The 56,825-nt window shown below is 71.8% G+C and carries 49 protein-coding genes and 1 pseudogene (2 of these 50 running past the window's edge); 14 read left to right on the plus strand and 36 right to left on the minus strand.

Annotated elements, in window-relative coordinates; all coding sequences use genetic code 11:
- The 7 genes from LJB74_RS03575 to LJB74_RS03605 all read right to left on the minus strand — a co-directional run.
- On the minus strand, nt 1-790 hold the 5' end (the start) of the coding sequence (locus LJB74_RS03575) for a bifunctional diguanylate cyclase/phosphodiesterase (protein WP_259307233.1). The gene continues 1,244 nt to the left of window position 1, outside the view; the window shows 790 of its 2,034 coding nt (coding positions 1-790); it begins with the start codon at nt 788-790; the stop codon falls past the left edge of the window.
- A 75-nt stretch (nt 791-865) separates the two neighbouring features.
- Nucleotides 866-2,566: an AMP-binding protein gene (locus LJB74_RS03580; RefSeq protein WP_259307234.1), complete on the minus strand. Its 1,701-nt coding sequence runs from the start codon at nt 2,564-2,566 to the stop codon at nt 866-868.
- Nucleotides 2,567-2,678: 112 nt separating this feature from the next.
- A complete protein-coding gene (locus LJB74_RS03585; RefSeq protein ID WP_259307235.1) occupies nt 2,679-2,912 on the minus strand; it encodes a ferredoxin in 234 nt (77 codons plus the stop codon).
- On the minus strand, nt 2,909-4,153 hold the full coding sequence (locus tag LJB74_RS03590) for an NADH-ubiquinone oxidoreductase-F iron-sulfur binding region domain-containing protein (protein WP_259307236.1): 1,245 nt from the start codon (nt 4,151-4,153) through the stop codon (nt 2,909-2,911). Before LJB74_RS03590 ends, LJB74_RS03585 begins: the two co-directional genes overlap by 4 nt.
- Complete coding sequence (locus tag LJB74_RS03595) at nt 4,150-4,710, minus strand: ferric reductase-like transmembrane domain-containing protein (protein WP_259307237.1); 561 nt, start codon at nt 4,708-4,710, stop codon at nt 4,150-4,152. Before LJB74_RS03595 ends, LJB74_RS03590 begins: the two co-directional genes overlap by 4 nt.
- An 80-nt stretch (nt 4,711-4,790) precedes the next feature.
- Complete coding sequence (locus tag LJB74_RS03600; protein WP_259307238.1) at nt 4,791-5,201, minus strand: hypothetical protein; 411 nt, start codon at nt 5,199-5,201, stop codon at nt 4,791-4,793.
- A 102-nt stretch (nt 5,202-5,303) separates the two neighbouring features.
- Nucleotides 5,304-6,425: a hypothetical protein gene (locus tag LJB74_RS03605; protein ID WP_259307239.1), complete on the minus strand. Its 1,122-nt coding sequence runs from the start codon at nt 6,423-6,425 to the stop codon at nt 5,304-5,306.
- 90 nt (nt 6,426-6,515) lie between these two features.
- Between LJB74_RS03605 and LJB74_RS03610 the strand changes: the two genes are divergently transcribed.
- Entirely contained in the window at nt 6,516-7,442 is a 927-nt protein-coding gene (locus tag LJB74_RS03610) for a Ppx/GppA family phosphatase (RefSeq protein ID WP_259307240.1), read from the plus strand.
- A 22-nt stretch (nt 7,443-7,464) separates the two neighbouring features.
- On the opposite strand, the gene LJB74_RS20550 is transcribed toward LJB74_RS03610, so the two are convergent.
- The 10 genes from LJB74_RS20550 to LJB74_RS03655 form a co-directional block, all read right to left on the minus strand.
- Nucleotides 7,465-8,397: a hypothetical protein gene (locus LJB74_RS20550; RefSeq protein WP_310650800.1), complete on the minus strand. Its 933-nt coding sequence runs from the start codon at nt 8,395-8,397 to the stop codon at nt 7,465-7,467.
- Between the two features lie 96 nt (nt 8,398-8,493).
- The gene (locus tag LJB74_RS20555; RefSeq protein ID WP_310650801.1) at nt 8,494-9,663 is read right to left on the minus strand and encodes a thioredoxin domain-containing protein; all 1,170 of its coding nucleotides are present in this window, start codon (nt 9,661-9,663) and stop codon (nt 8,494-8,496) included.
- Nucleotides 9,664-9,796: 133 nt separating this feature from the next.
- Nucleotides 9,797-10,891 (minus strand): glycosidase, encoded by a 1,095-nt coding sequence (locus LJB74_RS03620; protein WP_310650802.1) that lies wholly within the window; start codon nt 10,889-10,891, stop codon nt 9,797-9,799.
- A 63-nt stretch (nt 10,892-10,954) separates the two neighbouring features.
- Nucleotides 10,955-11,854: a carbohydrate ABC transporter permease gene (locus LJB74_RS03625; protein WP_259307241.1), complete on the minus strand. Its 900-nt coding sequence runs from the start codon at nt 11,852-11,854 to the stop codon at nt 10,955-10,957.
- Complete coding sequence (locus tag LJB74_RS03630; RefSeq protein WP_259307242.1) at nt 11,851-12,762, minus strand: carbohydrate ABC transporter permease; 912 nt, start codon at nt 12,760-12,762, stop codon at nt 11,851-11,853. The genes LJB74_RS03625 and LJB74_RS03630 overlap by 4 nt, the downstream gene beginning before the upstream one ends.
- A gap of 70 nt (nt 12,763-12,832) precedes the next feature.
- Entirely contained in the window at nt 12,833-14,164 is a 1,332-nt protein-coding gene (locus LJB74_RS03635) for an ABC transporter substrate-binding protein (protein ID WP_259307243.1), read from the minus strand.
- Nucleotides 14,165-14,253: 89 nt separating this feature from the next.
- Nucleotides 14,254-15,306, minus strand: a complete 1,053-nt coding sequence (locus LJB74_RS03640; RefSeq protein ID WP_259307244.1) for a LacI family DNA-binding transcriptional regulator — start codon at nt 15,304-15,306, stop codon at nt 14,254-14,256.
- A gap of 56 nt (nt 15,307-15,362) precedes the next feature.
- Nucleotides 15,363-16,613 (minus strand): mannose-6-phosphate isomerase, class I, encoded by a 1,251-nt coding sequence (gene manA, locus LJB74_RS03645; RefSeq protein WP_259307245.1) that lies wholly within the window; start codon nt 16,611-16,613, stop codon nt 15,363-15,365.
- A gap of 120 nt (nt 16,614-16,733) precedes the next feature.
- Entirely contained in the window at nt 16,734-18,032 is a 1,299-nt protein-coding gene (locus tag LJB74_RS03650) for an MFS transporter (RefSeq protein ID WP_259307246.1), read from the minus strand.
- Complete coding sequence (locus LJB74_RS03655) at nt 18,029-18,778, minus strand: 2,3-bisphosphoglycerate-dependent phosphoglycerate mutase (protein WP_259310275.1); 750 nt, start codon at nt 18,776-18,778, stop codon at nt 18,029-18,031. The genes LJB74_RS03650 and LJB74_RS03655 overlap by 4 nt, the downstream gene beginning before the upstream one ends.
- Before the next feature lie 183 nt (nt 18,779-18,961).
- On the opposite strand from LJB74_RS03655, the gene LJB74_RS03660 reads away from it, so the two are divergent.
- Complete coding sequence (locus LJB74_RS03660; RefSeq protein WP_259307247.1) at nt 18,962-21,649, plus strand: sodium-translocating pyrophosphatase; 2,688 nt, start codon at nt 18,962-18,964, stop codon at nt 21,647-21,649.
- The gene (locus LJB74_RS03665) at nt 21,646-22,695 is read left to right on the plus strand and encodes a glycosyltransferase family 1 protein (protein ID WP_259307248.1); all 1,050 of its coding nucleotides are present in this window, start codon (nt 21,646-21,648) and stop codon (nt 22,693-22,695) included. Before LJB74_RS03660 ends, LJB74_RS03665 begins: the two co-directional genes overlap by 4 nt.
- Nucleotides 22,696-22,800: 105 nt before the next feature.
- On the opposite strand, the gene LJB74_RS03670 is transcribed toward LJB74_RS03665, so the two are convergent.
- The 3 genes from LJB74_RS03670 to LJB74_RS03680 form a co-directional block, all read right to left on the minus strand.
- Nucleotides 22,801-23,823, minus strand: a complete 1,023-nt coding sequence (locus LJB74_RS03670) for an ABC transporter substrate-binding protein (RefSeq protein ID WP_259307249.1) — start codon at nt 23,821-23,823, stop codon at nt 22,801-22,803.
- A 234-nt stretch (nt 23,824-24,057) separates the two neighbouring features.
- Entirely contained in the window at nt 24,058-24,972 is a 915-nt protein-coding gene (locus tag LJB74_RS03675) for an ABC transporter permease (RefSeq protein WP_259307250.1), read from the minus strand.
- Nucleotides 24,969-25,901: an ABC transporter ATP-binding protein gene (locus LJB74_RS03680; RefSeq protein ID WP_259307251.1), complete on the minus strand. Its 933-nt coding sequence runs from the start codon at nt 25,899-25,901 to the stop codon at nt 24,969-24,971. Before LJB74_RS03680 ends, LJB74_RS03675 begins: the two co-directional genes overlap by 4 nt.
- 170 nt (nt 25,902-26,071) lie before the next feature.
- On the opposite strand from LJB74_RS03680, the gene LJB74_RS03685 reads away from it, so the two are divergent.
- Together LJB74_RS03685 and LJB74_RS03690 are read left to right on the plus strand one after the other, a co-directional pair.
- A complete protein-coding gene (locus LJB74_RS03685; RefSeq protein WP_259307252.1) occupies nt 26,072-27,700 on the plus strand; it encodes a sensor histidine kinase in 1,629 nt (542 codons plus the stop codon).
- The gene (locus LJB74_RS03690) at nt 27,697-28,425 is read left to right on the plus strand and encodes a response regulator (RefSeq protein WP_259307253.1); all 729 of its coding nucleotides are present in this window, start codon (nt 27,697-27,699) and stop codon (nt 28,423-28,425) included. Before LJB74_RS03685 ends, LJB74_RS03690 begins: the two co-directional genes overlap by 4 nt.
- A gap of 94 nt (nt 28,426-28,519) precedes the next feature.
- Here LJB74_RS03690 and LJB74_RS03695 read toward each other — a convergent pair whose 3' ends face one another.
- The 7 genes and pseudogenes from LJB74_RS03695 to LJB74_RS03725 form a co-directional block, all read right to left on the minus strand.
- Nucleotides 28,520-29,332 (minus strand): WS/DGAT domain-containing protein, encoded by an 813-nt coding sequence (locus LJB74_RS03695; RefSeq protein ID WP_310650803.1) that lies wholly within the window; start codon nt 29,330-29,332, stop codon nt 28,520-28,522.
- Between the two features lie 233 nt (nt 29,333-29,565).
- Nucleotides 29,566-30,003: pseudogene (locus LJB74_RS03700) on the minus strand (wax ester/triacylglycerol synthase domain-containing protein); the annotation flags it as partial.
- Between the two features lie 115 nt (nt 30,004-30,118).
- Nucleotides 30,119-31,096, minus strand: a complete 978-nt coding sequence (locus tag LJB74_RS03705) for a zinc-binding dehydrogenase (RefSeq protein ID WP_259307255.1) — start codon at nt 31,094-31,096, stop codon at nt 30,119-30,121.
- Nucleotides 31,097-31,184: 88 nt separating this feature from the next.
- On the minus strand, nt 31,185-31,544 hold the full coding sequence (locus LJB74_RS03710) for a hypothetical protein (RefSeq protein WP_259307256.1): 360 nt from the start codon (nt 31,542-31,544) through the stop codon (nt 31,185-31,187).
- A complete protein-coding gene (locus tag LJB74_RS03715; protein ID WP_259307257.1) occupies nt 31,541-32,404 on the minus strand; it encodes a hypothetical protein in 864 nt (287 codons plus the stop codon). Before LJB74_RS03715 ends, LJB74_RS03710 begins: the two co-directional genes overlap by 4 nt.
- A gap of 34 nt (nt 32,405-32,438) precedes the next feature.
- Nucleotides 32,439-33,302: a citryl-CoA lyase gene (locus LJB74_RS03720; RefSeq protein WP_259307258.1), complete on the minus strand. Its 864-nt coding sequence runs from the start codon at nt 33,300-33,302 to the stop codon at nt 32,439-32,441.
- Nucleotides 33,299-34,552 carry a CaiB/BaiF CoA-transferase family protein gene (locus tag LJB74_RS03725; protein WP_259307259.1) on the minus strand — a complete coding sequence of 418 codons (1,254 nt, stop codon included), beginning with the start codon at nt 34,550-34,552 and terminating at the stop codon, nt 33,299-33,301. Before LJB74_RS03725 ends, LJB74_RS03720 begins: the two co-directional genes overlap by 4 nt.
- Before the next feature lie 252 nt (nt 34,553-34,804).
- Between LJB74_RS03725 and LJB74_RS03730 the strand changes: the two genes are divergently transcribed.
- The 5 genes from LJB74_RS03730 (at nt 34,805) to hrpB (ending at nt 43,495) form a co-directional block, all read left to right on the plus strand.
- Nucleotides 34,805-36,289, plus strand: coding sequence for an amidohydrolase family protein (locus LJB74_RS03730; protein WP_259307260.1), 1,485 nt, complete (start codon nt 34,805-34,807; stop codon nt 36,287-36,289).
- 129 nt (nt 36,290-36,418) lie between these two features.
- Nucleotides 36,419-37,255 carry an IclR family transcriptional regulator C-terminal domain-containing protein gene (locus LJB74_RS03735; RefSeq protein ID WP_259307261.1) on the plus strand — a complete coding sequence of 279 codons (837 nt, stop codon included), beginning with the start codon at nt 36,419-36,421 and terminating at the stop codon, nt 37,253-37,255.
- 31 nt (nt 37,256-37,286) lie between these two features.
- On the plus strand, nt 37,287-39,527 hold the full coding sequence (locus LJB74_RS03740) for a bifunctional diguanylate cyclase/phosphodiesterase (RefSeq protein ID WP_259307262.1): 2,241 nt from the start codon (nt 37,287-37,289) through the stop codon (nt 39,525-39,527).
- A gap of 62 nt (nt 39,528-39,589) precedes the next feature.
- Nucleotides 39,590-40,888 (plus strand): NYN domain-containing protein, encoded by a 1,299-nt coding sequence (locus LJB74_RS03745; RefSeq protein WP_259307263.1) that lies wholly within the window; start codon nt 39,590-39,592, stop codon nt 40,886-40,888.
- Between the two features lie 42 nt (nt 40,889-40,930).
- The gene (gene hrpB / locus LJB74_RS03750) at nt 40,931-43,495 is read left to right on the plus strand and encodes an ATP-dependent helicase HrpB (RefSeq protein ID WP_259307264.1); all 2,565 of its coding nucleotides are present in this window, start codon (nt 40,931-40,933) and stop codon (nt 43,493-43,495) included.
- Nucleotides 43,496-43,526: 31 nt separating this feature from the next.
- On the opposite strand, the gene LJB74_RS03755 is transcribed toward hrpB, so the two are convergent.
- The gene (locus tag LJB74_RS03755; RefSeq protein ID WP_259307265.1) at nt 43,527-44,591 is read right to left on the minus strand and encodes a hypothetical protein; all 1,065 of its coding nucleotides are present in this window, start codon (nt 44,589-44,591) and stop codon (nt 43,527-43,529) included.
- A gap of 211 nt (nt 44,592-44,802) precedes the next feature.
- Nucleotides 44,803-45,339 carry a flavodoxin domain-containing protein gene (locus tag LJB74_RS03760; protein ID WP_259307266.1) on the minus strand — a complete coding sequence of 179 codons (537 nt, stop codon included), beginning with the start codon at nt 45,337-45,339 and terminating at the stop codon, nt 44,803-44,805.
- 354 nt (nt 45,340-45,693) lie between these two features.
- On the opposite strand from LJB74_RS03760, the gene LJB74_RS03765 reads away from it, so the two are divergent.
- Nucleotides 45,694-45,837 (plus strand): hypothetical protein, encoded by a 144-nt coding sequence (locus LJB74_RS03765; protein ID WP_259310276.1) that lies wholly within the window; start codon nt 45,694-45,696, stop codon nt 45,835-45,837.
- Between the two features lie 9 nt (nt 45,838-45,846).
- On the opposite strand, the gene LJB74_RS20560 is transcribed toward LJB74_RS03765, so the two are convergent.
- From LJB74_RS20560 to LJB74_RS03790, 4 genes are all read right to left on the minus strand, one after another.
- Nucleotides 45,847-47,577 carry an HD domain-containing phosphohydrolase gene (locus LJB74_RS20560; protein WP_310650804.1) on the minus strand — a complete coding sequence of 577 codons (1,731 nt, stop codon included), beginning with the start codon at nt 47,575-47,577 and terminating at the stop codon, nt 45,847-45,849.
- 61 nt (nt 47,578-47,638) lie between these two features.
- Nucleotides 47,639-48,697, minus strand: coding sequence for a type IV toxin-antitoxin system AbiEi family antitoxin (locus tag LJB74_RS03780; RefSeq protein WP_259307267.1), 1,059 nt, complete (start codon nt 48,695-48,697; stop codon nt 47,639-47,641).
- Between the two features lie 142 nt (nt 48,698-48,839).
- Nucleotides 48,840-49,991 (minus strand): 23S rRNA (uracil(747)-C(5))-methyltransferase RlmC, encoded by a 1,152-nt coding sequence (rlmC, locus tag LJB74_RS03785; protein ID WP_259307268.1) that lies wholly within the window; start codon nt 49,989-49,991, stop codon nt 48,840-48,842.
- Nucleotides 49,992-50,119: 128 nt separating this feature from the next.
- Nucleotides 50,120-51,628, minus strand: coding sequence for an MFS transporter (locus LJB74_RS03790; RefSeq protein ID WP_259307269.1), 1,509 nt, complete (start codon nt 51,626-51,628; stop codon nt 50,120-50,122).
- Between the two features lie 199 nt (nt 51,629-51,827).
- Between LJB74_RS03790 and LJB74_RS03795 the strand changes: the two genes are divergently transcribed.
- Entirely contained in the window at nt 51,828-52,388 is a 561-nt protein-coding gene (locus LJB74_RS03795) for a TetR/AcrR family transcriptional regulator (RefSeq protein WP_259307270.1), read from the plus strand.
- A 7-nt stretch (nt 52,389-52,395) separates the two neighbouring features.
- On the opposite strand, the gene LJB74_RS03800 is transcribed toward LJB74_RS03795, so the two are convergent.
- Nucleotides 52,396-52,821: a hypothetical protein gene (locus LJB74_RS03800; protein ID WP_259307271.1), complete on the minus strand. Its 426-nt coding sequence runs from the start codon at nt 52,819-52,821 to the stop codon at nt 52,396-52,398.
- 150 nt (nt 52,822-52,971) lie between these two features.
- Here LJB74_RS03800 and LJB74_RS03805 point away from each other — a divergent pair, with 150 nt between their 5' ends.
- Nucleotides 52,972-53,697, plus strand: coding sequence for an AIM24 family protein (locus LJB74_RS03805; protein WP_259307272.1), 726 nt, complete (start codon nt 52,972-52,974; stop codon nt 53,695-53,697).
- 54 nt (nt 53,698-53,751) lie between these two features.
- Here the strand turns inward: LJB74_RS03805 and LJB74_RS03810 are convergent, their stop codons facing one another.
- On the minus strand, nt 53,752-55,140 hold the full coding sequence (locus LJB74_RS03810; RefSeq protein WP_259307273.1) for an aspartate aminotransferase family protein: 1,389 nt from the start codon (nt 55,138-55,140) through the stop codon (nt 53,752-53,754).
- Nucleotides 55,141-55,289: 149 nt separating this feature from the next.
- On the minus strand, nt 55,290-55,850 hold the full coding sequence (locus LJB74_RS03815; protein ID WP_259307274.1) for a cysteine hydrolase family protein: 561 nt from the start codon (nt 55,848-55,850) through the stop codon (nt 55,290-55,292).
- A gap of 298 nt (nt 55,851-56,148) precedes the next feature.
- On the opposite strand from LJB74_RS03815, the gene LJB74_RS03820 reads away from it, so the two are divergent.
- Nucleotides 56,149-56,825, plus strand: partial view of a glycoside hydrolase family 15 gene (locus LJB74_RS03820; RefSeq protein ID WP_259307275.1) — the 5' portion only. Its footprint extends 598 nt past the window's final position; only the first 677 of its 1,275 coding nucleotides appear in the window; it begins with the start codon at nt 56,149-56,151; its stop codon lies off the right edge, out of view.

A 56,825-nucleotide genomic window follows, 5' to 3' on the forward strand; every position in this document is an offset into this window, starting at 1 on the left:
CGGCCGCCAGGTCGCGGAGGAGGCTGCGGTTCGCGAGCCCGGTGAGCGTGTCGTGGAGCGCGAGCTCACGGTTCACCTCGGACTGGTGACGCATGCGCCGGCTCGCCGTCGCGACGATCCTGAACAGCGCGAGATACAGCACCAGGAGCCCGCCCGCGAGCCAGCCGTACACCATCGCCGTGTCGTGACGGATCGCCGCCTCGGTGTGGACGTAGTCCTGGGTGATCTCGACGACGACCCCGGGTGTCGAGGTACCACCGACCGCGAGTGGCATGTCGACGAACATCACCTTCTCGCCCGCGTGCTGCTGGACGTCGTACGAGTCGCTCCGCACACGACTCGCGTCGGCGATCCCGGAGACCGTCTCGCCCGTCAACGCCTTCGTCGCCGATGCGGGCAACGTCTCGCGCGTCCCGATCTCACCGCGGGCCGTCGAGAACACGACCAGGCCGTTCGAGAGCCAGGCCTTCGCCGAGAGCACCTGCTGCCGCACGACGGGGTTCTCGGTGAGCTGCTCGGACAACGAGAGCTGATGCGACGTCGCGAGCCCGCCCGCCGCCGGGCTCTGCATGTCCGGGGTGAAAAAGGTGCGCTCGACGAGCTGCAGGTAGACCTGGGCCGCGGCCCGCGCGTTGGCCTGCGCGCGGTCGGTGATGAGCGAGTGGAGCTGTTGCCCGACCACCAGGCCGAGCACCGCCACGATCACGAACGACAGGGTGCCGAACTGGAGCAGGAGGGACGGCCGGACGGCCGGACGGCGACGCACCGACGCCAGGCGCGGAACGGTCATTCCACCTCCATCGGTCGTGATGTCGTCAGCGTGACGTGCCCGGTCTGCCCCGACACGTCCCGGTCGATCATCCTGTCACTGCTCGGCGGCGTCCCCGGTACGTCGTCCGTGCTCCGCGCGGCGCGCGCTCTCCTGACGGAGGACCACGCGGCGGATCTTGCCGGAGATCGTCGTCGGCATGTGCTCGACGAACTCGATCACCCGCGGGTACTTGTACGGGGCGGTCCGGTGCTTGACGAACGCCTGGATGTCCTTCGCGAGCGCATCGGTCGGCTCGATGCCGGGAGCGAGCACGATCGTCGCCTTGACGACGGTGCCGCGGACCTCGTCCGGTGCCCCGGTGATCGCGCACTCGATCACGGCCGGGTGGGCCATCACGACGCTCTCGACCTCGAACGGGCCGACCCGGTAGCCGGACGTCTTGATCATGTCGTCGGTACGACCGACGTACCAGAAGTAGCCGTCCTCGTCCTTCCGGGCCAGGTCGTGCGTGTGGTAGTACCCGTCGTGCCAGGCGGCGCGCGTGGTCGCGAGGTCGTTGTCGTACCCGGTGAACAGGCCGATCGGCCGCGCGCCGTCGGGCACCCGCACGCAGATCTCGCCGTTCTCGCCGACGGCCGCCTCGGTGCCGTCCTCGGTGAGCAGGACGACGTCGTAGCCCGGTGAGGGCAGGCCCATCGACCCGGGCTTCGTCTCCTGCCAGTAGTTGGTCACCACCGCCAGGGTCATCTCGGTCTGCCCGTAACCCTCCTTCAGGTCGAGACCGGTCTTCTCCCGGAACGTCTCGTAGACGACGGGGTTCATCGCCTCGCCCGCGATCGTGCAGTGCTGGAGCGCCGAGAGGTCGTATGCGGCAAGGTCGTGGGTGATGAGGAACCGGTAGACCGTCGGTGCCGCGCAGAACGTCGTGACCCGGGCCTCCTGGAGGTGCTCGAGCAACCGGACGGGGTCGAACCGGTCGAAGTCGTAGACGTCGACGCAGGCCTCCATGAGCCACTGGCCGTAGAGCTTGCCCCACACGGACTTGGCCCAGCCGGTCTCCGAGACCGTCAGGTGGAGCCCGTTCGGGTCCACCTTGTGCCAGTACTTGGCGGTCGGGATGTGCGCGATCGGGTACGAGAAGTCGTGCACGACCATCTTCGGCTGCGCCGTCGTGCCCGACGTGAAGTACAGCAGCATCGGGTCCTCGACCGCGGGCAGGTCCGCGCCCCGCGGTCGGACGAACGGCGGCGCGGCCGCCATGCCCGCGTCGAGGTCCGCCCAGCCCTCCCGTGAGCCGCGCACCCCGATCCGCACCAGCGGGCGCCCGATCTCCTGCTCGGCGGCCTCGACCTCCGCCGCCACGTCCCCCTCGAGCGTGCACACCACGGCCGTGATGTTCGCCTCGGCGAGGCGGAACACGAGGTCGTACTTCAGGAGCTGGTTGGTGGCCGGCACCGCGACGGCCCCGATCTTGTGCAGGCCGGTGATCGCCCACCAGAACTGCGCATGCCGCTTGAGGATGAGCAGCACCCGATCGCCCTTGCGGATGCCCTGGGACAGGAAGTAGGCGGCCGCCTGGTCGCTGAGCCTGCTCATCTCACCGAACGTGTACGTCCGCTGCTCGCCGGCGTCGTTGCACCAGCGCAGCGCCCGACGCGCCGGACTGTGCGACCCGAGGCGGTCCACCACGTCGTACGCGAAGTTGAACCCCGGCGGGCACCGCAGCGTGAAGGCCCGCGGGTGGCCTGCCTCGTCGAGCTCCTCGGTCAGGTACCGCGCGTGCAAGGCGGCCATGGATTCTCGTCCCTCTCCCCCGCGCCCGCACATCGCGGCGCCCCCGAGCGACCTTAGTCCTCCATCACGGGTCGCTCCCAGGACTTGAGGTGGATGCCCCGAGCCGCACCGGTCACCGCCCGGCAGGGACTCCCAGCGGCCGGAGGCTGAGGGCCAGGCGCGGGCACAGGGTGACGGCGTCGCGCGCGTCGGCGACCAGCGCGCTCGGGATGGGCACGTCCGACCCGTACCCGGCCGCGCGCGGGTACCCCCACTCGTCACGGACCAGGAGAGGGCCGAGCAGCTCGGTGCACAGCCCGCGCCCGTCGCACGCCGTCCAGTCGATGTGCAGAGACTGCCGGGTCATGAGCGGATCACCTCGCAGTACCCCGCGAGGTGGGCGCGGACGTCCGACCCGAAGACCTCCAGGGTGCTCAGCACGAACCTCGCCGTCCCGTCGGGATGGCTGCACGCCCCACGCCCGGACACGACCTCGGCCAGGCGCCGCACCTCGTCGGGCAGTCTCGAGCTCCCACCTCCCGCGGCCACCCGTGCGAGGACGTCGGCCATCGCCGGCAACCCGTTGACGCACGGACCGCACTGCCGGGCCGACTGCCCGGCGAGGTACTGCGCGATCCCGACCGACGCCGCCAACCCGCAGTGCTGGGTGCCGAGGGCCACGAGGATGCCGGCGCCAGGACGCGTGCCGTAGGGCTCGAGGTCACGACGCGAGAGCCCGACCCCCAGGTCCGTACCGGGCACCCAACCCCCGTGGTACCCGCCGACGAGCACGGCCTGCACCCGCGAGGTGTCGAGGCCGACCGCACCGAGCGCCTCACCCAGGGGCAGCCCGCCAGTGGCCTCGATGACGCGCCTGTCGACGCCGTCGCCGGTCACCGTCAGCAGTCGCGTGCCCGGCGAGTCGTCCGTCCCGACCGACCGGAACCAGGCGGCCCCGAATCGCGCCACGAGAGCGACGTGGGCGAGCGTCTCGACGTTGCTCACCACCGTCGGGCGCCCGCCGAGCCCGGAGACGGCGAGCCGCTCGCGCCGGTCACGCGGGATCGCCACACCCGTCGCGATCGCGCTGACCACCGCCGATGCCTCACCGGACACGAACGTGTCGGGCGCCTCGTGCAGGATCACGGTCCGGGCGTCGGACCGCTCGCCGATCGCGCGCCGGACCGCCGCGAGCTGGACCGGCCCGCTGTACAGGTGGACCTCCCGGGCACCAGTGGCGTCCGCCGCAAGCAGGAGGCCGTCGAGCGCGAGGTGTGGGGCGTGGCACAGCAGGATCTCGTCCTTCGCGCTCATCGGCTCACCTTCGGCGCCGTTCGCGATCACGACCGGTGCCGAGTAGGCAGTCGGGCCCGCGGACGTCCGCGCAGCCACGAGCTTGCGCCACGTCGCGAACCCGGCGCCGCCGCGCCCGTCGAGCCCCGAGGCCTCGAGCTCGGCGAGGAGCTGTCCAGGGGCGATGCCTCGCGGTGCGGGACCGAACCGCGCGAGGTGGCTCGCCAGGTCGGGCGCCCCGGCCGCGAACAGGCGGTTCACACCGACCGGCGCCGCGACGGCCGTCCGGGGGATGGTGGACTCCACGGTGCTCATCGACGTGCCTCCTCGACGCGGGTGTGCTGGAACTCGACGAACGTCGTGGACACCCGCCAGAAGAGCGAGGCGACCACCGACCCCACGCACGTCATCAGGAGCAGCACGAGCCAGGACTTCCCGACGTCGCTGCCGTTCCCGAGGGTGTGCAGGACGGCCACGGGCCACATCGCGTAGCTGAACCAGTGGACGAACCGGAACGCCCGCTGCCCGAGGCGCTGCCGGAGCAGACCGGTGACGACCAGGGCGATCACGAGGTCGAACGCGAGGGTCCCCAGGCCGAGCCAGAACGGCTTCTGGACACCCAGGAACGGCACGAGCACGTCGACGAGCCGCAGCTGCGCGTACGGGTCGAGCAGCAGCGAGACGACGTGGATGACGACGAGCACCGTGGCCAGCAGCGAGACGTTCCGGTGCACGAGGGTCACCGCGAAGCGCGGCAGCCCGAACGCCGGCCGGCCGGAACGGGTCAGGACGCCGAGCAGGACGGTCACGGTGAACAGCACGAGCGACACCACGCCGGTGGCGCGCGCGAGCGCCCAGAAGGCCTCAGACATGGCCGGTCACCTCACACCGCCGCCCGGCACGCCCGCCGCGACGTCGCGCGTCGATCGCGCGGTCACGCTGGTCGGTCACCTCAGGACCCCGTCGAGAAGCCGTGCGTCACGCGACCGTCCCCCGGCTGCACCGGCACCACGCCCGACGCGCCGCCCTGCGCCGTCGTACCACCCTGCGCCGAGGTGCCACCCTGCGCTGTCGTACCACCCTGTGCCGAGCTGCCGTATCCCGACGAGGCCCCCGGCAGCCCCAGGACGTTGGCGCCGTCGTCGGACTCAGGACGCTCGCTCGGGGGCTGCTGCGTGCCGGTGGCACCCGTCGTCCCGGAGCCGGTCGACCCGGTGCTCGCCGCAGCCGCTGCCGCGGCCTTCGTCGCGGCGATGTCGGTCGCGGCGACGCCGAAGACGGTCCCCACGCCGAGCACGCTCCCGATCGCGACGAGGGTCGTCGCCTGCCGTGTCCGTTCCCGGCCGAACTCTCTGATGTCCATCGTGTCGACCCCTTCCCGTTGCGACCACGATGGCGGGCGAGTCTGGGAGTCGAGTGTGAGGACGCCGTACGCTGGGCTGGATCTTCTCCGGTGGGCGCCGGTTCATCCCCTCGGCGGGACCGGTGTCCCGGTGCCGCCCTTGGAGCTCGTGAGCCGCGTCACGTCGACGGCGGCGACGTCCTCCGCGAGGTCACCGAACCGCCGCAGCACGACAGCCACGCATGCGGTCGCGAACCCGGACGGGGCGGTCTTCCGGCCGAACGAGAACCCCTCGAACCCTCGGTAGCACGAGCGCGGTGTCACGGTCCCGTCGGGTCCGACGTTGTACGCGACGAGGCAGGCGACGAGCTCGGCGAGTGCGCGTCGATCGGCCGGCTCCGCCGAGGCGCCGCGCCACAGGCCCGGGTAACGACCGAGCGTGTCGAGGACCTCGAGCACGCCGTACCAGAACGCCGGCCACTTGACCGTCTTGAACGCCGCACCGTGCCCGAACATGTAGGGCTTCTCCTCACCGCGCGCCCGCCATGCCCGCAACGCCGTGCGCGCTGCGTCACCCGCACGGTCCGGGACCTGCGGCAGCCGCGCCCACGTCCGCAGGGCCTCGAGCGTCACCTGCGGGCAGAAGTCCGCGCGGCGCCCCGGTCCACGGAACCCGGACACCGGGTGCGGCAGGCACGGCCATGCCTCGCCCTGGGGCGTCGCCGCGAGGTCGTCCGTCATCGCGTCCAGGGCCCGCCGGACAGCCGGGTGCTGCGACCGCCCGAACCGGACGAGCACCTCGGTGATCGCGTGCGTGTCGCACAGCAGCGCACCCCACACGGGTTCCGCCGACGCGCGACTCGTCCCGAACGTCGCGAACCTGCCCGTGGGCTCCTGGTGCGCGAGGAACGCGTCCAGCACGCGCCCGATCCGGTCGTCGTCATCCGCCGTGACGCCCAGGTCCGCCAGGAGACCGAGCAGGTTCGGGGCGAAGGCCGGGCTCGCATGGCCGGACAGGTGGTTGTCGACCTCCCAGTCGGGCAAGCGGTCGAGCAGCGTGCGCGTGCCGGCATCGGCGACGACGGCCGCATGCGCGTCGGCGACGTCGGGATCGCCGGCAGGCCGGTCAAGCAGCCCGGTGAGCGCGATCCACCGCGCGGCGGGCTCCGAGCACTCCAGGAGCCACCCGCGTGGGTCGCCGCCCATGGTCGTCGTCCAGGGCTCGGGCACCAACGCCGTCCCCATGCGGTCACGCTACCGGCGGTCCCGACGTGCCGCACGGGTGCGCCGGCGCCCCTGAGCGCAGCCCGGCGACCACCGCAGTACCGTGACCTCATGCGACTCGGTGTGCTGGACGTCGGCTCGAACACCGTGCACCTGCTCGTCGTCGACGCCCACCCCGGCGGTCCGCCGGTCCCCCAGTCCTCCCACAAGTCCGTCCTGCGCCTCATGCGGTACCTCGAGCCCTCCGGCGCGATCAGCACCGAGGGTGTGCGTGCCGTCGTCGACGCGGTCACCGCCGCCGCTCGGCAGGCGAAGGCCGCCGGGATCGACGAGCTCCTCCCGTTCGCAACCTCCGCCCTGCGCGAGGCACCCAACGGCGCGGAGGTCCTCGACCGGGTGGCGATCGAGACCGGTGTCCGGCTGCAGGTGCTCACCGGCGAGGACGAGGCGCGCCTCACGTTCCTTGCGGTGCGCCGCTGGTACGGGTGGTCGGCCGGGCACGTGCTCCTGTTCGACATCGGCGGCGGGTCGTTGGAGATCGCCGCCGGCGGGAGCGAGGACCCGGAGGTCGCGGTGTCGTTGCCCCTCGGTGCCGGCCGCTCGACCATCGGGTTCCTGCCGGACGACCCGCCGAGCACCGCGCAGGTACAGGCGCTGCGCACCCACGCCGCGCACCTCCTGGCCGAGGCCATGGATCGCTTCGCCGGGTCGCCGCGACCCGCCCACGTGGTCGGGTCGTCCAAGACGATCCGCTCGCTCGCGCGGCTCGCCGGGTCGGTCGCGGAAGGCGTCGGGCCGCAGGACCGCTACCTGCTGCGCCGGTCAGCCCTCGAGGACTGGATCCCCCGGTTGGCCAAGATCCCCGCGGAGGCCCGGCCGGCCCTGCCGGGCATCACCGCGGACCGGACGTTCCAGATCGTCGCGGGCGGCATCGTGCTGGCGGCGACGATGCGGGCGTTCGACGTCGCGGAGCTCGAGGTCTCGCCGTGGGCGCTCCGCGAGGGCCTGATCCTGCGATTCCTCGACCACCTGGGCTAACCCGGCACCGACGCCGCTCCCGTCACGGCGCGAGGAGCGACGCCAGCACGTCAGGCTCGGTCGTCGGGCGGCCGCAGACGAAGTCCCGGCACACGTAGGCGGTCGCTCGGCCGCGGAGCATCGGCCGGTCCTCGAGCAGTGGGACGAGGTCCTGGACCCGCCCTGCCGTCGACCAGGCGGCTGCCTCCCCGGGCGTGGCCGCGTGGCCGGTGCCGACCGCGCGCACCGCGCCGGGAGCAGTCGAGAGCACCGCGACGCGACGGAGCGCCTCCACCCCGGCGTCACCCGCGGGTCCGACGACGGCCACCTCCCGCGGCCCGTCCAGCAGAGCCTCCGCGGTGGCGAGCGCCCAGCCGGCCGCCAGCGGATGCTGCTCGGCGAGCCGCAGCGGCTCGTGGAGCGCTGCCTCGGCGGCGGCACGTTCCCCGGCCGAGCCGGTCAGCGCCGAGTACGTCAGCAGGGCACCGGCGGCCGCGGCCTGACCGGAGGGCGTGGGTCCGTCGGCGAGCTCCTGCGGGCGCCCGATCCGCTGCAGGACCGGGTCGGTCTCGTCGTGCGACGTGTCGTAGAACCCGCCGTTCCCGTCGGCGAACCGCACCAGCACCTCACCGAGGAGCGAGCCTGCGAGCGTCAGCCACCGCACCGTGCCCGTGGCCTGGTACAGCGCGAGCAGACCCTCGGCGAGGTTCGCGTAGTCCTCGAGGACTCCGGGCGCGGTCCCGGCGGTGCCGTCCCGCGATGTGCGCGCGAGCCGCAGCGCCGACCCGACGCGTCGCAGGTGCAGGGAGGTGACGTGCTCGGCGGCCTCCGACGCCGCCTGCACCCACTCCGGCCGCTCGAACAGGTCGCCGGCGTCGGCCAGGGCGGCGATCGCGAGTCCGTTCCACGACGCGACGACCTTGCCGTCCCGCGCCGGCCGCGGGCGCGACTCCCCGCGCCGCGAGCAGCCGGGCACGCACCGACGCGTAGCGCTCGGGGTCGGTGGGGTCGACGGGAAGCTGGAGCACCGAGGTTCCCTGCTCGAACGTGCCGCGCGCCGTGACACCCCAGGTCATGGCCGCCCAGCTCGCGTCGTCGGCTCCGAGCGCCGCCGCGAGACCGTCCCGGTCCCACACGTAGAAGGCCCCCTCACGGGGGACGTCCGGACGACCGGTCTCGCCGTCGGTACCGGTGGCGGAGCCTGACGGGGTGGTCCCGAGCGAGCGGGATGCCGGTACGGGCTCGAACGAGTCGGCGTCGAGGGACGACGCGAAACCGCCCTCCGGGGTGCGGAGCTCGCGCAGGAGCCACGCCGCCGTCTCCTCGACGACACGGCGCGCGAGCGGTGACCGGGTCGCGCGCCACCAGTGCGCATACACGCGCAGCAGGAGAGCGTTGTCGTAGAGCATCTTCTCGAAGTGCGGCACGAGCCACGCGGCGTCGACCGAGTACCGCGCGAAGCCACCACCGAGCTGGTCGTAGACCCCGCCGCGGGCCATCGCCTCGAGGGTGCGCTCGGCCATCGCGAGCGCCTCGGGCGCGCCCGGCCTCCCGCTCGACGCACCGTGCCGAAGGAGCCACTCGAGCAGCATCGACGGGGGAACTTGGGTGCGCCGCCGAACCCTCCGCGGACGCCGTCGTACCCCCGCGCCGCCGCCGCGAGCGCCTCGTGGAGGACGGCACGGTCGACCACCGGTGCGGCGGCCGCCGCAGGATCGAGCAGGACGTGGTCGGCTGCCGCCCCTCGGTCGGCCAGTGCTGCACGGATGCTCGCCGCGCTCCGCTCGACCTCGTCACGCCGCGTCGTCCACGCGTCGTGCATCGCCTCGAGGACCTGGCGGAACGACGGCAGGCCGTGCGCAGGGTGCGGCGGGAAGTACGTACCCGTGTAGAACGGCTCGCCGTCGGGCGTCGCGAACACCGTCATCGGCCACCCGCCACCACCGGTCATCGCGCGCGTCGCGTCCATGTACACGGCGTCGACGTCGGGTCGCTCCTCGCGGTCGACCTTCACGGCGACGACGTGCGCGTTCATGAACGCCGCCGTGGCCGGGTCCTCGAACGACTCGTGCGCCATGACGTGGCACCAGTGGCACGCCGCGTACCCGACCGAGATCAGCAGCGGGACGTCCCGGCGGCGCGCCTCGGCGAACGCCTCCTCGCCCCACTCGTACCAGTCGACCGGGTTCTCGGCGTGCTGGAGGAGGTAAGGGCTCGTCGCGCGCGCCAGACGGTTGCTCATGCTCCTACCCTCCCCTGACGCGCCGTGCTCCGCTCATCCGCGCCGACCTCGGGCCGCCGGCAACAGCCCGCAGACCGCAGACCGCAGAGAGGCTCACGCTCTCTGCGACCTGCGACCTGCGACCTGCTCCCGGTCAGTCCTGCACGCGCTCGAGGCGCGCGAGGCCGATCTTGGAGTCGGCCATGCCGTAGAACACGTAGGTCTCGTCGCCGATCGTCTCGATCGCGGTGGGGAACACCACGTTGTTGACGACCCCCTCGGTCTCCTCCGCGGTCTCGGGGATCAGCAGGGGCTCGACGGTCCGCGCGATCACCTGCGACGGGTCGTCGGCCGACAGGATCATCGCCCCCGCCGAGTAGGTCACGTGCTGCTGCGGCGCGAAGCTGCTGTTGTCCACCTCGCCGCTCACGCCGTGGTGGATCAGGAGCCACCCCTCCGGGATGCGGATGGGAGCCGGTCCGGCACCGATCTTGACGACCTCCCAGTCGAACATCGGCCCGGCGACCAGGCGGTGCCCGAACGGGCGGGTCAGGGCGGAGATGTCTGCCTCGGCTGCCTCGACGTCGACGTAGGAGATCCAGATGCTCGCGCGGTCGTCCGTGGTACCCGCCGGGAGCGGTGCCGACTCCTGGGGGCGGGTGAACTCCATCTCCCACATCGGCCGGTGCAGCAATGCGTAGGCCGGGCGTCCGTGCGGGCCGGGCACCGGCTCCGGGAAGAAGACGACATCCTTGTTCGGGAAGATGTTGAGGTCGGTCGACAGTGCGTCGTCGTAGGCGAACTGGATCGGTCCGAGCCGACGCCAGGACTCCGTGTCGGACGACACCGCGAGCGCGGGGCGCGGGCCGAGCGGGCCGAACGCCACGTACGTCATGACGTCCACACCCAAGGACTCGATGCGAGTGATCCGCGGGTCCTCGACGCCGGCGTGCGCCACACCGTGCTCCCACCCGCGGTCCGGCTCGAGGACGACGCCCGCGCGCTCCACGCCCACCGGCGTCGACCCCTCGACGATCACCCGCGCGCGGCCGATGCGCGAGACGTTTCCCTTCGCGACGAGCCGCGGGAACAGGTAGAGCGCGCCGTCCGGGCCCCAGGCGGTGCCGGGGTTGAGGACGCCCTCGGCCTCGTTCGCGTCGGTCGCGACGTGGCGCATGAGCACTCCGAGACGCTGGAGCCGGTACGGGACGTGCGTCAGGAGGATGGGGCGGTCGGCGGTCGAGGTCACAGAGAACTCCAGCTGGGTACGTGAGGACGGTCGGGACGGTGGGGGTGCGGATCGGGTGCGGGCTCAGCCCTTGACCGAGCCTCCGAGCACCCCGGCGACGAGGTAGCGCTGCAGGAACACGTAGGCGACGATGAGCGGCGCAGCGACGATCACGGTCGCGGCGGCCAGGAGACCCCACTGGTTGGAGTAGGTGCCCTGGAAGTTGAACAGCCCGAGGGTGAGCGGCGCCTTGGTCTGGTCCGGCAGAAGCACGGTCGCGAGGATGATCTCGTTCCAGATCCACACGGCCTGCAGGAGGAACACGGTGGTGAGGGCGGGTTTGGTCAGCGGCGCGACAAACGTGAACAGGTAGCGCCAGTAGCCGATGCCGTCCAGCGAGGCTGCCTCGTCGAGCTCACGCGGGATGGCCTTGATGGCTCCGTGGTAGAGCAACGGACCCACCCCGACCCCGGCCGCGACCATGCAGATGTAGCCCAGGCGCGAGTCGTAGAGGCCGAGCCGCAGGAGGAGCTGGAACTGCGTGATGAGCGCGTTCGGCAGGAACAGCACCACGGTGAACAGCGACAGCCACAGGCGGGTGCCGCGCAGGTAGCCGCGTGAGACCGGGAAGCCGAGCACCAGGGCGATGAACGTCCCGATCCCGGCGCCGGCGATCGTGTACAGGAGGCTGTTCGCGATGTACGCGCCGAACCCGCCCTTGCTCCACGCCTCGGCGAAGTTCCCCCACTGCGGGTCGGTGACCAGGCCCATCGGGTTGCCGGCGAACTCCGCGGTGCTCTTCAGGGCGGTGTTGGCCAGGAAGGCGAGCGGGAACAGGAAGACGAACATGACGACAGCCACGAGGACGTACGCGCTCACGGTCGAGCGTCGCTGACCGCGGGTGCGCACCGGGCGTCGCTGCTCGAGCGGGCCGGTGGTGACGACGGGCTGCACGACGGCTGCCGCGGAGGTGGTGGAGCTCACAGTCGGGCCTCTCTCCTGCGCAGGTAGACGAGCGTTCCCAGGGCGATCACGGCCACGAGCACGAACTGGACCATCGAGATCGCCGCGGCATACCCCTGGGTCTGGGAGATGCTCGTCCCGGGCACCCCGCCGAACCCTTGCGTGTAGATGAGCAGGGACAGCACCTGCGTCGCCTTGTTGATCGGACCTGTCAGGACGTAGGCGAGCTGGTAGCTCTGCAGCGAGTTCACGATGCCGAGCAGCACGTTGGCGGTCATCGACGGCGCGAGCATCGGCAGGGTGACGAAGCGGAACTGCTGGAACGGCGAGGCGCCGTCGATCGCGGAGACCTCGTACAGCTCGCTCGGGATCGACTGGAGACCCGCGAGGAAGATGATGACCGCGATCCCGATCGTGACCCAGACCTGGACGAAGATCACCAGGTTGAGCGAGATCGCCGGGTCGCCGAAGAACGCCGACGAGGTCCCGAACATGGACAGCACGCTCGCTGCCGGTCCGCCTGTGGGGTTGAAGATGAGGGTCCAGATCAGGCCGGTGACCGTCACCCCGAGGACGGTCGGCAGGAACACCACGGAGCGGTAGAAGTTGCGGCCGCGCAGGTTCCGGTTGAGCAGGATCGCGATCGCGAGCCCGAGGCCGATCTGGAAGATCGTGCTGACGAGGGCGAACCGCACCGTGTTCTTCAGGGCGTTGAGGTTGTCGCCCCAGTGCGCCCGGGAGAAGAACGACAGGTAGTTCTCGAGGCCCACCAGGTGCACCGGGATGCCGGGGAGCCCTCGGATGTCCGTGAAGGAGACGAGGAGCACGCCGACGGCGGGGATGAGCCCGAAGACCGTGAGGATGCCCAGGCCGAGCCCGAACGACAGGCGCATCGGGCTGCGGCGCGCGAACGGATAGGACGTGGTCATGACCGATTCCCTCGATTCTCGACCGGGAGGTGGGCCGTGCCGGCGGACGCGGCCCACCTCCCGAGCACGATCAGAGCCCTGCGGACCAGTCGGCCTGTGCGGCCTTCGCCGCCGCAGTCGGGTCGAGCGTCCCGAGGGGCTTGAGCTCCGGGTAGTTGAACGGGAAGAGCGCGGCCTGGCCGGCCTTCGGGTTCCCGGTCCAGACCTGCTCCCACGCGAGCTCGAAGTTCGAGGTGTACGCGGAGATCCCCTTGAGGAAGTCGGTCGTCCCCACGTCGGGCTCGGCCGGCGAGAAGCCGGACTGCTTGACGAACTGCGCGTAGTTCGTCGGGTCCGAGAAGAACGTCAGCCAGGCGAGCGCCGCGGTCTTGTTCTTCGCCGAGGACGGGATCCCGAGCTGGAGCTCGATCTTGCCGTTGAGGTTCGCGTTGTCCGCCGCGGTGTCCGAGGTCGGGATCGGGATGTAGCCGTAGTCGAACGCCCCGGCGACGGCCGCCTTGATGGTGGGCTCGTTCCACGTGCCGTCCGGGATCATCGCGTAGTCCCCGCGGGCGAACCCTGCCGGGATGTCCGCGTAGCCGATCCCGGCCATGCCCGACTCGGTGTCGGCGAGGATCGTCGCGGTCCGGTCCAGGACGGTCTGGGGCTTGGCGTCGGTGAGCTTGACGGACCCGTCCCAGAGCCCCTTGGCCAGCGCCTCCTTCGACGCCTGGTCCGGGTACTCGCCGTTGACCGCGGCCAGCATCGGGAGGCCGGCCGGCCACGAGTCCTTGCCGCCGATGCCGAACGGCGTGATCCCGGCTGCCTTGAGCTTGTCAGCGGCAGCGACCAGCTCGGTCCAGGTGGTCGGGACGGCGATGCCGTTGTCGGCGAAGATCTTCTTGTTGTAGTACATGCCGGTCGAGTAGCTCAGCCCGGTGGGGACCGCGTACTGCTTCCCGGCGAACGCCTCTGCCGAGAGCACCGAGGGCGTGAAGTTCTTCATGAAGGGCTCGTTCGTCAGGTCGACGTAGCCGCCGCTGGCAGCGAGCCGTGCGTCGTCGGACTCGGATCCCTTCGCGTAGCTGGGCACCTCGACCAGGTTCTTGACGACGAGCAGGTCGACGTTCCCGGCGGTCAGGCGCGACGCCTTCGACACCGGGTAGTTGTCGTTCGGCACCGTCGCGAAGGTGACCGTGACGCCGGGGTACGCCTTCTCGAACGCGGTGTTGACGGCGCGGAAGGCCGCGTCGGACGCGTCTGCGCTCGACACGAGGATCTGCAGCTCGCCGGACGGGGTACCGCCGGTGCTCGTCGCTCCAGATCCGGATGAGCAGGCCGCCAGGGCCAGAAGGGCGACCGCCGAGCCAATCGCGGCGATCGACCGGGCGCGGCGCCACGGTCGCAACGTCATCGTTGCCATGAGCTGCTCCATATTCGTCTTGGGGGGTACCGAAACGTTTCGGTTCACCGGACAATAGCACCTCGGATCGGGACTGCCTAGCGTCGGTCCTACGCCGACGTGTGGCGGAGGTCGCGCGACTGGGGCGCGTAGGCCGTCGACGCCCGCACCACGAGTCGCACGGGCTCGATCTCGATGTCGGGCACCACGGCCCCCTCGATGAGATCCAGCAACGCCGTCGCCGCGTGCGCGCCGATCAGCCGAGGGCTCGCCGCTGCGGTCGTCAGGGTCGGGCGCACGTAGGTCCCGAGCTCGATCCCGTCGAAGCCGACGACGGACACGTCACCCGGGACCTGCACACCCTCGTCCTGGAGCCGACGCATGAACCCGACCGCACTGAGGTCGTTGGCGCAGAACACCGCCGTCGGACGATCCGGCAGGGCGATCATCTCGCGGGCGGCGCTCACCCCGCCCGCATAGGTGAAGTCGCCGTCCAGCACGGGCCCGGGCTCCAGCCCGGCGTCCAGCACCGCCTGCCGCCACGCCACCAGGCGCTCGCGACCGTGCACGAAGTGCTGCGGACCGCTCAGGTGACCGATCCGACGGTGGCCGAGGTCGACGAGATGCCGCACGATCTCCTGCACGGCGGCGACGCCGTCCTGCCGGACCACCGGGAACGGGAAGCCCTCGATGCCGCGATCGGCGTTGATGGCGACCGCAGGCATCTCGAGCTTCGTCAGCAGCGCGATGCGCGGGTCGTCGACCTGCAGCTCGTTGAGGAACACGCCGTCCACGCGACGGTACGACGACAGGTCCCGGTACCGCCGCGCCACGTCACGGGCGGTGATGCCCATCTGGAGGACCAGCGCATAGCCCCGCCCCGCGAGAACGGACTCGATCCCGCTGATGAACGCTCCGAAGAACGGGTCGGACTCCAGGACGTCGGACTCCCGCTGGACGACGAGGGCGACCGCGTACGCGCGCCCCGCGGAGAGGCTGCGCCCGCGCAGCGACGGGACGTAGCCGAGCTCGTCCGCCGCGGCCCGCACGCGCGCCCGCGTCGCCTCGGAGACCCCCGGGCGCCCGTTGAGGGCCGTCGAGGCCGAGCTGAGGGCCACCCCTGCCCTGGCGGCGACGTCGACGATGGTCACCCTGCGCGGCATGACCACCTCTCAACAGATCTGTGACGTGCACCGGTCCACAGCGGCGCGGTAACACCCTAGTGGCCTGACTGCGTCGATCCCGGCACACTCACCAGCGCGACGCGACCGACTCCTGACAGCGTCGCCACCTCGCCGTCGGCGACCAGCGCGGCCTCGCCCGGTGCGAGCGCCACGCGGCCCGTCGGCGTGCCCACCGTCGCGGCACCGATCAGCCCGAGCAGCAGTCGAGGACCGCTCGACCCCGGGCACACCCACGGCTCCGCACCGTCGAGGTCGACGACGTCCAGGGCGTACTCGCCGAAGGGCAGGTCGTACCTCCCGACCGTCACTCCGGGCGACGGGTGGGACGCGGTCGCCCGCCGCACGTCCGGCGGTCCCGGCGCGAACCGGACGACGGCGAGCAGCTCGTCGACGTCGACCCGTTTGGTCGTCAGCCCCGCACGCAGCACGTTGTCCGAGCTCGCCATGATCTCGAGCCCGAACCCGTGGACGTAGCAGTGCACCACGCCGGCCCCGACGCTGAGCGCCTCCCCGGGTTCGAGCTCGACGGTGTTGAGGAAGACGGTGCCGAGAGCGCCGACGTCGTCGGGGTGGGCGACCAGCACCTCGCGTGCGACCTCGAGGGCGTCGTGACCCCAGGGCCCGGTCGAGGTACCGCCCGCCATGCCGACCAGTGCCTGCAGGGCGGCGCGACGGTCGTGCGGCGACAGCCGGAGGAGCCGGGCGAACGCGTGGCCGATCCGCGCGTCGGCCGTGCCGGCGGCGTGCAGGGCGGCGACGACGTCCACCACGGCGTCGCTGCCGATCCGTTCGAGATCGTCGGCGATCGCGTCGGGGTCGCGGAAGCCGACCAGGGCGCGCACGGCACCCAGCGCGACCAGGGTCTCGGGCTTGTGGCGGTCGTCCCGGTAGCTGCGGCAGTCGTCGGAGAGGCGTGCCGCGGTCTCCCGGGCGTACCCGGCCGCCGCCTGCTCCGCGTCCGGGTGCACCTGGAGGGACAGCGCCTGGGCTGCGGCGAGAAGCTTGACCAGGTAGGGCAGGCGAGCCCCGAAGGCGTCGCGGACCCGTTCACCGAGGACGGTCCGCGGGTCGGAGGACACGAGATCGTCCAGTCGGCGCGCCCCGCCGTCCGCTCCTGGGTGCGCCCACCGCGGAGCTGTCGGCACGACGGTCGCCGCGCCACCGGGGTGCGCCCCGAACCAGACCTCGGCGTAGGTGCGTCCGTCCGGCCTGATGCCGAGGAACTCCGGGATGGCGTGCGGCGACCCCCAGCCGTAGCCCTGCACGACCCCGTGAAGGTTCCACATGTGCCCGTCTCCTCGCGACCGTCGATCGGCGCCGTGCCGAAACGTTTCGGTTGTCGACAGTAGCGCACCGCGGACGCATCGGATCACCCCGGGGCACACCCGCGGACCCGCCGACCGCGGTCACCGCCCCCTGCTGCGACCTCCTGCACGGCGCGCGACCAGCACCACCGCGACCAGTGACGCGACCATCCACGCCGCGGCGTACCCGAAGGCGAGACCGGGGGCGACCGTCGCCCAGATCACCCCGACGACCAGCGAGGCCCCGAGGTCACCCGCGGACTGGACCAGGCCGAGCACGCCGTAGCCGTTGCCGCGCAGGTGGTCAGGGAGCATCACGGCGACCATCGTCGACTCGGCCGTCTCGGCGAAGCCGATGCCCACCCCGGCGAGCACGAACGCACCCAGCAGCACACCCCAGGAGTGCTGCTCCCACGCGAAGCCGAGGTAGGCGAGCACGTACACGGCCGTCCCCCCTGCGAACACCAGCCGTGGGCCCACGCGATCGATCAGCCGACCTCCGCCGAGCGCCGCGAACGTCGCGGCACCGTTGTGCGCGGCATACAGCACGATCGCGAGACTCGTCGCCGCCGCAGCAGAACGACCGTCGACGCGCAGCAGGTCGGTGGCCCGCAGGAGCAGCAGCGTGGTCGCCACGTTGCCGAGCTCGAAGAGCGCCACCGGCACGAACGCGCGCACCAGACCGGCCTGCCGCAGCTCGCGGAGGTTGAAGGTCAGCGCGCGACGGCGCTCGGGCACCCGGAGCGTCCGCCGCGCCTCCCGGGCGGCGACCGAGATCCCCAGCACCGCGAAGACCGACGGGACGAACGCGAGCAGGATCACGTGCCGGACGCCGAGCACCCCGACGAGCGCCGCCGCCAGCAGCGGCCCGACGACCGCGCCGGCGTTGTCCCCGGCACGCTCGACCCCGGAGGCGCGCCCGTAGGCCTCACGCGGGACCAGCGAGACCAGCAGCGTGTCGCGCGCCGGCGACCGGATCCCGCGGGACATCCACGCGAGCGCACGCAGCCCGGCGACCTGCCACACGGCGGTCGTCAACCCGATCGCCGCCGTCGCCACCGCGGTGAGCAGGTAGCCACCCCGCGCGAGGCTCGCTCGTCGACGCGGGTCGTTCGAGAGCGGGCCGCCGGCGAGCTTGCTCAGGCCGATGAGGGCGTCGGAGACCCCTTCGATCGCCCCGAGCGCGCCCGGACCGGCACCGAGCGCCGAGCCGAGGAACGTCGGGAGCACGCTCGACGCCATCTCGTGACCGACGTCGGAGAAGAACGACGCCGCGCCGACGCTCGCGACTCCCGGGGTCAGCCACCGGGTCCCGCCGGGAGCGCCGTCCAGCGGCGCGGCGTCGTCGTTCGCGACGGTGCCGTCCGGCCCGTCGGTCGCGTCGCTCCCGGGCGTCGTCACGTGCCGCCCTCCGCAGCGATCAGCGCGGCACCGGCCCGCGCGGCGGCAGGGTCCAGGTAGCGGCCGCCACGGGGTCCGACGCGCCCGTCGGGCGTCGTGTCGTACCGGAGCGGCTGGCCCGCAGGCAGGTTGAGCTCCTCGAGCTCGTCCTCGTCGAGGTCGTCGATCAGGGCGCACAGCGCACGCAGGCTGTTCCCGTGGGCGACGACGAGGATGCTCCGACCGTCCGCGAGCCCGCCCCGGATCCCGCCCTCCCAGCACGGGCGCACCCGCTCGATCACGTCGTGCAGGGACTCGCCGGAACCGGGCGCCGGGAGCTCGGGCGGACGGGTGCTGACGAGACCCCAGGTCGCGATCTCGGCCGGGTCGGCCGCCGGTGGTCTGCCGTGCAGCGTCCGGCGCCAGGCAAAGAACGTGTCATGCCCGTACCGCTCGACGACCTGCCGTTTGGGGACCCCGGTGAGCACCCCGTAGTCGCGCTCCTCGAGGCGCCACTCCTCGACGAGCGGGACGTCGCACCCCAGCTCGGCGAGGACGGCGTCCGCGGTGCGCCGCGCACGCCGCAGCGGCGACGAGAGGACGAGGTCGGGGACCGCGGAGTGCTCCGCGAGCAGACGTCCGGCCTCGCGGGCCTGACGCTCCCCGAGCGGCGAGAGGTCGACGTCCAGCAGACCGGTGAAGACCCGGGCGGCGTTGTACGTGCTCTCGCCGTGCCGCAGGAGCGTCAACGTCCCGGCCACACCCATCGTCACCCGTCCCTCCGTCGCCGCGCCGACTATAACGAGCGGCCTTCGACCTGCGTGGGGACCTCCGGCCGTCCGCCGGTCCCACGCCAGATCTGAGTCGAAGGTCACACGTGCTCCCTGGACGTTCGGCCTAGCGTGGCTGTGTCATAGCAAGGTCGCTATCCAGCAAAGCCAGAGGCAATCGTGAGCGCTGCCCGACCCGAGGGACGCGCCGTCACCGGTGCATCCGCACGTTCCGTCGACCCGCGTCGTCCTGCTCCCGGCGGGACCCCGACTGCAACCCAGGCGCCGCCCGGCTCCCCCGGGCACCGCCGATCGTCCCGTGGCCTCGCCCTCCGGACCGCCGCGCTCGGCGGAGTCGCGGCCCTCGTCCTCTCCGGGTGCGCATCCTCCACCGGGTCGACCGAGACGACCATCAAGGGCGGCGAGGCGAGCCTCGTCCTGCCGGACCTCGGGTCCGTGACGATCCTCGGCGGGATCTCCGGCCGCGTGCTGCTCATGCTCGGCCTGGTCGTGTGCATCGCCGGCATCGCGTTCGGCGTCCGCAGCTACGTCGAGCTCCGCAAGATGCCCGTGCACCCGTCGATGCTCGAGATCTCCGAGCTCATCTACTCGACCTGCAAGGCGTACCTGATCCAGCAGGGCCGGTTCCTGCTCATGCTGTGGGTGTCGATCGCCGCGGTGATCGTCGCCTACTACGGGCTCCTCGTCGGCTTCCCATGGGGACGGGTCGCGATCGTCATCGCGTTCAGCCTCGTCGGGATGGCCGGGTCGTACTCCGTCGCCTGGTACGGGATCCGGGTCAACACGTTCGCCAACTCGCGCGTCGCGTTCGCGTCGCTGCGCGGCAAGCCGCTGCCGATGCACCGCATCCCCATGAAGTCCGGCATGTCGATCGGCATGGTGCTGATCAGCATCGAGCTGATCATGATGCTCATCATCCTGCTGTTCCTGCCGCGCGACCTCGCCGGCGCGTGCTTCATCGGATTCGCGATCGGCGAGTCCCTCGGCGCCTCGGTGCTCCGGATCGCCGGCGGCATCTTCACCAAGATCGCCGACATCGGCGCCGACCTCATGAAGATCGCGTTCAAGATCAAGGAGGACGACGCGCGCAACCCCGGCGTGATCGCCGACTGCACCGGTGACAACGCGGGTGACTCGGTGGGCCCGAGCGCGGACGGCTTCGAGACCTACGGCGTGACCGGCGTCGCGCTCATCACGTTCGTCCTGCTCGCGGTGCACGACCCGGCGACCCAGGCGAGCCTGCTCGTCTGGATCTTCGCCGTGCGCGTGGCCATGCTCATCGCGTCGGCTGTGTCGTACCTCGCCAACGACCTGTGGACCAGGTCCCGCTACGCGAACGCCGACCGGTTCAACTTCGAGGAGCCGCTCAGCTCCCTCGTGTGGATCACCTCGGCGGTGTGCGTCATCACGACGTTCGTGACGACCTACGCGGTGCTCGGCCAGTCGCTCAACGACGGCCTGTGGTGGAAGCTCGCGTCGATCATCTCGTTCGGGACGATCGCGGGTGCGATCATCCCCGAGCTCGTCAAGGTCTTCACCTCGACCCACAGCAAGCACGTCCGTGAGGTCGTCAAGAGCTCACGCCAAGGCGGCGCCTCGCTCAACATCCTGTCCGGCCTGGTCGCCGGGAACATGTCCGCCTACTGGCTCGGCATGGCGATCGTCGGCCTCATGGGCGGCGCGTTCCTCATGAGCGGCCTCGGGCTCGACGCCCTCATGATCGCTCCTGCGGTTTTCGCGTTCGGCCTCGTCGCGTTCGGGTTCCTCGGCATGGGCCCGGTCACGATCGCGGTGGACTCGTACGGCCCGGTGACCGACAACGCCCAGAGCGTGTACGAGCTCTCGCTGATCGAGGACGTCGTGGGCATCGAGGACGAGCTCGAGCGGGACCACGGGTTCAGGCCTCAGTGGACCAAGGGCAAGCAGATGCTCGAGGAGAACGACGGCGCCGGCAACACCTTCAAGGCGACCGCCAAGCCGGTGCTGATCGGCACGGCGGTGGTCGGCGCGACGACGATGATCTTCTCGATCATCATGAGCCTGACCAACGGCCTCACGACGGGCATGGAGAACCTCTCTCTGCTGCACGCCCCGCTTCTCCTGGGACTCATCACCGGCGGCGCCGTCATCTTCTGGTTCACCGGCGCATCGATCCAGGCCGTCACGACCGGGGCCTACCGGGCGGTCGAGTTCATCAAGAACACGATCAAGCTCGACGGAGAGACGAAGGCCAGCGAGGCCGACTCCCGCCGCGTCGTGGAGATCTGCACGCAGTACGCGCAGCAGGGCATGCTGAACATGTTCCTGGGCGTGTTCTTCGCGACCCTCGCGTTCGCGTTCGTCGAGCCGTACTTCTTCATCGGCTACCTGATCTCGATCGCGATCTTCGGCCTCTACCAGGCGATCTTCATGGCCAACGCCGGAGGCGCGTGGGACAACGCCAAGAAGATCGTCGAGGTGGACCTGCACGCCAAGGGCACCGCGCTGCACGACGCGACGATCGTCGGCGACACCGTCGGCGACCCGTACAAGGACACGTCGTCGGTGGCCCTCAACCCGGTCATCAAGTTCACGACCCTGTTCGGCCTGCTCGCGGTCGAGCTCGCCGTCAGCCTGACCGACAAGGGGAACCACACCCTCGTGGTCGTGCTCGCGGCGGTGTTCTTCGTGGTGTCGGCGTTCTTCGTCCACCGGTCCTTCTACGGCATGCGGATCCGCACGACCCTCGAGGACACCGGGATGGACGCCGAGGTGCACGGGCTGCCCGACGGCAGCGGGACGACCACCTCCGACGCGTCGCGTCGGGACACCGAGCTGACGCAGTCAGGAGTGGGTGACGAACGATGAAGGTCGCGATCCAGTACGCAGCGGCACTGGTCGACTCCGACGGGCACGTGGCCGGCCACGACGCCGGCGCGACCCTGGTCCGGCGCCTGCTCCGGGTGTTCCCCGGCGCCGAGCTGATCGGCCCCGGACCGCGGCACTGCGCCGGGTTCAACATGATCCCGCTCGAGTTCGTGGACGGCGACGACACGGTCGTCATCGCGATGGACGTGATCGACTCCCTGAGCACGTGGCGCACGCTCAAGGAGAACTGCGACGAGCCGAAGGTCATGAACTTCGTCTGGTGGAACACGTCGCAGTACACCCACCCGGTCGAGAGGGCCGCCCTCGCGCTCTCGTGCGCCCTGTTCCCGACGTTCGCCAACTCCGAGCGGACGGCCATCGAGGTCCGCGAGATCGTCTCGAGCTGGACGATCTCGCCGATCGCGGAGAAGGCCAAGATCGCCTGGGTCAACCTGGGCATCCGGCTCGAGCACGTACGCCCACGGCACGAGCCGCCGGTGCCCGTCGTGCTGTACCCGGCGATCTACCTGTCCGAGCGCAAGCAGCCGAAGCTCTTCTTCGACGTCGTCGAGCGGGTGGTCAAGCGGACGCCGATCAAGGTGGAGGCCCGCCTGCACGAGTCCCACCTGATCTCCGAGTGGGCCATGGCGCTGTCCCGCAAGGACTGGACCTGGGTCGGCCCGCTGACCGCGAGCCGCGAGGACTACTGGGAGGCGCTCGCCCGGACCACGGCGTTCCTCGCGACGGCGACCGAGGAGTCGTACGGCCTGGAGTACATCGAGGCACTCGTCGCCGGAGCCATCGGGGTGTTCCCGGACCGCCCGTGGGTGCGGGCGATCCTGCCCGCGGGTTACCCGTTCCTGTACCGGACGCCGGCTGAGGCCGAGGCGCTGCTGTACCGGGCGGTCACCGACACCGCGGCGTGTCGCCGAGAGCTCGACGAGGCCGCCGGTGGCGACTTCGCGCAGTGGCTGCGCGCCCGGCACGACGACGACCAGTTCGAGAAGGCGATCGCCGACCGCGTCACGGAGTGGTTCGGCGCCTGACCGGCCGGCCGCGTGCGACCACGTCGTCGGCTGCACCGACGACGGACGGGCCCCCTGGCCGAGCATCACGCTCGGCGAGGGGGCCCGTCCACGTCCGGACCACGGCTACTTCGTGTACCCCTCCAGCTTGTTCGCGGCGATCACCAGGTCGTTGGTGTACGTCGACGGGAGGTCGATCGCCTTCTTGATGTTCCCGGCCCCCTTCTCGACGGCGAGGACGGTCTCCGGCCCGTTCGCCGGCATCATGCCGTCCGGGAGGAACTGCCCCTTGTCCGCGTCGAGAGCCTTGATGTAGTCGGCCTTGGTGACGAGGCTGTTCGACACGAAGCCCGGGGGCAGGTGGTCGGCGATGTCGGCGGCGCTGTGCGTCGCGATGTAGTGCATCGTGGCGACCAGCGCATCCACGACCTTCTGCGCGGTGGCCTTGTTCGCGTCGAGCCACGACTTCTGCACCAGAACGGCCGCCGACGGGAACGGTCCGCCGAGGGCCTTCGTCGCCCCGGCCGTCGAGGCCAGGTCGATCGCCGAGTACGCGACGCCCTTGGACTCGAGAGCGGCGACCGTGGGCTGCGTGGTCATGCCGCACACGATCGTCTTGTGCTGCAGCGCGGCGATGAGCGTGCTGCCGGCGCCGACCCCCTGACGGTGGAACTGCTGGGACGTCACGCCGGCCTTCGAGGCCATGTACAACGTGAGGTCGTCGGTGCCCGAGCCGAGGTCGGTCACCCCGACCGTCTTGCCGGCCCAGTCCGCGGCGGACTTCACGTTCGACCCGGTCGCGCACATCTCACGCTCACCCGGCGCCCCGCTGAGCTGGGCGATGCTGATGACGTCCTTGCCTGCCTGCTGGAAGTCGATCGTGTGCACGTACCACGCGCCGGCCATGTCGACCTGGCCGAACGCCACCGCGTCCTCGGCACCGACGCCACCCGACTCCTCGGTGCTCAGCACCATGTTGACGCCGTACTTCGTGTAGTAGCCGAGCCCGGCGGCGAGCTGGTACGGCAGGTAGATCTGCTTGTCGATGCCGCCGACCATCATCGTCACGGTCGGCATCGAGGCGAAGGCCGCACTGTCGTTGGTGGCGGCCGTGGTGCCGCCGGGGCGCCGCTCGCGGCGCTGCTGCACGCGGCGAGGGCGGTCACCACCGTCGCGGCAAGGATCCCTGTCATCGTGCGGGTGAGTACTCGTCTGGCCATGTCTCGCTTCTCCTCGTTGAGAGCTGATGTGCGTGTGCACGGGGTGGTGATCGGCGGTTCGTTCGGGTCAGGGTCGGGTGGGACAGCACCTCCCGGTGTGGGGCCGGACAGCGGTGAGAGTGGGCACAGCTGTCGCAGGGAGACGGGGCGTTCGTGGTGGGGGCTAGAGCCCGGCGGTCTCGACGTGCATGCCGGGGCGCCAGCTGAGCAGGCGCTTCTCGAGCTGGCTGATGAGACCCTCGGCGGTGAGAGCGATCACGGCGATGATGAGCATCGCGGCGAAGATGCCGTCGGGCAGGAAGTGGTTCTGCGAGTTCGAGATGAGCAGGCCGAGCCCCTCCTGGGACCCGAGGAACTCCCCCACGATCGCCCCGATGATCGCGAACCCGAAGGCGACGTGCAGGCTCGCGATGATCCACACGACGGCCGACGGCAGGACGACGTCACGGATCACCTGGGAGCGCGACGCGCCGAGGACGCGGACGTTCGCGATGAGGTTGCGGTCGACCTCGCGCACGCCCTGGAACGCGTTGAAGAAGACCACGAAGAACACCAGGACCGACGCGAGCAGGATCTTCGAGGTCGGACCGAAGCCGAGCCACACGACGAAGATCGAGCCGAGCACGATGCGCGGAACCGCGTTGAGCACCTTGATGAAAGGCCCCAGGACGTCCGCGAGGAACGGCACCTGGCCGAGCAGCACGCCCAGCACGATGCCCGCGAGGGTGCCGTAGACGAAGCCCCCGAGGGCCTCCTTCATCGTGACGCCGATCTGGAGCCACAACGTGCCGTAGGGGGTGCCGTTCTGGAACCAGTCCACCAGCTGGCTCGCGATCCCGGTCGGCTGTCCGAAGAAGAACGGGTCGACGATCTTCAGGTTGGTGAACAGCTGCCAGCCGCCGAGGATCGCGATCACCACGGCGACCCGGGTCGCATGGACCTGGAGCCGCCGACGGCGACGGCGCGCGTGCGCCGCCGCGGCGATCGATGCCTCGTCGCCTGCGGGCGTCCGCCTGAGGTCGTCCTGGATCGCTGCGAGCGCCTGGGCGTCGCTCACGGTCGTGGTCTGGTGGTTCACTTCCGTCCTCCTGTGCTCTCCGTGGTGCGACCCGTCCGGGCGTACGCGCGCTCGACCTCCTCGCGCAGGGACTCCCAGATCTGCTGGTGCAGCTCGAGGAAACGCGGCTCGAAGCGGATCTCCTGCACGGCCCCACGGGGGCGTGGGAGGTCGATGTCGTAGACCGCCTTGACCGTGCCCGGGCCCGCGGTCATGACGACGACCCGGTCGGCGAGCGCGACGGCCTCCTCGAGGTCGTGCGTGATGAAGATGACCGATGGCTTGGTCCGCTCCCAGAGGGTCAGGAGCTCGTTCGACATGATCGCCTTGGTCTGGACGTCCAGCGCACCGAACGGCTCGTCCATGAGGAGGATCGACGGCTCGCTGATCAGCGACGCCGCGAGCGTCGCGCGCTTGCGCATCCCGCCGGACAGCTGGTGCGGGTGGTGGTCCTCGAAGCCGGTGAGGCCGACCACACGGATCCACTCGCGCGCCTTCTCGAGCGCCTCGGCCTTCGGGACGCCGCGGAACCGCGGCCCGAGGGCGACGTTCTGCAGGACGCTCTTCCACGGCAGCAGGGCGTCGTTCTGGAACATGAAGCTCATGTGGTCGGCGATGCCGTCGACCGCCCGTCCGCCGACCCGGACGACGCCGGCGGAGGGCGGCTCGAGACCGGCGACCATGGTCAGGGTCGTCGACTTCCCGCAGCCGGTCGGTCCGACGACTGCGCAGAACTGCCCGGGTTCGACCGTGAAGCTCACGTCGCGCAGCGCGGTCATGGCGGTCCCCGTCGGGGACACGAATCTCTTGGTGACACCGGCGAGCTCGATGCGCGAGCGCTCGTGCGCACCGCTCGCCCCGGCTGCTCCAGCTGCCGCGCGCGGTGCCGGAAGGGTTCCGGTCACTGCCTCTCGGGCCGAGCCCGTCGGGGTCTGGCTGATGGGGGTCATGCCTGGTGGTCCTCTCATCTCGTCGTGCGATCACCGGGTGAGAAGACTGTGAGCGGGGTCACATGTGACGTCCAGATTTCGTCGCTAGATGGCGTCAAGTGGTCGCTGCGGACTTTGTTGACGATTACGGTCGCGGGTCCCTGGGACCTAGGTCGCACTACCATCCGAAGATGGCACTCATCGGCGAACGCCAGCGGCTCTCGACGCAGATTTTCGTGCTGCAGATCGTGATCATCCTGCTGACCGTCGTCGCCGGGTTCGCCGTGTCCGTCGCGCAGGCCAGGCGTGTCCTCGACCAGCGCACCGGGGAGACCTCCCTGGCGATCGCCCGCACGATCGCCTCGATGCCCGCGATCGTGTCAGGGCTCACGGCACCCGACCCTGCCGGCGTCATCGACCCGATCGCGGAGCAGATCCGGGCCGCGACCGGTGCGGCGTTCATCGTCGTCGCCGACCGCCGCGGCATCCGGTACTCGCACCCGAACCCCGAGCTGATCGGCACCTCGCTCCTGGCGGACGCCGACGAGTCGGTGCAGTCCGTGCTCGCCGGCAACACGTTCGTCGGGGTCCAGAACGGCTCGCTGGGCAGGTCCATGCGGGCCAAGGTGCCCATCCGCGCGACCGACGGCACGGTCGTGGGTCTCGTCTCGGTCGGGGTGCTCGAGGCGAAGGTCAGCTCGGAGCTGGCGGCCCGGCTCCCCGAGTCCTCCGTCCCGCCGTTGCTCGGGCTCGCCCTCGGAGCCCTCGGCTCCCTCCTGCTCGCGCGTCGGGTCAAGCGGCAGACCTTCGGGCTCGAGCCTCACGACATCGCCGCCCTGCTGGAGCAGCGCGAGGCGATGCTGCACAGCGTCCGCGAGGGCGCCCTGACGGTCGACTCCGCCGGTCGCCTCACCCTCGTCAACGACGAGGCCACGCGCCTGATCGGCATCGACACCTCGGCGCTCGGGCGCGACCTCGCCGAGGTGGCACCCGCTGGTCGACTCCGCGACGTGCTGACCGGCCAGGTCACGGGCCGCGACGAGGTCGTGCTCGTCGGCGACCGCGTCGTGGTTGTCAACCGGATGCCGGTCGAGGTGCACGGCCACCCGGTGGGTGCCATCGTGACGCTGCGTGACCGCACCGAGCTCGACGGGCTGTTGCACGAGCTGAACGACGTGCGCACCCTCGCCGACGCCCTGCGCGCGCAGGAGCACGAGTTCGCGAACCGCCTGCACGTGATCGGCGGCCTCCTCGAGCTCGGGCGTTACGCGGAGGCCGTCCAGTTCGTCAACGTGAACTCGTCGCTGCACCAGGAGCTCGCGGCCGCGCTCGTCGACCAGATCGGCGACCCGATCGTGTCCGCGCTCCTGCTCGGCAAGGCCTCGGTCGCGAGCGAACGGGGCATCACGCTGCGGGTCTCGATGCTCACGGACGTCCCGGTGGGCCTGATCGACCCCCGCAGCCTCGTGACGATCCTCGGCAACCTGATCGACAACGCTCTCGACTCCGCGGCGCAGGGCGGCTCGGGCGGCCACGTCGACGTCGCCCTCGCCGTCGAGGGCCCCGAGCTCCTGCTGCGCGTGCACGACTCCGGGCCGGGCATCGACCCGTCGTTGTCCGACGAGATCTTCCGTGAGGGCTTCACCACCAAGGTCGCGACCGGCACGGGTCGCCGCCGAGGTCTCGGCCTCGCCCTCGTGAGCCAGGCCGTCCGCCGCCACGACGGACACATCCGTGTCGACAACGTCGACGGCGCGGTCTTCACCGTCACGCTTCCCATCCGCCACCAGCAGGGGATGCAGGAGGTCCTCGCGTCATGATCCGGACCGTCATCGTGGACGACGACTTCATGGCTGTCTCGGTGCACCGCCAGTTCACCGAACGGGTGCCCGGCTTCGAGATCGTCGGCACGGCGAACACCGGGGCGTCCGCTCTCGCCCTCGTGGCCGAGCAGCGCCCGGACCTCGTGCTGCTCGACGTGTACCTGCCGGACCTCAACGGCGTCGAGGTCCTCCGCCGCCTGCGCGCGACCCCCGGCCTCGAGGTCGACGTCATCGCGATCACGTCCGCGAAGGACGTCGACATCCTGCGCGGGGCGATGCACCTCGGCGTCGCGCACTACCTCGTCAAGCCGTTCACGTTCGAGATCTTCCGCGAGCGCCTCGAGACCTACGCAGTCGCACGTCAGCGGCTGCAGCACATGGCCGAGGCCGACCAGCGCAGCGTCGACCGGGTGTACGGCACGCTGCGGTCCGCCGGGACGGACTCGCTGCCCAAGAACATCTCGGCGCCGACGCTCGCCCTCGTCGTGCAGGTGCTGCGCGAGGCGGCGGACGGCATCTCCGCGGGAGACGTCGCGAGCAGCGCGGAGATCAGCCCGGGGGTGGCGCGTCGCTACCTGCGCTACCTGTCCGACGCCGGCACGGTCGACTACCGCCTGCGCTACGGTGCGGCCGGCCGCCCGGAGCACCTCTACCGGTGGATCGGGCCGTCCGGCGACGCCGCGCGGCACCGAGCCGTGCCCCGGTCCGGCGGCGCCTCCTGACGCATCCGGGACGGACGGTCCGCAACCCCGGGTGACAGTCGGCTCCCGCGCCGGGCACACGCACCCGCAGGTCGCCACCCACCGACACCCGCGCTCACCGACCCCCACCGGCGGCCGTGATCGCCGCGAGCTCGTCGGCCAGCGCCGAGGCGATCGTGCCCAGCTCCGGGACCACGTCGGGGTCGACGATGACCGTCACGGTGAGCCGCCCGGCGTACGAGAGCGCCGCGAACGCGACCCCGACGTTGCCTGCGGTGATCGTGACCGGGGCGATCCGGAGGATCGGCGCGCCCGCGAGGCTCAGCCGGGACACCGGTCCCGGCAGGTTCGTGAGGAACGTGTTCACCAGCCGCTGGCGGTCGACGAACCACCGGAACGCGCCGACGGCCGCGAGCAGGCGGAAGGCCGGTCCGACGAGTGCGGCCGACGTGCCACGGACGTGCGTCTTCTGCGCGCGCGTGGTCTCTGCCACCCGGACCAGGCGCTCCGTCACGGTGCCGCCGACCTCGACCCGGACCGGCATGACACCGACCTGGTTGCCCAGCGCGTCACCGGCCTCGACCCGAGCCGAGACCGGCACCGACACGACGAGGTCCCGCGTGGTCTCGCCACGACTGCGCAGGGCGGTGGTCATCGCGCCAGTGGTCGCGACGAGGAGAGCGTCGTTCACGGTCGCACCGTGCTGCCGGGCGGCCGCACGCAGCGGCGTCAGCTCGACCTCGACCGTCGCCACCGCACGACGCGGTCCGGTCGGCGCGTCGAGCGAGCACCGGGGCGCGCCCGGTCGCTGGTGCCCCGCGCGACGCCCGAGCTCCGTACGGGCACGGGACAGCCGGGCACCGAGACCCCGTAGCCCGCGCACCGTCTGCCACCGCTCGCGCAGGACGTCGGCGAGGAGATCGAGCACGCGCGGCGCGGCGACGGGAGGTCCGGCGGCGTGGGGGGGCCGGGGACTTCTCCGTCGACCCCGGCCCCCTCGAACCCGGCCCCCTCGCCCCTGGCCCCCTCGAACCCGGCCCCCTCGCCCCTGGCCCCCTCGACGCTGCTCCCATCGCTGCGGGTCCGGTCACCGCCGCTGCCGTCCCGTCGGGTGCACCCCGCTCGCGGTCCACCAGTCGCGCGAGCACCCCGAGCCCCCCCGATGCCGTCCGCCAGGACGTGGTGCAGCACGATGACCACCCCGACGCTGCCGTCCGCCAGCCCGCTGACGACGACGGCCCGCCAGAGGGGTCGCGACCGTGGGAGCGGCCGGGTGACCGCCTCGACGGCGACCGCGAGCAACGCGTCGACGTCGCCCGGTGCCGGGCAACGGACCTGGACGACGTGCCCGCGCAGGTCGACGCCTGCCGGTTCGAGCCAGTACGGCCGCCCGAGTCCCCACGGCGGTGTCATCAGGACCTGGCGCAGCCGCGGGATCCGGGGCACCCGCCTCAAGAGCGTCTCGACGACGGTGTCCGGGTCCGGGGAGCCACCCAGGTTGAGGGTCGCGCCGACGTTCATCGGCACGGGACCGACGTCGGTCGCGAGCTGGACCTGGTCCCCGGGACCGATGCGCTCGACCACCCGGTGCGCTCCCACGTCCCGAGCATGGCAGCGATCGCGGGGCCCGCCCTGAGACCAACGTCAGGAGCGACGCGTCAGGAGCGGCTCGTCAGGAGCAGACCCTCATGAGCCGCTCGTCAGAAGCCGCTCGTCAGGACCCGACCGTGAGAACGAGCCGACCGGAGACGTCACCCGTCGCCTGACGTCGCCAGGCCTCGGCGACGGAGTGCAGCGGCTGGGCCTCGTACGTCACCGCGAGCCGTCCCGACGCTGCGTGCATGAGGACGGCCTCGAGCGCGTCCCGTCGCCGCTCCGCCGTGAGGGAGTTGTTGGTGTAGCCGAGGATCTCGGCTCCACGTCCGCGCAGGACCGCGGAGGAGAACGTCGCCTCGTCCCCGGACGCCCCACCGATGTTCACGAGCCGACCGCCGGGCGCCAGGATCCGGGACGCAGCGGTCGCGGCCGCCCCGAAGACCGGGTCGATGACGACGTCCACCGAGCCGCCGGTGACCTCCCGGAGCAGCGCCGTGAGCTCGTCGACGTCGGCACGCAGCGGCACGACGTCGTGCGCCCCGGCCCGTCGGGCGCGGTCCTGCGCTGCCTCGGAGCGGCACACGGCGGTGACCCGCCCGGCCCCGAGCGCGAGCGCCGCACCGATCGCCGCCTGACCGACGGCTCCTCCGGCCCCCAGCACGAGCACGTGCTCCGTCGGCTGCAGTCGGGCACGCCAGGTGAGGGCCATCCAGGCGGCGACCGCCGAGAGCCCGAGGGCGGCGACCGTCGCGTCGGGGACCGATGACACGAGCGGCACCAGGTCGGCGTCCGGGACGGCGCAACGCTCGGCGAGACTGCCGTCACCCGGCGCCATGCCGGCGTTGGTCGCGAACCAGACGCGAGTCCCGGTCGGCAGGACCTCGGAGCGCTCGACGATCCCGACCCCCTGGACCCCGGGGACGTACGGCAGGGTCGGCGATCCGAAGTAGGACGTCCCCGACGCGCAGAGCAGGTCGAGCGGCACGACGGGCGCCGCGGTGACCCGCACGAGGGTGCGCCCCGGAGTCGTCGACGGGTCCGGGTGCTGCCCGTACGTCGGCGGCTCGCCATGGGCATGGAGCACAGCAGCGAACACGCAGGTCCTCCTCGGGACGGGCGGCCCGGGGCCGGCGGTGCGGCCCGGAAACGCTGGTGGTCAGGTCGCAGCTGTCAGGCGGCAGCTGTCAGGTCGCGATGTCCGGGTAGGGCATCGAGAGGTGTTGCATCGCCCTCCCGTAGGCACGTTGGTACTCGAGCGGGCCGTGGTCGCGCTCGAACATCGCGATGAACAGCGTGAGCGTCAGGAACGGGTGGGCGCCGAGCTCGAACAGGGCGACGTGGTCGTGCTCGCTCAGGGCGCGCCGCTCCTCCGCCGTGAAGGCCAACCACGTGGTCCTCTCGTCGGCGGTGCAGTTGAGCAGCGTGCCCGCCATCTCCTGCTCCCACCAGGTCACGGTGCCGACGGGGTCCTCGCGGTACCGCTCGACGAGGGCGGGGTCGCGATCGACCGTGAAGAGGAACTTGTCCAGCAGGTACTTGCTCATGCCGGGACTCCGTTCGGGTACCAGGTGAAGTACGCCTCCATGGTGTGGAACAGGTCGAGGGAGTCGACGTAGTCGGCCTTCGCGCCGTCGCCGGCCACGCCCATCATGAGCATGAAGTCCATGAAGCCGTGGGTGGCGTTGCCGGGGTGGTGGAGGCTGTCGAGCGTCACCTCGGCGAGGCAGCCCGCGATGTCGCCGCTCGCGATCCAGTCGACCGCCTTGCGGTCGAACTCCGGGTCGGGCCCGTGCTCGCCGAACTGGCGCGGGCCGCCGAGCTCGAGCGACAGGTGGCCGGTGCCGATGATCGCCACGCGCTTGTCCTCGGGCCAGGACTCCACGAGCTCGCGGATCGTCCGGCCGAGCTGCACGAACCTCTTCGGCTGCGGCAGCGGCGGGGCGAAGATGTTCGTGTAGATCGGCACGATCGGCAGGTCGGCCTGCGGGCGCAGCGTGATGATCGGGCACGTGATGGAGTGGTCGATCCGCAGCTCGTTGCTGAACGCCAGGTCGAAGTCCGCGTCGAGCCCCTGGCGCAGGATGTGCGCGGCGAGGTCCTCCTCCCCGCGCAGGGTCATCCGCGGCAGCCCGAACTCCCGCTCCTCGTTGTAGAAGTTCGCGTCGAAGAACGGCGCCTTCCCGACGAGGAACTGCGGCATGTTGTCGAGCCACAGCTGGTGGAAGTGGTCGCTCCCGACCATCACCAGGACGTCGGGCTCGGCCCGGGTCAGCGTCTCGCGGAACGCCTCGATCTTGGTGACCCACTCGTCGGCGAAGGGTGGTCGATCGTCACCGGTCGCCGTGCTGGCGCGGTAGTAGAAGGGGTGGTGGGTCGAGGCGATGACCGCAGCGACGGTGGCCATGTGGATGCTCCTTTGCGTCCGGCGGGGATGAAGATCAGGTCGACGGGGAGCCGTCAGCACCGGTGCGTCGGTCGACAGGTGCGTCGACGGGCGAGTCCGCCGGCAGGTCGACGGGAACCGCATGGCGGTCGACCGCCAGGTACAGGTCCATCGCCATCGGGTCGAGGCGTTCCTCGGCGATCTGCCCGAGCAGCCCCGCGGTCCGGGCGAGCAGGGCGAACCCGCGCAGCAGCTCGACCGGGAGGTCGAGGTCGGCCAGCGCGGCCCCGCACACACCGGCACCGTTGAGCGGGAGCCGTCGGCCGAGGACCTGCTCGTGCACCCGGCCGATGGCCTCGAAGAGGCGCAGGTGCGGGCCGCGGAGCCCTTCCTCGTCGGCGATGCGGATCAGCGCGGCGGTCCGCGGGTCCCGCTCCTTGTGCACCGGGTGCCCGAGCCCGGGGACGAACCTCCGGGCCGCTCGGGTCCGGGTCACCGCGTCGAGCGCGAGGACGTCCCAGCCGGCGTCGTCCGTCGGCAGCTCGCCCTCGTGGCGGGCGAGGACGTCGTGGAGGTAGGTGCCGCAGTCCTCGGTCACCCCGAGGAACCGCGAGCCGCCGCCGAGGAGCCCGGCCGCGAGCGCCCCCTGGAGGGAGTCCGGGGCCGACAGGTACGTGAGCCGGGCGGCGATCGCGGTCGGGGTGAACCCGTGGTCGGCGAGGGCGACGAGCACGGCCTCGAAGACACGCGTCTGCGACGGGGTGGGGCGACGACGGGCGACGAGCCAGAACGCGAGCTCGCCGAAGCCCACCTTCCCCATGAGGTCGTCGGCGAGGTCGTGGCCGAGCAGCCGGATCTCGGTGGGCGTGGAGGCCCCGAGGGACGTGCGGAACGCGAGGGGGTCAGCGGTGTCGCTCATGCGCGTCGCTCCTGCCTGTCGGCGGCCGGCAGCGGCTGCTCCCCGGTCCGGTCCTGTCGGTCTGCCGGGCCGTCCGGCGCGGTGGCCAGCCAGCGGCGGATCTCCGCGCCGTGCTCGTCGAGCATCGGCGGCCGGCGTCGGTACTCCGGTGCCGTCTCGGAGAACGTGATCGGGTTCCGCACCGAGGGGACCGCGTCGGCTCCCTCCCCGATCGTCACGACGGGGTCCAGCCCGAGCTCCTCGGCGAACGCGACCCCGCCGTCGATCGTGTTGATCGGCCCGCAGGCGACACCGGCGGCACTCAGGTCGCGGAACCACTCCGCCGTCGTCCGGGTGCGCAACCGCTCGACGAGCAGCGGTCGCAGCTCCTCACGTCGTGCGGTGCGGTCCTCGTTGCGCGCGAACCGCGGGTCGTCGGCGAGCTCGGGGACGCCGAGCGCGGTGACGAGGGCGCGGAACTGCCCGTTGTTGCCGGCCGTGACGATCAGGTCGCCGTCGGAGCAGGGCAGTGGCTCGTACGGGAACAGGCTCGGGTGGCTGTTGCCCATCCGGAAGGGGACGACACCGCCGGCGACGTACGCGCTCGACTGGTTGACCAGCCCGGACAGCGCCGACGAGAGCAGGTTGACCTCGACGTGCTGCCCGCGACCGGTCGTGTGCCGGGAGCTCAGCGCGGCGAGGATCCCGATGGTCGCGTGCAGCCCGGCCATGACGTCGAACACGGAGATCCCGGCCCGGAACGGCTCTCCCGTGGGGCTCCCGGTGAGGCTCATGAGGCCGGAGACGGCTTGGACGATCAGGTCGTAGCCGGGGAGCGACGCGCCCTTCGGTCCGCTGCCGAAACCGCTGATCGAGGCGTAGACGACGCCGGGGTTACCTGCTGCGACGGTCTCGTAGTCCAGGCCGAACCGGGCCAGCCCGCCGGGCTTGAAGTTCTCGACGACGACGTCGGCGCGGCGGGCGAGCTCCTGGGCGGCGTCGCGGTCGTCCGGGTCCTTGAGGTCCAGCGCGATCGAGCGCTTGTTCCGGTTGATCGCCAGGTAGTACGTCGAGATGTCGTCGCGGACCGGTGGCAGCCACGAGCGGGTGTCGTCGCCGCCCGGGCTCTCCACCTTGATGACCTCCGCTCCGAGATCCGCGAGCAGCATGGTCGCATACGGCCCCGCGAGGATCCGGGAGAAGTCGGCGACGACGACGCCGGAGAGTGCGCCGCCGCCCGCCGCGCGGTGACCTGGCTGTTCGTCGACCATGAGGGAGAGGCAACCTTCGCTTGAGTTAGACGCCATACGGACAGATGTCCGCACTTCTGGATCTCAGTCTGTTTCCGCCCAGCCGGGCTGTCAAGGCGCGACCACAGCCAGGAAATTCTCAGAATCCGCGCTCGCCCCCTCCCCTTGACATGTGATCCGGGTCACCCCAGAGTGGGCACGTCGACGCAGTCGTCGACCAGGTGACCGACAGGCGGACGCTAGTCCGCAGCGAGACGCCCTCTGGAGGAGAACATGTCCGACCGTGACAACGAGGTCCCGGCCGCAGGTCGTCCGATCGTCCTGCGCGGTGGCACGGTGCTGACGATGGACGACGCGCACACCGTGCTGACCCACGCGGACGTGCTCGTCGTCGGTGACCGCATCGCGGCCGTCGGCACTGCGCTCGAGGTCCCCGAGGGGACGCAGGAGATCGATGCGACCGGCGGCATCGTGATGCCGGGGATGATCGACACCCACCGCCACATGTGGCAGACCGCGATGCGCGGCTACGGGGCCGACTGGACCCTCACGCAGTACTTCGTCTGGTACTACCTCGAGCACGGCAAGGCCTTCCGGCCCGAGGACGTGTACGCCGGCAACCTGCTCTCGGCGTGGGACGCCCTCGAGGCGGGTGTGACGACCACGGTCGACTGGTCCCACGGTCTGCAGACCGTCGACCACGCCGAGGCCGCCGTCGACGCGCTCCAGGCCGTACCCGGCCGGTTCGTGCTCGCCTACGGGAACATCCAGGCCGGCCCGTGGGAGTGGACGTCCGACCCCGCCGTGCGGGCCTTCCTCGAGCGGCGGCGACGCGGAGCGGGCGACCTGCTCGGCTTCCAGCTCGCGTTCGACGTCACCGGCGACCCCACGTTCCCCGAGAAGGCCGCGTTCGAGGCGGCTCGCGACCTCGGCCTGCCGGTGACCACCCACGCCGGCGTGTGGGGCGCCACGAACGACGACGGCATCCGCCTCATGCACGAGCACGGGTTCATGACCCCGGAGACCGTGTACGTCCACGCCTCGACCCTCAGCACCGACTCCTACCAGCGGATCGCCGCGACCGGTGGCTCGGTGTCGGTGTCGACCGAGTCGGAGCAGAGCGCCGGCCAGGGCTACCCGTCGACCTGGCAGGTCCGCCGCTACGACATCCCGGTGTCGCTGTCGATGGACACCAGCGTCTGGTGGAGCAGCGACCTGTTCTCCGCCATGCGCACCACCCTCGGCGCCGACCGGTCGCGCGAGCACCTCGAGGCGCACACCCTGGGCGAGACGGTGACCCACGTCCACCTGCGCGCCGAGCAGGTGGTCGACTGGGCCACCCGCGGTGGGGCCCGTGCTCTCGGCCGAGACGACCTCGGCCGGCTCGAGCCCGGCGCCAAGGCCGACGTCGTCCTGATCAAGAACGACCAGTCACCGGTCTCGTTCCCGCTGCTCAACCCGTACGGGCACGTCGCCTTCCAGGCGCAGCGCGGCGACGTGCACACCGTGCTGGTCGACGGCCGGGTCGTCAAGCATGCCCACCACCTCGTCGGGGTCGACCTGCCCGCCGTGCGTCGCACGATCGACGCGACGGTCGAGCACCTGCGCTCGAGCATGGGCGAGGAGGCGTGGACCCGCGGCATGAACCCCGACCTCCCGCATGACGAGGTCCTGGACAACCCGTACCAGTACACGGACTACAAGTCCGACTCGACGCACGACGCCTACCACGACGTGCAGGCCGATCCCGTGCCCTGATCCCTCCCCCGCCCGGCGCGGGCACCCGGCGTGCAGACCGCCGCTGCCGGGCGCCCGCGCCGTAGGCTCGCCCGTGACGTGCCGGTCCGGCACGCGCGAGGCATCGCGAGACACGAGGAGGACGCGGCGATGGCTGGACGGGGAACCGGTCCCGACTTCGTCGAGGCCCTGGCGCGGGGGCTCGACGTCCTCGCGTGCTTCGACGCCGATCACCCCACCATGACCCTGACCGACGTCGCGACCGCGACCGGCCTCGCCCGCCCCACCGCCCGCCGCCTGCTGCTGACCCTCCAGGAGCTCGGCTTCGTCCGGTCGGTCGAGGGGTCGTTCCAGCTGACCCCTCGGGTGCTGACCCTCGGCATGGCCTACGTCGGTGCGCTCGGCCTGTGGGAGATCGCCCGACCGCACCTCGAGGCCCTCGTGAGGCGCACCGGTGAGTCGTCGTCCATGGCACAGCTCGACGGCTCGGACATCGTCTACATCGCCCGCGTCGCGGTGCCGAAGATCATCGCGCTGCGCGTCGAGGTCGGCACCCGGTTCCCGGCGGTCAGGACCTCCCAGGGCAAGGTCCTGCTCGCCGCCCTGACCCCGGCCGAGCTGTCGGCGACCCTGGCGCACCCGAGCCGCGCCGGTCTGCCGCCGCACCCCGAACCGTCGGCCGAGCACCTGCGCGATGAGCTCACCGAGGTCCGCGCACGCGGCTGGGCGCTTGCCGACGAGGAGCTCGCTCCGGGCGTGAGATCCGTCGCGGTCCCCGTGCGGGACGGGACGGGCACCGTCCGCGCCGCCATGAACGTCACGGTGCACGCGGCCGAGACCTCGACCGAACGCCTCGTCGAGGAGCACCTGCCGCTGCTGCTGCGCACCGCGGGCGACGTGAGCGCGGAGTGGGCGCTGTGGCAGTCGCGCCCGCACGTCGACATCGGCAGGCATCCGGCCACGGGTACGTCAGGTGCGTCGGACTGATCTGCGCGGAGCCTGCCGGTAGCCTCAGGACATGTCTGCGGAGTCGCACGACACCCGGACCACGGACGTGGTCGGACCGGACGCCAGGCTCGCACCACGCCTCTCTGCCCCGACGGGGGTCCCGCCGCGACTCGTCGCGCTCGAGCCGTTGGCCTGTCTGGCCCTGGCCGTGCACGGTCTCGGGGTCATGGTCACCGCCCCGACCTCCTTGGCGTGGGACATCGTCGCGGCCGCGGCCGTCCTGACGGCGCTCGGCACAGCCGGCCTGCTCGGGTGGCGTGCACCGTGGGCCGTCGCGACCCGCGCTGTGGCGGTCCTCGTGCTCGGCTTCGTCCTGATGGCCCTGCGCCAGGAGGGCAGCGGGTACTTCCTCCTCTGGTACTTCGTGGTCGTCGCCGTGTACCCGCTGGTCCTGTCTCGCCGGGCCAGCCTGCTGACGGCCGTGGTCGTCCCCGGTGCGTACCTCCTGCTGCTGCCGCTCGACGCGGCCGACGGGCCCGGGCCCGTCGCGCTCGTGCGAGCGTTCTCGCTCGGGCTCATCGCAGTGTTCGTGCACGTGGCTGCCGAGGCGTACCGCACCGCGGTGACGGACCGGACCCACGCCCTCGCCCTGCTCGACACGTACGCCGACGCCACCCCGGTGGGCCTGGGCTTCTGGGATCTCGGGCTCCGGTACCGGCGGCTCAACGGCGCGCTCGCCGAGCTGACGGGGCTCACCGTGGCGCAGCACCTCGGACGCCCGGCGCTCGACGTCTCCCCGACGACCCCCGCGCTCGCCCTCAACCTGCACCGCGTGCTCGAGACCGGTCAGCCGGTGCAGGACGTCGAGCTCGCCTCGGGGGACCGCGTGTGGACCTCGAGCTACTTCCCGGTCCGGATCGGGTCGACGGTCGTCGGGGTCGGCGGCGTCGTGATCGACGTCACCGACCAGCGCCACGCCGCGCAGGCGCTCGCGTTCTCGACGACGCACGACGCCCTCACCGGGTTGCCGAACCGGGTGCTCCTGGGGGACCGGCTCGAGGTCGCCACCGGCCACGCCGCACGCACCGGCGGCTCGGTGGCGCTCATGTTCTGCGACGTGGACCGGTTCAAGCTGATCAACGACTCCCTCGGCCACGCCGCCGGCGACGAGATCTTGCGGGAGACCGCCCGGCGCCTCGCCGTCGTCGTCCCGGCCGGGGACACCGTCGCCCGTCTCGGCGGTGACGAGTTCGCCATCCTGACCACTCAGGTCACCGGCCTCGACGACGCGATCGCCGTCGCGGAACGCGCCTGCGCCGCCATGCGTGAGCCGATGACGGTCGCCGGCACGAGCGTCATCTCGACGATGTCCGTCGGGGTGACCATCTGCGTTCCCGGTGCCACGGACGTCGCCGGACTGCTGCGTGACGCCGATGTCGCGGTGTACCAGGCGAAGGACGCCGGCCGGGACCGCGTCGCGGTGTTCGACGCCCGGCTCCGCAGCAGCGCCGACCACCGGCTCGAGTTCCACGGCGCCCTGCGCCGGGCGGTCGAGGACGGTGAGATCCGGGTCGTCTACCAACCGGTGCTCGCCCTGGACGCCTCCGCGGACAGCGGCACGCCCGGACCGCGGTCGATGGTCGGCGTCGAGGCCCTCGCGCGATGGCACTGGGTGGGGCACGGTGACGTATCCCCCGGCATGTTCATCCCGACGGCCGAGGAGCTCGGCCTCATCCATGCCCTCGGGGACCAGGTGCTGCGCGAGGCGTGCTCCACGGTCAAGCGGTGGCGCGACGAGACCCGGCGCCCGTTGACCGTCGCGGTGAACCTCTCCGCCCAGCAGCTCGTCGAGCCGGGGTGCGTCGACCTGGTGGCTGCGGCCATCGCCGATGTCGGGCTGCCGGCCTCGGCCCTCCAGCTCGAGATCACCGAGAGCGTGCTCATGGTCGACGTCGAGCACAGCCTGCGCCAGATCGCGGCCCTGCGAACGCTCGGGGTGCGCGTCGCGATCGACGACTTCGGGACCGGGTACAGCTCGCTCGCCTACCTCCGCGACCTCCCGGTGGACATCCTCAAGATCGACCAGTCCTTCACGCGCCGGCTGCCCGGCGGCGACGCGATGGTCGCGTTCATCGTCGAGCTCGCCCGGGCGATCGGAGCGACCACCGTGGTCGAGGGTGTCGAGACCCGCGACCAGCTCGATGCCGTCACCCGGCTCGGCTGTGACCAGGCGCAGGGCTACTACCTGAGTCGACCGCTCACCGCGGGCGCGACGGCCCGGTACCTGCGGCGGGCCGGGGCAGAGCGCTGATCCCTGCGCGTCGAACCCGCAGGTGGTACGGCTCCGGCCGCAGGACGAGGAGGATGGCTCCCATGACGATCGACAGCTCCGAGACCGGCCGCCGCCTCCGCTGCGCACTCTTCGTGGACTTCGACAACGTGTACATCGGGCTGCAGCGCCTCGATCCCCGCGCCGCCGAGGCGTTCGCGAGCGCTCCCGCGCACTGGCTCACCGCTCTCGAGACGGGCAGCGACGCCGACGGTGACTTCACCCGCCGATTCCTCGTGCGGGCCTGCTACCTGAACCCGTCGGTGTTCTCGCAGTTCCGACCCAACTTCACCCGCGCCGGCTTCAGCGTCGTCGACTGCCCGTCGTTGACCCAGCAGGGCAAGAGCAGCGCCGACATCAACCTCGTGCTCGACGCCGTCGACGCCCTCAGTGCCGAGACCCGGTACGACGAGTTCGTGATCCTGTCCGCCGACGCCGACTTCACCCCTCTCGCCCTCCGCTGCCGCGCGGCCGACCGCCGCGTCACGATCATCACCGCCGGGCCCGCGGCGAGCGCGTACCGCGCGGTCGCCGACACCGTGGTGACCGCCGACGAGCTCGCCGACCTGGTCAAGCACCCCGATGCAGCGCTCGAAGACGCCCCGGCCTCCACCGGTGAGGTGGCCCCGGACACGACGACGACCGGGGCCGAGCGCGGCCGGACTGCGACCCGGACGTCGACCCGCGCGACCGCGCCCGCCCAGGCGCCGGCGAGCCCCGCCCGCAAGGCGGTGCTGCGGCACGTGCGCTCGGCCGACAAGCCCCTGACCGGCGGGGTCGTCGCCCAGGTCGCCCAGAAGGCCGACCCCTCGCTGCTCACGTCGGGCTGGGACGGCGCCGGCGGCTTCTTCCCGTGGCTCGCCCGCGCGGTCCCCGAGCTCGGTGCCGCGTCACGGCCCGCGCCCGGCTTCGTGTGGGACCCCAAGCGCTTCAGCGAGGCGGACCTCACGAGCGCGACCGGCGTCGACCTGCCACCGCTGCAACGGCAGGTCGTCGAGGTCACGGACATCCCGAACCTGCCGACGGAGCGCTACCGCGTCCTGCTGACCGCCCTTGCCGACGACGTCCGCACGACCCCGTTCGACCGCCCCGAGACGTCGCGCCGGGTCCGGGACGCATGCCAGGCGGCCGGCGCCGCCGTCGGTCGCGCCTCGGTGAACACCGTGATCTCGGGTGTCCTGTACGCGGGCCTCGACCTCGCGGCGAGGCCCACCGCCAAGAAGGTCGCCGAGACCTGGGCCGACAACGTCATCGGCCTGTGCCGCGGTGCCCGGATGGAGCTCGGCCCGCAGGACGTCGCCGCGATCCGCATGTGGGTCAGTGGTGGGCTCCTCACCCGGTAGCGGAGGTCGGTCGATCGTCGCCGCCCCGCGATCGCCCGCTCGATGACCCGGCCGGACGTCTCCGGCGATCCGTTCGTCCGGCTGCTCGCCGCTCCGCCCGACCTCCCGGTGGCCGCAGGTCTCGCCGAGCTCGGCGCCGCGGTGCGGGCTCGGGGCACCGCGGTGCTGCACGCGCCACCCGGTGCGGGGAAGACGACCCTCGTCCCGCCCGCCCTTGCCGTGCTCGACCATGGTCGGGTGGTGGTCACGCAGCCGAGGCGGCTCGCCGCGCGCGCAGCCGCCCAGCACCTGGCGGACCTGCTCGGCGAACCGGTCGGACGGAGCGTCGGGTACACGGTGCGCGGGGAGAGCCGCACGAGCGCCGCGACCCGCGTCGAGCTCGTCACGACCGGCGTGCTGCTGCGCCGCCTGCAGCGCGACGCCGAACTCCCCGGCGTCGCGGCGGTCGTGCTCGACGAGGTCCACGAGCGACAGCTCGACGCCGACCTGGCGCTCGCCCTGCTCGTCGACGTGCGGACGAACCTGCGCGAGGACCTCGTCGTGGTGGCGATGTCCGCGACCGTCGAGGCCGAACGGACAGCCCTGCTGCTCGGTGGCGTGGCTCCCGCGCCGGTGATCGCGGTCCCGGGTGCCCTCCACCCGGTCGAGGTCGTGTGGTGCCCGCCCCGTCAGGCGGCCCGGTCGGACGTCCGCGGCGTCACCCCCGGGTTCCTCGACCACGTCGCCGGCTGCGTGGGCCGCGCGCTGACCGAGCGTGCGGGTGACGTGCTCGTCTTCGTCCCAGGCGCCCGCGAGGTCAGCGGGGTCGTCGCGCGGCTCGGCGGGATCGACGGGGTGGACGTCCGTCCGCTGCACGGGCGACTCAGCCACCGCGACCAGGACCTCGCCCTCGCAGAGGGTCCGCGCCGACGGGTCGTCGTCTCGACCTCCGTGGCGGAGTCCTCGCTCACGGTGCCCGGCGTGCGCGTCGTGGTCGACGCCGGACTCTCCCGGCAACCCCGCACCGACCATCGCCGCGGGCTCGCCGGACTCGTGACCGTCGCGGTGAGCCGTGCCGCTGCGACCCAGCGCGCCGGGCGCGCAGGGCGCCAGGGTCCCGGAGCGGTGTACCGCTGCTGGTCACCGGGTGAGCACGCCCGGCTCGCCGAGCACCCGGAGCCGGAGATCGCCACGGCCGACCTCACGGCGTTCGCCCTGGCGCTCGCCTGCTGGGGAACGCCGGACGCGACCGGGCTCGCCCTGATGGACCGCCCGCCGGAGCCCGCGATGGCGTCGGCCCGTCGCACGCTGCTCGAGCTCGGGGCCGTCGCCCCCGACGGGACCGTGACCGCGCGCGGTCGACGGATCGCCGACGTCGGCACGGATCCTCGGCTGGCTCGCGCCCTGCTCGACGGCGCGACCCTGGTCGGCCCCCGTCGCGCCGCGGAGGTCGTCGCGCTGATCTCGGAGGACGTCCGCGCTCCCGGAGGAGACCTCGTCGCGGCGCTGCGCGCGGTCCGACGAGGCGGCCCCAACTCCCGGACCTGGGAGGCCCAGACCGCCCGCCTGCTGGCGTCCGCACGGGACGCGGGTCCTGATGCGGACGCGGGCTCCGGCGGCGGCACCGAGTCCCGGCCCACGTCCCGGACCGACCTCACGGACGATCTCGCCGTCGGTCTCGTGGTCGCGCTCGCCCACCCCGACCGGATCGCCCGGCTGCGCCCGTCTGGCACCGCGTACCTGATGGCCTCGGGGACGGGTGCGACGCTGAGCGGCCAGGACGTCGCCCTCACCGGTCTCCCGTGGCTCGCCGTCGCGGACGCGGACCGCACACCCGGACGCAGCGACGCGACGGTGCGCTCCGCGGCCCCGCTCGACGAGGACCTCGCCGTGCTGGCCGCACCGTCGCTCGTACACGTCGAGGAGACCGTGACCTGGGAGTCCGGTCAGGTGGTCAACAGGCGCACCACCGCGCTCGGCGCGATCGAGCTCGCGACGTCCCGGCTCACCGACCCGTCGCTCGACCTGGTGGTGCGCGCGGTGCGCGCCGGTCTCGACCGGGAGGGCCTGTCGGTCCTCACGTGGTCCGGCGCTGCCACCCGGCTGCGCGCCCGCCTCGCGTTCCTGCGCACCGCGATCGGCGACCCGTGGCCGGACGTCTCGGACGAGGCCCTGCTCGCAGGTCTGGACACCTGGCTAGGTCCCGACCTCGATCGGGTCCGCGGCGCCCGTGACCTCGCGAGGATCGACGTGCTCCGCGCGCTGCGGCGGCTCCTCCCGTGGCCCGACGCCGGTCGCCTCGACGCACTCGCCCCCGAGCGGGTGACAGTCCCGAGCGGCTCGGAGGTCACCGTCAGCTACGACGACCCCGACCAGCCGGTACTCGCCGTCCGGGTCCAGGAGGTCTTCGGCTGGCGTGCGACACCGCGGCTCGCCGATGGACGCGTCCCGCTGCTCCTCCACCTGCTCTCCCCCGGCAGGCGCCCGGCCGCGGTCACCGCCGACCTCGAGTCGTTCTGGCGCACCGGCTACCCGCAGGTGCGAGCCGAGCTCCGGGGCCGGTACCCGAAGCATGCGTGGCCCGACGACCCGCTCACCGCCGCTCCCACGCGCGGGGTGCGACGGTGAGCGGTACCGCGACGGCCGTGTCCACCCGCACTCAGGAGGTGAACGGAACCTTCGTCCAGCTCAGCACCTGCGGGTTCCGCGGCTCGACCGTCACCCGCAGGTAGTCGGAGACCCCGGTGGAGCCGTCGACCGTCACCCGGGTCAGGTTCGACACGGGCGACGTCACCCCGTAGAACCCGAGCCACGAGGACCCGGCGGCCAGCGGCGCGTCGACGTTGTACACGTGGCTGTCGCCGTTGAACAGGTACACCGGCCCACGGAACGCGGCCGACTCCGCCGCGATCGTCTGCACGATCGGCTGGAACGCCGAGTAGTCCGCGAACGCCGGGTCCGGGACGGTCGGGTCGAACATGTCCGCCTGCATCATGACGACGACCGCGCGGTTGTGGTCCTCCCGAGCCTCGCGGAACGTCGCACGGATGTTGGCGAGCACCGCGGCCGTCCGGCTCTGCTCCTCGGCCACCTGCTCGGGTGTGGCCGTCATGTGCCCGGTCCACGGCTTGAGGCTGTTGTTGCTGCCGATCACGTCCACCGCGGCGAAGGCCACGTCACCACGTGTGTACCGCACGTTCTCGGGGACTCCGAGCGACGCCTGCGACGTCACCCGCGCCGGGTGCTGGCCGAGCGTGTACCCGGGGTGTGCGAAGAACACCGAGCGGATCGCGGCGAGGCGCTCGAGCGGGTCGTACCCGCCGTTGTTCGGGCGGTGGCAGTCCGTCCACTCGTTGTCGCCCACGGTGTAGACGAGGGGGTCGACGAACATGTCGAAGTCGGCCTTGATCTGCGCGAAGTACGCGTCGCTGCAGACGGTCGAGCCGGACTTGATGTCGCCGAGGTGGTCGACGAGCTGGACCGCGGGGTCGGCGTTGATCTGCGCGATGACGTTCGGGAAGTTGGCGATCTGGGCGGTGCCGTACGGGATGTCCCCGATGACCGCGAACGTGAACGGTGTCGCGGCGGCGTGGTGGTCACGGTCGTGGCCGTGCTGGTCGCTCCGGTGTCGGCCGTCCGCAGCGGCCGGTGCGGCGGCGGCGAGGGTCACGCACACGGTCACGAGGGCGAGTGCGGGCACGAGCAGGCGGCGGGTACGTCTCATGGTGTCCTCCGTGGGTGGTCGATGCCCACCCACAGTGGCGCCACAGGGTGAACGACAACGCCCCACCCGCCAACCCCCAGATGAACACCCCACCCCGAATGCCGAGATCGCACATCCGACGCGAGATCGCACCGTCGGACGTGCGATCTCGCGTCGGATGTGCGATCTCGGCGGGGGTGGGTGAGCAGTGGGGGGTGGCGTCGCGAGGGGGCTACGTCGTCGCGCGCAGCTCTGAGGCGATCATGGCTGCCCAGGCCTCGATCTCTTCCCAGTCGCGGAAGTCGCCCGCCGGCAGCGCGGCCTTCGCCTTCGGCAGGAGACCCATCATCCGCTCACCGACGCCGACCGGTGGCGCCGAGGGGTCCCACGCCCCGAAGAAGACCCGGTCACCACGCACGGAGAGGCCACCCTCGAGGCGCTCCCACTCCTTGGGGCGCGAGACCTCCACGATGTCACGCCCCTCCTTGTCGACGAGGTCCGTGCCGACCGGTCCGCTGCTGAAGAGCCACACCGGGTGCTGCGCGAGGATCGTCCGGTGATGGGTGACGAACTCGGTCGCTCCCTTGAGCCAGTGGAACATGTAGGCCGCGCCGCCGATGACGAACGCGTCGTACTCCGCGACCTCGATCTCGTCGGTGACGGGCCGCGACTCCGCCTCGACCCCTTCGACGGTCAGCACGCGCGCGATCCGTTCGGCGATGCCCTTCGTGGCACCGTGTCGGCTGGCATAGGCGACGAGGACGGTCATGGTCGGCCTTTCCCTGGGTCGGTTGTCTGGAACGTAGAGTCAGGCGACGCGACGCACCAGGGTCGAACGTCCCCGGGAGGACCGGGTGAGAAGCGCGCGGACCGCGTCCCCTCCCCGGGATCTCTTTGGCAGGATGGCGACCGGGCTTCCCCGACCCTGGGGACGTGCGGCCACGAGAGCGAGGGACACGGCGACGTGCGGCGCCACCCGGACGCGCATCAGCGCACACACCCCCGCGGCGTGACGATGCGCCCGTGAGCCTTCCCCCGACGACACCGGCTCCTCGCCCGAGAGCCCGACGCCGCTCGGTTACTGGGAACCGGGCGATCCGATCGAACCGGCCGCCGTCATGAGCTGGGCCACCTCGTGGGCCTCGGGCACGTGGACGACCCGCACCAGCTCATGTCCCCGACGCTCGGCGCGCCCGTGACGTTCCAGGACGGCGATCTCGCCGGACTGGCTCAGCTCGGTCGCGGGGCCTGCGCCCCGTGGATCTGATCCGCTGCGTCAGGACGCCGGATCGAACGTGCAGTCGCTCACGAGCGCACCGTCCAGGGTCGCTGGCGCCAGCTTCGCCCCGAGGAAGGTCGACCCGGTGACTGTCGCCCCCATGAAGCTGGCGCCGGTCAGCTTCGCCGTGTCGAACGACGCCGACCGGATCGTCGCCCGATCGAGCTTCACCGCGTCGAGCTTCGCCCCGGTCAGATCGATGTCCGTCAGGGTGGCTCCGGTGAGGTCTGCACCGGTGAGGTCTGCCCCCGAGTAGTCGCCCGTCAGGGTCATGCCTGCGAGGTCGCAGCCGACGAGGTTCGCCCCGGAGAGAGTCGTCGATCCTGCGCGGGCAACGTCGCAGGGTGTCCGCGTGACGGGGGCCGGTGTCGGTGCAGGTGCAGGTGCGCCCGACGGCGGCGGGCCCGGCAGCGGGAGGACCGGGGCCGCAGCAGTCGCGGGGCCTCCCGGCGGTGCACCCGGCTCGGACGGCCGGGAGTCAGGCGGCGGCGCTGCCGATGGCGGGCTGCTCGCCTGGTCGAGCCACGGCCCGGCGCTGGCCGGAGCTGCCGCCGCGACGCCGCCCGACCCGCCGTGGTTCCCGCCCACGTCGATGGGGGCACCTGCGGCCAGTCCGGACAGCGAGAGGATGGCGCCGACCATCCCGGCGGCCACGAGTGCTGCACCGGTCGTCCCGAGGGCCGTCCCGGCACCCGCGAGCGCCGCCGTGCCGGGGAGCGGTGTCGACGCGAGGCCCGGCAGTCCCGCCAGCAGCGAGGCCGGGCCGGCGACGCGTCGGAGTCGGCCGAGGCCCACGGCCAGGAACGCCCGTACGACCTCCGGGTCGAACTGCGTGCCCGAGCACCGGGCGAGCTCGGCCCGAGCCGCCGAGGCCGAGAGCGCCGTCTTGTACGAGCGTGCCGAGGTGAACGCGTCGAAGGCGTCGGCGACGGCGACGATGCGAGCCGCCCGACTGATCTCGGCCCCGGCTAGTCCGCGCGGGTACCCGCCGCCGTCCCACCGCTCATGGTGCTGGCCGACCGCCTCCAGCCACGGCCCGAGCCATGCGGCCAGCGGTGCGGCGATCTCCATACCGGCGATCGGGTGGCCGGCCAGCACGTCCCACTCCGCGTCGGTGGGCCGCGTGGGCTTCGAGAGGATCTCGACCGGCACGCCGACCTTGCCGACGTCGTGCAGCAGAGCGGCCCAGCTGAGCTTCGCCGCGTCACGCGCGGTGAGCCCGAGCTCCGTCCCGATCAGGGCAGCGTAGGCCTGGACGCGCTCCGAGTGCCCACGAGTGAGCTCGTCGTGCGCCCCGATCGCCGCGACCAGCTCCAGGAGGAAGGCGGCGTGCTCGTGCTCCTCGGTCCGCTCGGCCGCTCCGTCGACCTGGTCGCGGAGGGTTCCCGGTGAGTAGCGTCGCCGGGCGACGGCCAGCCGGGACGGCGCCTTGTCGGGGAAGATCACGGTGAGGCGGAGCAGGGTGCTCAGGGGCAGCAACCGCCTGGTCAGCTGCGTCACGGCCAGGAGCACGACCGTCGCGAGTGCGACCTCGAGGACGAGCCAGAGCCACAGTGCGATCCCGAGCCGGGTCGCGGGTGCCCACCGCGCTGCGGCGAGACCGAGGGCGAGGGCCGCGAGGGGTGGGGCGGCCAGGATCGCCACCCGGACGAGCGCCGCGAGGACAGGGTGGGGGTGCCACGTCCCGAGGGTCGTGTCGTCGTAGTTCTGGGTCGGCCCGAACGACATGCCCTCGTATCGGCCGGTGCCGTCGGGAGATGAGTCGGCCGCGAACCTGGGCGTCTGAGGGTCAGGTCCCGTCGAGCTGTGCGAGACATGGGTCGCGGGCCCGCAGCAGGTCGGCGTGCGCGCGCCGATCGGGGTCACCGGACGCGATGAGGTCGGCGTAGACCAGGGGCGCAGGGACGAGCGGCGCGGCGACCACGGGTGCGGGGACCAAGGGTGCGGAGACGAGGTGCGCGTCGTCGCCACCGGCCCGCTCCTCGGGTCGCCAGAACCGCCGCCGCACGTGCACCGTCCCGTTGGCGTCGTCCCGCTGCATCCGGTGGCGTACGACGAGTGCTGCCGGCAGTCGCTCGGCGTAGAGCGTCGTCGAGGATCGGCCGGTCGCGTCGACGAACCCGGCCGCGAGGTCGCCGCCGATCTGGACGTCGTCCTCCGCCAGGTCGGCGCCGTCCCACCAGCGCGCGTCCGGCACGGTGTAGGAGGCCAGCGAGAGCTTCGAGGCGAGCGACACGACGTACGCCTCGGTCCAGCGGCTGAGGAGCTCTCCCCCGCGTGCGACCGCACGTCCGTCCGGGCCGGAGACGAGCAGCCCACCGCGCAGCAGGTCATCGACGACGATCTGCGCGGTGCCGAGCGAGACACCGCCGACTCGTGCGAGCTCGCGCAGCGGGAGCGTCACGGCGTCGTCCCAGGCCAGCAGGGCGAAGATCACCTGCGCTCCCGACCGGGTGAAGGCCCGCGCCGCCGCGGCCGGCCGACGCGCGGGGGTGCCGCGTGGGGGGCGTCGGCCACGCACGTCGACGAGCACGCCGTCCCACGCGAGGCGGACGTTGCCCGTGGTGTCTGCGAAGTCGATCCCGCGGGCGCGCAGGACGCCGGCGGACTCGTCGCCGATGACCGGGGCGATCACGAGCAGCGGCGGTCCCGGTGGCACGTCGATGGCTGCCGCCACTCCCGGGCCCATCCGCGGTCGCGTCTCGACGGTGTAGGTCCGGGCACTGCTGCCGACGTGCACCGTCACGGAGCGACGTCCACCGACCGCCGAGCCGTCGTTCGCGCGGACGGCGATCCCGTTGTTCTGGAGGGCACGAACCGCGGCGAGGGTGATCGACGGGGAGTTCACGGGATCACACTGTTCATGATGAATGAACAGTGGTCAAGAATGAACGCCCGATGAAACGGCCAGGAGGGCCTCGCGCCTTCGCCCGCCCGGGCCACGAACCAGCTCGCGTCGACCGCCCGACCGACGCTTGCGGTCGGTCGGGTCAGCCCCGCTCGAGGAGCGTGAGCACCTCGTCGTGCGAGGTCTGCGGGAACATGTCGAGCACCCGGGCCTGACGCGGCCGGAGCGACGGCATCGCAGCAAGGTCACGCGCGAGCGACCCCGAGTGACAGCTCGAGTAGACGACGTGCTCCACCGACGAGCTCTCGAGCCAACGGCACAGCTCCGCCCCGAGCCCACGCCGCGGAGGGTTGACGATCACCAGCCCCGGGGTGCCCGGCGCCCGGACGGCGAACTCCGTCGCATCCCCGGTCCGGAACGTCACACGGTCCAGCCCGGCGTCCCGTGCGCTCAGCTGCGCGCTGGCCACCGCCTCCGCGCTGGTCTCGACGCCGATCACGTCGCGGTCGCCGTCGGCGCAGTGCAGCGCAAAGCCCCCGACACCGCAGTAGAGGTCCCAGATCGACGTGGGCGCCAGCACTGTCACCCACTCGCGCGCCTGACGGTAGAGCGCCGCCGCGACCTCGGTGTTCGTCTGGAAGAAGCTCTGCGGCCTCAGGTGCAGGTCGATCCCGTTGACCCGCATGCGCAGCGTCGTCTGCTCCGTGAGCACGATCTCGCGCGTCCCCTCGACGACGGCCTTGTGCTCGGGGAGCAGGTTGACCGAGACCACGGCCAGGCGCGGGAGGGCCGCCTGCAGCGCCGCGAGGTGCTTGCGGATCCGTGCCACCGGCTCCTGCGAGCGGGTGACGAACCGGATCATCAGCTCGCCGTCCGGCGACTCGGTCACGATCACGTTCTTGAGCTCGCCGATGCGGCCCGGGACGTCGTACGGCGTCAAGGACGCCCGCGTGACGAACTCGGCGATCGCTGGGAGGCTCGCCCGGATCCCCGGCAGGTAGAGACCGCACTCGCGGAGGTCGACGCCGCGACCCTCGCCGTCGAGGATCCCCAGGGTCGGTCGCTCGACCGTCCCGCCGACGACCATCTTCGCCTTGTTCCGGAAGCCCTGCTCACGGCTCGCGACCGGCGGGAGCCAGTCGAGGGCGCCATCGCCCTCTCCCCCGCGCACCCCGCCGACCCCGCCGAGTGTCGTCTCCGCGTGATGCTGCTTCACCGCGAGCTGTCCCTCGTAGGGCTGCCCCATCCAGGTGCACGATCGGCACCGCTCCGCGGTGAAGTAGGCGCAGTCCATGCCGCGAGCCTATGCGGAGCGGGCCACCTGACCGCGGCGCCGGCACCCCCTCCGCACCGACGAGCGCCCGTGGCCGTCGTACGTGCGACGACCACGGGCGCTCGTCCCGTCCGAGGGAACGACACCCGTCACACGAGGACGGGGACGGGCTCCTCCGGCACGACGACCTCGGCTCGTGGCGCTGCCGGCCGGGCGGTGATGACGGTCGCGGCGATCGCGGCCGAGACGAGCAGGCAGCCGACGGCCCACCAGATCGCGACCGAGAACCCGTGCACCGCCCCAGCGGCCATCGTCGCCGGGTCGGTCCCGTGCGTGGTGAGGTACCGCGCAGTCGCCGAGGTCGCGATCGTGTTCAGCAGGGCGATGCCGATCGAGCCGCCGACCTGCTGGGCCGTGTTCACGCTCGCGGAGGCCACCCCGGCGTCCCGCGGCTCCACGCCGTACGTCGCGGTGCTCATCGCCGGCATGAAGGTCGATCCCATGCCGAGGCCGAGGAGGACCAGCGAGGGAAGGACATGGGTCAGGTAGCTCGAGTCCACCTGGATCCGCGTCAGCAGGACGAGGCCGGTGGCCGCGACCAGCAGGCCGGGGGTCATGATCAGGCGTGCCGGTACGCGCGGCAGCAGCCTGCTCGCGATCCCGACGGCGCCGGTCATCATCCCCGCGGTCAGCGGCAGGAACGCGAGCCCGGTCCGGACGGGCGAGTACCCGAGGGTCACCTGCAGGTAGTAGGTGAGGAACAGGAACATGCCGAACATGCCGATCGTCGTCATGCCGACGCTGAGCAGCGCACCGCCGCGGTTGCGGTCGCGCAGCACGCGCATCGGCAGCAACGGGTGGGTGACCCGACCCTCCGCGACGGCGAACAGCGCGAGGAGCACGAGACCGCTCGCGAGCATCGAGAGCACGAGGCCGGAGGTCCACCCGCGCTGCTCGGCCTCGCTGAGGCCGTAGACGATCGCCAGCAGTCCGCCGCTGGCGAGAACGGCCCCGACGACGTCGAGCCGGGTCTCGCTCTCCTGGCGCTTGTCGTGCAGGAAGACCATCGCGCCGATGACCGCGAGGATCGCGATCGGCGCGTTCACGAGCAGGCACCACCGCCAGCTCAGGTACTCGGTGAGCAGACCGCCCAGGATCAGGCCGACGGCGCTGCCACCACCGGCGATCGCACCGTAGATGCCGAAGGCCCGCGCGCGTTCGTGCGGTTCGGTGAAGGTGATGGTGACGAGGGACAGCGCGGCGGGCGCGAGCACGGCAGCGAAGACCCCTTGCAGCCCACGGGCGGCGAGCAGCAGCCCACCGCTGGCCGCGATGCCGCCGAGGGCGGACGCCCCGGCGAACCCGACGAGTCCGATGATCAGCGCGCGCCGGCGCCCGATCAGGTCACCGATGCGACCGCCGAGGAGGAGGAGCCCGCCGAAGGCCAGCGTGTAGGCGGTGATGACCCACTGCCGGTTGGCGTCCGAGATACCCAGGTCGGCCTGGGCCGACGGGAGGGCGATGTTCACGATGGTCATGTCCAGCACCACCATGAGCTGAGCGAGCGCGATGACCCCGAGCCCCCACCAGCGGCGAGGATCGGGACGCGTGTCGGCGAGGGCGAGGCCCGCACCGGTCGAGGGCATGGCAGAGTCCATCGAAGGACCTTCCTGGAGAAGTGGAGAGCGGCGGCGCTCGAGGCCCGGCCAGGTGCTCCCGTTCGCGAGACGGGGACGTGGGACCTACCTGCTAGCCGGCCGGCAAGTTGTACTCTTGAACCGTAGGTCGCAACTTGCCGGTCGTCAAGTAAGAATGTCGATCCGGTTCAGATCAGCTCGCACAAGGAGATGACGGCACATGTCGGCGGACACCCGACGTCGCGGCGACACCCGCACCGAGATCCAGCGGGTCGCACTCACCCGGTTCACCCAGGACGGCTACGACAAGACGTCGCTGCGGGAGATCGCCGAGGACCTGGGCGTCACCAAGGCCGCTCTCTACTACCACTTCCGGACCAAGGAAGACATCATCGAGAGCCTGGTCGCCGACATCGGGCAGGCAATCGACGACCTCCTCGCGTGGGTGCGCTCCGCACCGTCCACACGCGAACGGCGCGTCGAAGCGCTGCACCGCCTGGCCGTCCTCGCCCAGGGTGGCGCCGGCGACATGATGCGGTGCGTCCAGCAGAACGAGGTCTCGCTGGCCGCCCTTCCACGCACGATCGAGCTGGTGCACCAGTACAAGGAAGAGCTGTGGCGCGCGTGCACACCGCCGGACGCCACTCTCGAGGACCGCCTCCGGGCCCGCGTCGCGATCCTGACCATCCTGGTCGCGAACCGAGGCACGGCCGACCTCGGCGGGACGGATCAGGAGCGCACCGAGACCGCGCTGCGCATCGCGTCCGAGGTCATGCCCTGAGGACCCGTCAGGACCCGCTTCCGCCGTTGCCTGTCATCCATGAGGGCGGTGGCGGTGTCGGTGTCACGCCAGCGGGCGCCGCTGGCGACGGCGCGGCAGACGGCGCCGGCGACGACGCCGGCTGAGCTTGCCACCCCGGACCGGGCGCGCCCGCTCCGGGCGCTGGAGGCGGCGCTGTGTGCAGGGCGAACGACGCGACTGCTCCTCGCGCCTCCAGGTCCTGCAGCGCCGTCAGCACGCGCTGCCGCTCGGCCGGATCGGCCGTTCGACCGGTCGAGTCGAGGTAGACGAGGACCCCGAGATCCCGGAAGAGCTTGTCGACGTCACCGGCCCCCGGCACCTTCGGCCCCGAGAGGCCGGAGCTCGCCAGTGCGGTGTCCGCCTTCGCCGCCAGGTCGGTCGCTGCGGCCTTTGCCTTGTCCAGGAAGCCCATCTCTGCTCCTTCGCCAGGTGCTGCACTGATCGTCGTCGATCCACGCGTCGCTCCCCTCGTTCAGGTTACTCAGATCGGGGCGCCTCGATAGAGTCGGAACCGGCCCGCTGGAGTGCCGCGGGCACGACGACTCCCCAGGAGACGACAGCCATGACGATCCACGGATCGCTGTTCCAGGAGTTCAAGGAGAACGCCTCGCCGGACCCGTTCTCCCTCCAGAACAAGAAGCTCCTGAAGATCCTGATGGGCTACGGCCCGGTGTGGGCCAAGACCGGCTCGATGGTCGCGTACCAGGGCGACGTCCACTTCGAGAACAAGGGCGCGGGCGGCCTCGGGAAGATGCTCAAGTCCAAGGTCACCGGTGAGGGCGTCGACATGATGCAGTGCACGGGCCAAGGGGAGCTCTTCGTCGCCGACCGTGCCGCCGACATCCAGATCGTGTACCTCGAGGACGACGCGCTCTCGGTCAACGGCAACAACGTCCTCGCCTTCTCGTCCTCGATCGAGTGGGACATCCACCGCATCCAGGCCCGCGGCGCCGCGATGACGGGCGGCCTGTACAACGTCGCTCTCCGCGGGACGGGCTACGTCGCCGTCACGACCCAGGGCGAACCCGTGGCGCTCGACGTCGCGAGCGCGCCGACGTTCGCCGACTCCCAGGCCGTCGTGCTGTGGACGGCGGGGGCAACGATGGACCTCCGTGTCGACACCGGTGGCCTCACGTCGATGCTTCGTGGCGGCACCGGTGAGGTCTTCCAGATGGCGTTCGGCGGGCAGGGCTACGTCCTGGTCCAGCCGAGCGAGTCGGTCGTCCAAGGTGGCACCCGGTCGACCGGCGGCAGCGGTGGTGGACTCGGCGGCCTCCTCGGCGGCTGACGAACGTCCTCGGGGCGGGCGAGGTCGTGCCCACCCGCCCCGTGAACGGATCGATCAGTCGGTCGTGAGGTCGTGCGCGAACTCGTCGAAGCACGCGACGTACGCGTCGACGGCCTCGTCGGTGTGCGTCACCGAGAGCGTCCACTCCTCCTCGCGGCCCGGCGTCATGAAGATGCCGCGGTTGAGGTTGAACAGCCAGGCGAGTGTCGAGAGCTCCTCGTCCTGGTTCTGCTTGAACGACTCGTAGTCGACGATCGGCACCGGCGAGAAGGTCACGCAGCCCTTCGAACCGATGCCGACGGCGTACCCCGGCAGGCCGTAGCGCTCGACGACGTCGGTGCACCCGGCGAGGATCCGCGTGTTCAGGTGGTCCAGGTGCGCGTAGGCCTCGGGGGTGAGGACCTCGGTCAGGTTGGCGCGTGCCGCCGCCATGCCCAGCGGGTTCCCGTTGTAGGTGCCCACCTGGTAGACCGAGCCGTCCTCGACCACGGACATGACCTCCTCGGTGCCGCCGATCGCACCGGTCGGCAGGCCGCCTCCGAGGGCCTTGGCGAGGGTCACGAGGTCGGGCCGGACGCCGTAGCGCTCGGTCGCACCACCCGCGGCGATGGTCAGGCCGGTCTTGACCTCGTCGAAGATCAGGACGATGCCGTGACGCGCGGTGATCTCGCGGACCGCCTCGAGGTAGCCGGGCTCCGGGAGCACGACGCCGAGGTTCATCATCGCCGGCTCCATGATCACGCACGCGGGCTTGCGGCCCTCGGCGGTCAGCCGGACGATCCGGCGCTCCATCGCTCCGGCGTCGTTGAACGGCACCGGCACCGTCATCTGCACCGTCGAGTCCGGGATCCCCGCGCCGTAGGCGAGCGAGGCGAGGTTCTCGCGGTCACCGATCTTGTCGTACGCGACACCGATCGACACCATGACGGTGTCGTGGTGCCCGTGGTAGGACCCGAAGATCTTCATCACGGTGTCGCGGCCCGTGTAGGCGCGCGCGATCCGGATGGCGTCCATCGTCGACTCGGAGCCGGAGTTCGTGTACCGCCACTTCGGCAGGCCCCACCGTCGGGCGAGCTCGTCGCCGACGACGATCGCGTCCTCGGTCGGCGCGGCGAAGTGCGTGCCCAGCGGGTAGCGCTCGGCGATCGCGCGGCCGATGGCGGGGTGCGCGTGGCCCTGGACCATCGAACCGAACCCGTTGTGGAAGTCCCACATCTGGTTGCCGTCGACGTCCCACACCACGGGGCCGTTGCCCCGCTCGAGGTAGATCGGCCACGGGTCGCGGAGCTGGTAGGAGGACGCCACTCCCCCGGCGAGGTGCTCGCTCGCACGCGCGTACATCGCGCGCGATCCCTGGGTGCGTGCGTCGAGGCGCTCGGCTTCGCGAGCGGTGAGATCGCGGACGCGCTGACGGTCGATCCGTGCGGCCTGGTGGGTACCCATGACTCTCCTCGCCCGGCCGACCTGGCGCCTGGGCATCATCTCGGAGCTGCGTATCCCCTGACCGGCCTGGCGTCGGGGTCCTGTGCGATGACGCCAGGATACGGGACGGTGCGCCGGATCGGGAGGCCCGGACCGCTCCTCGATGCGCGTCAGGCTGCGCCGTGGAAGTCGACGTCCGCCGTCGCGACCGTGCCGGCGGTCCGGCCCGGCGCTTCCTGGTACGTCCAGTACAGGTTCGTGTGCGCGATGACCTGTGCCGGCGGCGGTGCGCCCCACTCCGAGTGGTCCTCCGTCGTGTGGGCGTCGCTCACGAGCGTCGCGTCGTACCCCCGGACGAACGCACCGTGGAGGGTCGAGCGCACGCACGCGTCGGTCTGCGCACCGACGACCACGAGTCGCCCGACCCCGAGGCCGGACAGCACGTCCTCGAGCGGCGTGGCCTCGAAGGAGTCGCCGTAGTGCTTCTCGACGAGCGGCTCGGTGTCGGCAGGTGCCAGCTCGGGAACGATCTGCCAGTCGGTGCTCCCGCGTACGAGGTCCTCGTCCTCGTGCTGGACCCAGACGACGGGGACCGCCTCCGCACGCGCCTTCTCCACCAGTGCCGCGATGTTCGCGATGACCGCGTCTCGCTCGTGCGCGGACGCGACGACGCCGTTCTGCACGTCGATGACGATCAGCGCCGTGTTCGGTCGGTTCTCGAGTGTGCTCATGGTTCGTCCCGCTCGCATCGGAGTGCCGTACAGCGCCACCGTACGGCGATCCTCTGACAGCCGGGGCTCGAGAGCAGCGGGCTCGTGCCCGACACAGACCCTCTCTGAGGGTCGCCGGCCCTCACACACCGGCACCGCCCGCCTCCCATCGGCTCAGATCGGCTCACATCGGCACAGGTCGGTCACAGCCCGCCTTGTTATCGTCCCCGGACGTCCGCCGCCCCGGGTGCCCCGAGCCCTCCGGGTGCTCTGAACACTCCGAGGGCTCCGGGCACGGCTACGACCCGGGAGCCCGGCCATGGCACGTCGCACGCGCTGGACCGCTGCAGCAGCGGTCGTCGCTGTTGCTGCCGTGGCGCCGTGGGCAGCGAATGTCCGCGTCGTCACCACGTCGACGGTCCACGCCGATCTGCTCACCGCAGCGACATGGAGCTCGACGGCCGAGGTGCGCGACGAGGCCGGGCTGTCGTCCGACGAGGCCGGGATGTCGTCCGACGAGGCCTGGCTGGAGACGGGCACGATCCCCGGCGCCGGCACGCGCTGGGCCGACCTGGTCCGCGACGCCCTGCTCGACCTGCACCGCCTCACGGCCGCGAACGGTGCGGTCGCGGCCGGGGCCGCCGAGCGCTGGGGGTACACCTGGCCACGCGACGGCGCATTCGTCGCCGTCGCGCTGGCGACCACGGGGCACACCGCCGACGCCGAGCGTCTCCTCGACTTCCTCGGTGACGTGCAGGACGCGGACGGAGGGTTCCAGGCCCGGTACGTCCTCAGCGGCGACGGCACACCCGACGACCGCGAGCCGCAGTCCGACGGGGCCGGCTGGGTCCTGTGGGCGGTCGACCAGGTCGCGTCGGCGAGCCCGGCACCTGCCGCCGTCGCCGAGCGGTTCCGGGACCTGGTCGACCGGGCGACCGGGTTCGTGCTCGACCAGGTCGCCGACGGGGCGCGACTCCCGCCCCCGAGCTCGGACTA

Origin of the sequence: Cellulomonas sp. P24 (genome assembly GCF_024704385.1) — a bacterium.
In the GTDB taxonomy this organism is placed as follows: Bacteria; Actinomycetota; Actinomycetes; order Actinomycetales; family Cellulomonadaceae; genus JAJDFX01.

Excerpts from the sequence above, each read along its gene's own strand:
- LJB74_RS03580 (WP_259307234.1), bottom strand. The coding sequence starts at position 2,566 with ATGGCCGCCTTGCACGCGCGGTACCTGACCGAGGAGCTCGACGAGGCA.
- LJB74_RS03585 (WP_259307235.1), bottom strand. The coding sequence starts at position 2,912 with ATGACCCGGCAGTCTCTGCACATCGACTGGACGGCGTGCGACGGGCGC.
- LJB74_RS03590 (WP_259307236.1), bottom strand. The coding sequence starts at position 4,153 with ATGAGCACCGTGGAGTCCACCATCCCCCGGACGGCCGTCGCGGCGCCG.
- LJB74_RS03595 (WP_259307237.1), bottom strand. The coding sequence starts at position 4,710 with ATGTCTGAGGCCTTCTGGGCGCTCGCGCGCGCCACCGGCGTGGTGTCG.
- LJB74_RS03600 (WP_259307238.1), bottom strand. The coding sequence starts at position 5,201 with ATGGACATCAGAGAGTTCGGCCGGGAACGGACACGGCAGGCGACGACC.
- LJB74_RS03605 (WP_259307239.1), bottom strand. The coding sequence starts at position 6,425 with ATGGGGACGGCGTTGGTGCCCGAGCCCTGGACGACGACCATGGGCGGC.
- LJB74_RS03610 (WP_259307240.1), top strand. The coding sequence starts at position 6,516 with ATGCGACTCGGTGTGCTGGACGTCGGCTCGAACACCGTGCACCTGCTC.
- LJB74_RS20555 (WP_310650801.1), bottom strand. The coding sequence starts at position 9,663 with ATGAGCAACCGTCTGGCGCGCGCGACGAGCCCTTACCTCCTCCAGCAC.
- LJB74_RS03630 (WP_259307242.1), bottom strand. The coding sequence starts at position 12,762 with ATGACCACGTCCTATCCGTTCGCGCGCCGCAGCCCGATGCGCCTGTCG.
- LJB74_RS03635 (WP_259307243.1), bottom strand. The coding sequence starts at position 14,164 with ATGGCAACGATGACGTTGCGACCGTGGCGCCGCGCCCGGTCGATCGCC.
- LJB74_RS03640 (WP_259307244.1), bottom strand. The coding sequence starts at position 15,306 with ATGCCGCGCAGGGTGACCATCGTCGACGTCGCCGCCAGGGCAGGGGTG.
- manA (WP_259307245.1), bottom strand. The coding sequence starts at position 16,613 with ATGTGGAACCTTCACGGGGTCGTGCAGGGCTACGGCTGGGGGTCGCCG.
- LJB74_RS03655 (WP_259310275.1), bottom strand. The coding sequence starts at position 18,778 with ATGGGTGTGGCCGGGACGTTGACGCTCCTGCGGCACGGCGAGAGCACG.
- LJB74_RS03665 (WP_259307248.1), top strand. The coding sequence starts at position 21,646 with ATGAAGGTCGCGATCCAGTACGCAGCGGCACTGGTCGACTCCGACGGG.
- LJB74_RS03680 (WP_259307251.1), bottom strand. The coding sequence starts at position 25,901 with ATGACCCCCATCAGCCAGACCCCGACGGGCTCGGCCCGAGAGGCAGTG.
- LJB74_RS03685 (WP_259307252.1), top strand. The coding sequence starts at position 26,072 with ATGGCACTCATCGGCGAACGCCAGCGGCTCTCGACGCAGATTTTCGTG.
- LJB74_RS03690 (WP_259307253.1), top strand. The coding sequence starts at position 27,697 with ATGATCCGGACCGTCATCGTGGACGACGACTTCATGGCTGTCTCGGTG.
- LJB74_RS03710 (WP_259307256.1), bottom strand. The coding sequence starts at position 31,544 with ATGAGCAAGTACCTGCTGGACAAGTTCCTCTTCACGGTCGATCGCGAC.
- LJB74_RS03715 (WP_259307257.1), bottom strand. The coding sequence starts at position 32,404 with ATGGCCACCGTCGCTGCGGTCATCGCCTCGACCCACCACCCCTTCTAC.
- LJB74_RS03720 (WP_259307258.1), bottom strand. The coding sequence starts at position 33,302 with ATGAGCGACACCGCTGACCCCCTCGCGTTCCGCACGTCCCTCGGGGCC.
- LJB74_RS03725 (WP_259307259.1), bottom strand. The coding sequence starts at position 34,552 with ATGGTCGACGAACAGCCAGGTCACCGCGCGGCGGGCGGCGGCGCACTC.
- LJB74_RS03730 (WP_259307260.1), top strand. The coding sequence starts at position 34,805 with ATGTCCGACCGTGACAACGAGGTCCCGGCCGCAGGTCGTCCGATCGTC.
- LJB74_RS03735 (WP_259307261.1), top strand. The coding sequence starts at position 36,419 with ATGGCTGGACGGGGAACCGGTCCCGACTTCGTCGAGGCCCTGGCGCGG.
- LJB74_RS03740 (WP_259307262.1), top strand. The coding sequence starts at position 37,287 with ATGTCTGCGGAGTCGCACGACACCCGGACCACGGACGTGGTCGGACCG.
- LJB74_RS03745 (WP_259307263.1), top strand. The coding sequence starts at position 39,590 with ATGACGATCGACAGCTCCGAGACCGGCCGCCGCCTCCGCTGCGCACTC.
- hrpB (WP_259307264.1), top strand. The coding sequence starts at position 40,931 with ATGACCCGGCCGGACGTCTCCGGCGATCCGTTCGTCCGGCTGCTCGCC.
- LJB74_RS03755 (WP_259307265.1), bottom strand. The coding sequence starts at position 44,591 with ATGAGACGTACCCGCCGCCTGCTCGTGCCCGCACTCGCCCTCGTGACC.
- LJB74_RS03760 (WP_259307266.1), bottom strand. The coding sequence starts at position 45,339 with ATGACCGTCCTCGTCGCCTATGCCAGCCGACACGGTGCCACGAAGGGC.
- LJB74_RS20560 (WP_310650804.1), bottom strand. The coding sequence starts at position 47,577 with ATGTCGTTCGGGCCGACCCAGAACTACGACGACACGACCCTCGGGACG.
- rlmC (WP_259307268.1), bottom strand. The coding sequence starts at position 49,991 with ATGGACTGCGCCTACTTCACCGCGGAGCGGTGCCGATCGTGCACCTGG.
- LJB74_RS03790 (WP_259307269.1), bottom strand. The coding sequence starts at position 51,628 with ATGGACTCTGCCATGCCCTCGACCGGTGCGGGCCTCGCCCTCGCCGAC.
- LJB74_RS03795 (WP_259307270.1), top strand. The coding sequence starts at position 51,828 with ATGTCGGCGGACACCCGACGTCGCGGCGACACCCGCACCGAGATCCAG.
- LJB74_RS03800 (WP_259307271.1), bottom strand. The coding sequence starts at position 52,821 with ATGGGCTTCCTGGACAAGGCAAAGGCCGCAGCGACCGACCTGGCGGCG.
- LJB74_RS03805 (WP_259307272.1), top strand. The coding sequence starts at position 52,972 with ATGACGATCCACGGATCGCTGTTCCAGGAGTTCAAGGAGAACGCCTCG.
- LJB74_RS03810 (WP_259307273.1), bottom strand. The coding sequence starts at position 55,140 with ATGGGTACCCACCAGGCCGCACGGATCGACCGTCAGCGCGTCCGCGAT.
- LJB74_RS03815 (WP_259307274.1), bottom strand. The coding sequence starts at position 55,850 with ATGAGCACACTCGAGAACCGACCGAACACGGCGCTGATCGTCATCGAC.